The organism is Nitratireductor sp. ATLC21, assembly GCF_057196525.1.
The window spans coordinates 111,513-166,832 of record NZ_JBXUOU010000003.1; the positions used below are offsets into that span (position 1 = coordinate 111,513).

Annotated in this window: 59 protein-coding genes and 1 tRNA gene (2 of these 60 running past the window's edge); 32 read left to right on the forward strand and 28 right to left on the reverse strand. The window is 60.7% G+C overall.

The window, feature by feature from the left end:
• The 5 genes from mbfA to AC2CHD_RS14950 all read right to left on the reverse strand — a co-directional run.
• Positions 1–931 carry the 5' portion of an iron exporter MbfA gene (gene mbfA, locus AC2CHD_RS14930; RefSeq protein ID WP_484554332.1) on the reverse strand. 53 nt of this gene lie to the left of the window's left edge, so 931 of the gene's 984 nt are visible here — the first part of the coding sequence; its start codon is at positions 929–931; its stop codon lies beyond the left edge, outside the window.
• A gap of 94 nt (positions 932–1,025) precedes the next feature.
• On the reverse strand, positions 1,026–2,159 hold the full coding sequence (locus AC2CHD_RS14935; RefSeq protein ID WP_484554333.1) for an ABC transporter permease: 1,134 nt from the start codon (positions 2,157–2,159) through the stop codon (positions 1,026–1,028).
• Entirely contained in the window at positions 2,156–3,073 is a 918-nt protein-coding gene (locus AC2CHD_RS14940; protein WP_484554334.1) for an ABC transporter ATP-binding protein, read from the reverse strand. The genes AC2CHD_RS14935 and AC2CHD_RS14940 overlap by 4 nt, the downstream gene beginning before the upstream one ends.
• Complete coding sequence (locus AC2CHD_RS14945) at positions 3,070–4,023, reverse strand: HlyD family secretion protein (protein ID WP_484554335.1); 954 nt, start codon at positions 4,021–4,023, stop codon at positions 3,070–3,072. The genes AC2CHD_RS14940 and AC2CHD_RS14945 overlap by 4 nt, the downstream gene beginning before the upstream one ends.
• Positions 4,020–4,721: a CerR family C-terminal domain-containing protein gene (locus tag AC2CHD_RS14950; protein ID WP_484554336.1), complete on the reverse strand. Its 702-nt coding sequence runs from the start codon at positions 4,719–4,721 to the stop codon at positions 4,020–4,022. Before AC2CHD_RS14950 ends, AC2CHD_RS14945 begins: the two co-directional genes overlap by 4 nt.
• Before the next feature lie 137 nt (positions 4,722–4,858).
• On the opposite strand from AC2CHD_RS14950, the gene AC2CHD_RS14955 reads away from it, so the two are divergent.
• The 3 genes from AC2CHD_RS14955 (at position 4,859) to AC2CHD_RS14965 (ending at position 7,808) form a co-directional block, all read left to right on the forward strand.
• Positions 4,859–5,674: a YiiX/YebB-like N1pC/P60 family cysteine hydrolase gene (locus AC2CHD_RS14955; protein WP_229449364.1), complete on the forward strand. Its 816-nt coding sequence runs from the start codon at positions 4,859–4,861 to the stop codon at positions 5,672–5,674.
• Positions 5,674–6,882, forward strand: a complete 1,209-nt coding sequence (locus AC2CHD_RS14960) for a cation:proton antiporter domain-containing protein (protein ID WP_484554337.1) — start codon at positions 5,674–5,676, stop codon at positions 6,880–6,882. The genes AC2CHD_RS14955 and AC2CHD_RS14960 overlap by 1 nt, the downstream gene beginning before the upstream one ends.
• Positions 6,883–7,013: 131 nt before the next feature.
• Positions 7,014–7,808 carry a DUF2189 domain-containing protein gene (locus AC2CHD_RS14965; protein WP_484554338.1) on the forward strand — a complete coding sequence of 265 codons (795 nt, stop codon included), beginning with the start codon at positions 7,014–7,016 and terminating at the stop codon, positions 7,806–7,808.
• Here the strand turns inward: AC2CHD_RS14965 and AC2CHD_RS14970 are convergent.
• A complete protein-coding gene (locus AC2CHD_RS14970) occupies positions 7,805–8,302 on the reverse strand; it encodes a MarR family winged helix-turn-helix transcriptional regulator (RefSeq protein WP_484554339.1) in 498 nt (165 codons plus the stop codon). The genes AC2CHD_RS14965 and AC2CHD_RS14970 overlap by 4 nt on opposite strands.
• A gap of 127 nt (positions 8,303–8,429) precedes the next feature.
• Between AC2CHD_RS14970 and lepA the strand changes: the two genes are divergently transcribed.
• Entirely contained in the window at positions 8,430–10,238 is a 1,809-nt protein-coding gene (lepA, locus tag AC2CHD_RS14975) for a translation elongation factor 4 (protein ID WP_229449367.1), read from the forward strand.
• A gap of 201 nt (positions 10,239–10,439) precedes the next feature.
• Here lepA and AC2CHD_RS14980 read toward each other — a convergent pair whose 3' ends face one another.
• The 4 genes from AC2CHD_RS14980 to gyrB form a co-directional block, all read right to left on the reverse strand.
• On the reverse strand, positions 10,440–10,799 hold the full coding sequence (locus AC2CHD_RS14980; protein ID WP_007007993.1) for a hypothetical protein: 360 nt from the start codon (positions 10,797–10,799) through the stop codon (positions 10,440–10,442).
• Between the two features lie 105 nt (positions 10,800–10,904).
• A complete protein-coding gene (locus AC2CHD_RS14985; protein WP_484554340.1) occupies positions 10,905–11,387 on the reverse strand; it encodes a hypothetical protein in 483 nt (160 codons plus the stop codon).
• Positions 11,384–12,013: a CGNR zinc finger domain-containing protein gene (locus tag AC2CHD_RS14990; RefSeq protein ID WP_484554341.1), complete on the reverse strand. Its 630-nt coding sequence runs from the start codon at positions 12,011–12,013 to the stop codon at positions 11,384–11,386. The genes AC2CHD_RS14985 and AC2CHD_RS14990 overlap by 4 nt, the downstream gene beginning before the upstream one ends.
• A gap of 141 nt (positions 12,014–12,154) precedes the next feature.
• Positions 12,155–14,602 (reverse strand): DNA topoisomerase (ATP-hydrolyzing) subunit B, encoded by a 2,448-nt coding sequence (gene gyrB, locus AC2CHD_RS14995; protein ID WP_484554342.1) that lies wholly within the window; start codon positions 14,600–14,602, stop codon positions 12,155–12,157.
• Between the two features lie 220 nt (positions 14,603–14,822).
• Between gyrB and AC2CHD_RS15000 the strand changes: the two genes are divergently transcribed.
• Positions 14,823–15,797, forward strand: a complete 975-nt coding sequence (locus AC2CHD_RS15000) for a complex I NDUFA9 subunit family protein (protein ID WP_484554343.1) — start codon at positions 14,823–14,825, stop codon at positions 15,795–15,797.
• Positions 15,798–15,806: 9 nt separating this feature from the next.
• Complete coding sequence (locus tag AC2CHD_RS15005; protein ID WP_484554344.1) at positions 15,807–16,574, forward strand: sulfite exporter TauE/SafE family protein; 768 nt, start codon at positions 15,807–15,809, stop codon at positions 16,572–16,574.
• Positions 16,575–16,756: 182 nt separating this feature from the next.
• Here the strand turns inward: AC2CHD_RS15005 and AC2CHD_RS15010 are convergent, their stop codons facing one another.
• From AC2CHD_RS15010 to AC2CHD_RS15050, 9 genes are all read right to left on the reverse strand, one after another.
• Positions 16,757–18,100, reverse strand: coding sequence for a bifunctional folylpolyglutamate synthase/dihydrofolate synthase (locus tag AC2CHD_RS15010; protein WP_484554345.1), 1,344 nt, complete (start codon positions 18,098–18,100; stop codon positions 16,757–16,759).
• Between the two features lie 48 nt (positions 18,101–18,148).
• Complete coding sequence (gene accD, locus AC2CHD_RS15015) at positions 18,149–19,105, reverse strand: acetyl-CoA carboxylase, carboxyltransferase subunit beta (protein WP_484554346.1); 957 nt, start codon at positions 19,103–19,105, stop codon at positions 18,149–18,151.
• 43 nt (positions 19,106–19,148) lie between these two features.
• Positions 19,149–19,988, reverse strand: a complete 840-nt coding sequence (trpA, locus tag AC2CHD_RS15020; protein ID WP_484554347.1) for a tryptophan synthase subunit alpha — start codon at positions 19,986–19,988, stop codon at positions 19,149–19,151.
• 114 nt (positions 19,989–20,102) lie between these two features.
• Positions 20,103–20,345, reverse strand: a complete 243-nt coding sequence (locus AC2CHD_RS15025; protein WP_229449376.1) for a hypothetical protein — start codon at positions 20,343–20,345, stop codon at positions 20,103–20,105.
• A 2-nt stretch (positions 20,346–20,347) separates the two neighbouring features.
• The gene (gene trpB / locus AC2CHD_RS15030) at positions 20,348–21,568 is read right to left on the reverse strand and encodes a tryptophan synthase subunit beta (protein ID WP_484554348.1); all 1,221 of its coding nucleotides are present in this window, start codon (positions 21,566–21,568) and stop codon (positions 20,348–20,350) included.
• Between the two features lie 10 nt (positions 21,569–21,578).
• A complete protein-coding gene (locus tag AC2CHD_RS15035; RefSeq protein ID WP_484554349.1) occupies positions 21,579–22,244 on the reverse strand; it encodes a phosphoribosylanthranilate isomerase in 666 nt (221 codons plus the stop codon).
• Positions 22,245–22,492: 248 nt separating this feature from the next.
• A complete protein-coding gene (locus AC2CHD_RS15040; protein WP_484554350.1) occupies positions 22,493–23,257 on the reverse strand; it encodes a M48 family metallopeptidase in 765 nt (254 codons plus the stop codon).
• Positions 23,258–23,351: 94 nt separating this feature from the next.
• A complete protein-coding gene (locus AC2CHD_RS15045) occupies positions 23,352–23,783 on the reverse strand; it encodes a DUF2852 domain-containing protein (protein ID WP_065816704.1) in 432 nt (143 codons plus the stop codon).
• A gap of 163 nt (positions 23,784–23,946) precedes the next feature.
• Positions 23,947–24,720 carry an alpha/beta hydrolase gene (locus tag AC2CHD_RS15050; RefSeq protein ID WP_484554351.1) on the reverse strand — a complete coding sequence of 258 codons (774 nt, stop codon included), beginning with the start codon at positions 24,718–24,720 and terminating at the stop codon, positions 23,947–23,949.
• A 177-nt stretch (positions 24,721–24,897) separates the two neighbouring features.
• Here AC2CHD_RS15050 and infC point away from each other — a divergent pair, with 177 nt between their 5' ends.
• From infC to pheT, 7 genes are all read left to right on the forward strand, one after another.
• Positions 24,898–25,440: a translation initiation factor IF-3 gene (gene infC, locus AC2CHD_RS15055; RefSeq protein WP_229450069.1), complete on the forward strand. Its 543-nt coding sequence runs from the start codon at positions 24,898–24,900 to the stop codon at positions 25,438–25,440.
• Positions 25,441–25,601: 161 nt separating this feature from the next.
• Positions 25,602–26,237 (forward strand): methyltransferase family protein, encoded by a 636-nt coding sequence (locus tag AC2CHD_RS15060; RefSeq protein WP_229449383.1) that lies wholly within the window; start codon positions 25,602–25,604, stop codon positions 26,235–26,237.
• Positions 26,238–26,436: 199 nt separating this feature from the next.
• Positions 26,437–26,637 (forward strand): 50S ribosomal protein L35, encoded by a 201-nt coding sequence (gene rpmI / locus AC2CHD_RS15065; protein ID WP_007009054.1) that lies wholly within the window; start codon positions 26,437–26,439, stop codon positions 26,635–26,637.
• A 37-nt stretch (positions 26,638–26,674) separates the two neighbouring features.
• Entirely contained in the window at positions 26,675–27,076 is a 402-nt protein-coding gene (rplT, locus tag AC2CHD_RS15070; RefSeq protein WP_484554352.1) for a 50S ribosomal protein L20, read from the forward strand.
• 86 nt (positions 27,077–27,162) lie between these two features.
• A complete protein-coding gene (locus AC2CHD_RS15075; RefSeq protein ID WP_484554353.1) occupies positions 27,163–28,050 on the forward strand; it encodes a BUD32 family EKC/KEOPS complex subunit in 888 nt (295 codons plus the stop codon).
• Complete coding sequence (gene pheS / locus AC2CHD_RS15080; RefSeq protein WP_484554354.1) at positions 28,047–29,132, forward strand: phenylalanine--tRNA ligase subunit alpha; 1,086 nt, start codon at positions 28,047–28,049, stop codon at positions 29,130–29,132. Before AC2CHD_RS15075 ends, pheS begins: the two co-directional genes overlap by 4 nt.
• A gap of 12 nt (positions 29,133–29,144) precedes the next feature.
• Positions 29,145–31,550, forward strand: a complete 2,406-nt coding sequence (pheT, locus tag AC2CHD_RS15085; RefSeq protein WP_484554355.1) for a phenylalanine--tRNA ligase subunit beta — start codon at positions 29,145–29,147, stop codon at positions 31,548–31,550.
• 6 nt (positions 31,551–31,556) lie between these two features.
• Here the strand turns inward: pheT and rhuM are convergent, their stop codons facing one another.
• Positions 31,557–32,573, reverse strand: a complete 1,017-nt coding sequence (gene rhuM / locus AC2CHD_RS15090; protein ID WP_484554356.1) for a RhuM family protein — start codon at positions 32,571–32,573, stop codon at positions 31,557–31,559.
• Between the two features lie 217 nt (positions 32,574–32,790).
• On the opposite strand from rhuM, the gene AC2CHD_RS15095 reads away from it, so the two are divergent.
• Entirely contained in the window at positions 32,791–33,780 is a 990-nt protein-coding gene (locus tag AC2CHD_RS15095; RefSeq protein ID WP_484554357.1) for a Gfo/Idh/MocA family protein, read from the forward strand.
• 14 nt (positions 33,781–33,794) lie between these two features.
• Here the strand turns inward: AC2CHD_RS15095 and AC2CHD_RS15100 are convergent, their stop codons facing one another.
• Entirely contained in the window at positions 33,795–34,226 is a 432-nt protein-coding gene (locus tag AC2CHD_RS15100) for a cell wall hydrolase (protein WP_484554358.1), read from the reverse strand.
• Positions 34,227–34,769: 543 nt separating this feature from the next.
• On the opposite strand from AC2CHD_RS15100, the gene dnaK reads away from it, so the two are divergent.
• From dnaK to AC2CHD_RS15180, 16 genes are all read left to right on the forward strand, one after another.
• Complete coding sequence (gene dnaK / locus AC2CHD_RS15105; protein WP_229449390.1) at positions 34,770–36,683, forward strand: molecular chaperone DnaK; 1,914 nt, start codon at positions 34,770–34,772, stop codon at positions 36,681–36,683.
• Between the two features lie 126 nt (positions 36,684–36,809).
• Positions 36,810–37,916: an acyltransferase family protein gene (locus tag AC2CHD_RS15110; RefSeq protein ID WP_484554359.1), complete on the forward strand. Its 1,107-nt coding sequence runs from the start codon at positions 36,810–36,812 to the stop codon at positions 37,914–37,916.
• A 155-nt stretch (positions 37,917–38,071) separates the two neighbouring features.
• Positions 38,072–39,196: a molecular chaperone DnaJ gene (dnaJ, locus tag AC2CHD_RS15115; protein WP_229449392.1), complete on the forward strand. Its 1,125-nt coding sequence runs from the start codon at positions 38,072–38,074 to the stop codon at positions 39,194–39,196.
• Positions 39,197–39,306: 110 nt separating this feature from the next.
• Complete coding sequence (pmtA, locus tag AC2CHD_RS15120) at positions 39,307–39,924, forward strand: phospholipid N-methyltransferase PmtA (protein WP_484554360.1); 618 nt, start codon at positions 39,307–39,309, stop codon at positions 39,922–39,924.
• 65 nt (positions 39,925–39,989) lie between these two features.
• Positions 39,990–40,580: an NADPH-dependent FMN reductase gene (locus AC2CHD_RS15125; protein WP_484554361.1), complete on the forward strand. Its 591-nt coding sequence runs from the start codon at positions 39,990–39,992 to the stop codon at positions 40,578–40,580.
• A gap of 16 nt (positions 40,581–40,596) precedes the next feature.
• Entirely contained in the window at positions 40,597–41,280 is a 684-nt protein-coding gene (gene pyrF, locus AC2CHD_RS15130) for an orotidine-5'-phosphate decarboxylase (RefSeq protein WP_229450070.1), read from the forward strand.
• Between the two features lie 37 nt (positions 41,281–41,317).
• Entirely contained in the window at positions 41,318–41,608 is a 291-nt protein-coding gene (locus AC2CHD_RS15135; RefSeq protein ID WP_229449395.1) for a DUF1330 domain-containing protein, read from the forward strand.
• A complete protein-coding gene (locus AC2CHD_RS15140) occupies positions 41,598–42,167 on the forward strand; it encodes a GNAT family N-acetyltransferase (RefSeq protein ID WP_484554362.1) in 570 nt (189 codons plus the stop codon). Before AC2CHD_RS15135 ends, AC2CHD_RS15140 begins: the two co-directional genes overlap by 11 nt.
• A gap of 201 nt (positions 42,168–42,368) precedes the next feature.
• On the forward strand, positions 42,369–43,682 hold the full coding sequence (locus tag AC2CHD_RS15145) for a polyhydroxyalkanoate depolymerase (RefSeq protein ID WP_484554363.1): 1,314 nt from the start codon (positions 42,369–42,371) through the stop codon (positions 43,680–43,682).
• A gap of 236 nt (positions 43,683–43,918) precedes the next feature.
• Positions 43,919–44,533, forward strand: coding sequence for a transglutaminase-like cysteine peptidase (locus AC2CHD_RS15150; RefSeq protein ID WP_229449397.1), 615 nt, complete (start codon positions 43,919–43,921; stop codon positions 44,531–44,533).
• Between the two features lie 76 nt (positions 44,534–44,609).
• Complete coding sequence (locus AC2CHD_RS15155; protein WP_484554364.1) at positions 44,610–45,290, forward strand: ankyrin repeat domain-containing protein; 681 nt, start codon at positions 44,610–44,612, stop codon at positions 45,288–45,290.
• A gap of 122 nt (positions 45,291–45,412) precedes the next feature.
• Positions 45,413–45,736, forward strand: coding sequence for an ArsR/SmtB family transcription factor (locus AC2CHD_RS15160; protein ID WP_484554365.1), 324 nt, complete (start codon positions 45,413–45,415; stop codon positions 45,734–45,736).
• On the forward strand, positions 45,733–46,143 hold the full coding sequence (locus AC2CHD_RS15165; RefSeq protein WP_229449400.1) for an SRPBCC family protein: 411 nt from the start codon (positions 45,733–45,735) through the stop codon (positions 46,141–46,143). The genes AC2CHD_RS15160 and AC2CHD_RS15165 overlap by 4 nt, the downstream gene beginning before the upstream one ends.
• 57 nt (positions 46,144–46,200) lie before the next feature.
• Positions 46,201–46,584, forward strand: coding sequence for a DUF1801 domain-containing protein (locus AC2CHD_RS15170; protein WP_484554366.1), 384 nt, complete (start codon positions 46,201–46,203; stop codon positions 46,582–46,584).
• 24 nt (positions 46,585–46,608) lie between these two features.
• A complete protein-coding gene (locus tag AC2CHD_RS15175) occupies positions 46,609–46,833 on the forward strand; it encodes a hypothetical protein (protein WP_229450072.1) in 225 nt (74 codons plus the stop codon).
• 57 nt (positions 46,834–46,890) lie between these two features.
• A complete protein-coding gene (locus AC2CHD_RS15180) occupies positions 46,891–47,334 on the forward strand; it encodes a DUF1801 domain-containing protein (RefSeq protein ID WP_484554367.1) in 444 nt (147 codons plus the stop codon).
• A 57-nt stretch (positions 47,335–47,391) separates the two neighbouring features.
• Here the strand turns inward: AC2CHD_RS15180 and AC2CHD_RS15185 are convergent, their stop codons facing one another.
• The 3 genes from AC2CHD_RS15185 to gshB form a co-directional block, all read right to left on the reverse strand.
• The gene (locus AC2CHD_RS15185) at positions 47,392–48,015 is read right to left on the reverse strand and encodes a LysE family translocator (RefSeq protein WP_484554368.1); all 624 of its coding nucleotides are present in this window, start codon (positions 48,013–48,015) and stop codon (positions 47,392–47,394) included.
• 215 nt (positions 48,016–48,230) lie between these two features.
• A complete protein-coding gene (locus AC2CHD_RS15190; protein ID WP_484554369.1) occupies positions 48,231–49,766 on the reverse strand; it encodes a YifB family Mg chelatase-like AAA ATPase in 1,536 nt (511 codons plus the stop codon).
• 251 nt (positions 49,767–50,017) lie between these two features.
• Entirely contained in the window at positions 50,018–50,965 is a 948-nt protein-coding gene (gshB, locus tag AC2CHD_RS15195; protein WP_484554370.1) for a glutathione synthase, read from the reverse strand.
• Positions 50,966–51,350: 385 nt separating this feature from the next.
• On the opposite strand from gshB, the gene AC2CHD_RS15200 reads away from it, so the two are divergent.
• Positions 51,351–52,706 (forward strand): putative bifunctional diguanylate cyclase/phosphodiesterase, encoded by a 1,356-nt coding sequence (locus AC2CHD_RS15200; RefSeq protein WP_229449406.1) that lies wholly within the window; start codon positions 51,351–51,353, stop codon positions 52,704–52,706.
• Between the two features lie 19 nt (positions 52,707–52,725).
• On the opposite strand, the gene AC2CHD_RS15205 is transcribed toward AC2CHD_RS15200, so the two are convergent.
• Entirely contained in the window at positions 52,726–53,082 is a 357-nt protein-coding gene (locus AC2CHD_RS15205; RefSeq protein ID WP_229449407.1) for a septal ring lytic transglycosylase RlpA family protein, read from the reverse strand.
• Between the two features lie 229 nt (positions 53,083–53,311).
• Here AC2CHD_RS15205 and AC2CHD_RS15210 point away from each other — a divergent pair, with 229 nt between their 5' ends.
• Complete coding sequence (locus AC2CHD_RS15210) at positions 53,312–54,091, forward strand: GGDEF domain-containing protein (RefSeq protein WP_484554371.1); 780 nt, start codon at positions 53,312–53,314, stop codon at positions 54,089–54,091.
• Positions 54,092–54,170: 79 nt separating this feature from the next.
• On the opposite strand, the gene AC2CHD_RS15215 is transcribed toward AC2CHD_RS15210, so the two are convergent.
• The 3 genes from AC2CHD_RS15215 to dapB all read right to left on the reverse strand — a co-directional run.
• A tRNA-Leu gene (locus AC2CHD_RS15215) sits at positions 54,171–54,255 on the reverse strand.
• Positions 54,256–54,398: 143 nt separating this feature from the next.
• Positions 54,399–55,019 (reverse strand): 2,3-bisphosphoglycerate-dependent phosphoglycerate mutase, encoded by a 621-nt coding sequence (locus AC2CHD_RS15220; RefSeq protein ID WP_484554372.1) that lies wholly within the window; start codon positions 55,017–55,019, stop codon positions 54,399–54,401.
• 31 nt (positions 55,020–55,050) lie between these two features.
• A protein-coding gene (dapB, locus tag AC2CHD_RS15225; protein WP_484554373.1) for a 4-hydroxy-tetrahydrodipicolinate reductase crosses the window boundary here: on the reverse strand, positions 55,051–55,320 show its 3' end. 543 nt of this gene lie beyond the right edge of the window; the window shows 270 of its 813 coding nt (coding positions 544–813); its start codon lies beyond the right edge, outside the window — the gene reads right to left on this strand; its stop codon occupies positions 55,051–55,053.

Consider the following 55,320-nt stretch of genomic DNA (forward strand, 5'->3'; position numbering starts at 1 on the left):
CCACCTGGAAGGTGGCGCGGCTCCATGGCGTTTCCATGTAGCGGTTCTGGATCCAGGCGATCGCCCACAGCTCGATGAAAACGATGATGAAAGCGATGATGGTCGCCGTCCAGAAATGTGGGATCAGATAGGGGAGCGCGTGGCCGAGGCCGCCGACAGTCGTCATGAGGCCCGTGGCAAGACCGCGCTTGATCGGCGAGCCACGCCCCGAGATGACACCATCGTCGGAGGCCACTTCCGTGAAACCCATGGAGATGCCGGCACCGATGGACGCGGCAAGACCGACGAGGAAGGTCTGCCATGTGTCGCCCGTGGCAAATGCGGCAGCGAAGATGGGCGCAAGCGTCGAGACCGAGCCGTCCATCAGGCCGGCAAGGCCAGGCTGCACATAGGTGAGGATGAATTGCTTGCGCTCGGTCTGCTCTTCCTCGGCGCGCTCGTCTTCGCCCAGATGCTTCTCGGAAAGCCGGTGTGCCAGAGATTCATGTGTCTTTTCGGCGATGGCCAGATCGCCAAGCAGTTTGCGGATGCCGGCGTCCTCCGTCCGCTTGGCCGCTTCCACGTAGAAGCGATGCGCCTGCTCCTCCATCTGCTCGGCCTGCGCACGCACCGTGTCGAGCCCCAGCGGGCGCACCAGCCAGTCGGGCTTGCGGTCGTAATAGCCGCGCACATGCTCGCGGCGGATCAGGGGAATGCGCTCGCCGAAGCGCTCCCTGTGCGCGTCGATCAGCGCCGCACGGTGTCCGTCCTCTTCCTCCGCCATGTCGTCGAACACGGCCGCCGAATGCGGGTATTCGTCGCGCAGGCCATCGGCATAGGCGCGATAGATGCGCGCGTCATCCTCTTCCGATGAAATCGCGAGTGCGAGAATCTCCTGCTCGTTGAGCGAGGAGAATGCGCGGCGGGATGATCCGAAGAAGCGTGAGAACATGTGTGGGGCAATCCATTGTTTAGAATGATTCTAAGATAGGAGGCGGCACACTCTTCGTCAATGGATTAGAACCATTCTAAAAACCACGCCCTTCTCAATCCAGCGTCCGGCGAAACCGCATCAGCGCCAGGCCGGCATAAATCAGGATAAAGAGGACTAGAATACCCGTCTCGAAGGCCACTGCCGGCAGGTCTGCCCCCTTCAGCATGATGGCGCGGATGACGCGCAGGAAATGGGTGAGCGGGAAGGTTTCGCCCAGCCATTGCGCCCAGTCGGGCATGCCGCGAAACGGAAACATGAAGCCGGAGAGCAGGATCGACGGCAGGAAAAAGAAGAAGGTGAGCTGCATGGCCTGCATCTGCGTGCGGGCGACGGTTGAGATCGTGTAGCCGAGCAGAACGAGCGCCAGTACAAAAACCAGAACCGCCGTCAGAAGCAGCCACAGGCTGCCGATAAAGGGCACGCCGAACAGCAGTTTCGCGGCCCCCAGGATCACCGCCACCTGCACCGCACCGACCACCAGATAGGGCAGCACCTTGCCCAGCATGATCTCCAGCGGGCTCGCCGGCATGGCGAGCAGGTTTTCCATGGTGCCGCGCTCGCGTTCGCGGGTGAGCGCGATGGATGTCATCATCACCATGGTCATCTGCAGGATGACGCCAAGCAGCCCCGGCACGATGTTGTATTGCGAGATGCCCTCGGGATTGTAACGGCGGTGGACGATCACTTCGAGCCGGTCAGCTGGTTTTGCCTCCGAAGCCGGCACGCCGCGCTCGCGCAAGAGCGCCTCCGAAGCAACCGTTCCGAGCGTGGAGATCGCTCCTGATGCGACGGAGGGATCGGTCGCATCCGCCTCGATCAGGATCTGGGGTCGCTGCCCCCGGTCGACACGGCGGGCGAAGTCCGACGGGATGGTGACGACAAAGACCACCGCACCGCTCGCCATCAGCTGCTCGGCCTCTTCGGCGCTCTCCACCACATGGTCGAAGCGGTAATAGTCCGTGTTCTCCAACGCAGAGACCATCGCCCGGCTGTAGTGATCCTGGCTCAGCGAAACGAGGGCCGCCGGCAGCGCCTTGGGGTCGGAATTGATCGCGTAGCCGAACAGCACGAGTTGCATGAGCGGAACGCCGAGCATCATGCCGAAGGTGATGCGGTCGCGCCGCATCTGGATGAACTCCTTGATCAGCAGGGCAATGAGCCGACTAAATGAAAAGAAGCCGTTCATTGCATGTTGTCCGTGGAATTGGCCATGAACTGGATGAACACATCCTCGAGGCTCGTTTCGCCGCGTGATACGCGCACGCCCTCCCGCCCGTCGAGATCCTGCAGCGCCGCCTTGAGCGCTTCTTCATCCGATCCCACCACATGAAGGCTTGCGCCGAAGGGTGCCACCTGCTCCACGCCAGGCCGCTCCCGCAATTCGGCTGCCAGCTTCTCCAGCTTCGGTCCGTCAACGAGATAGGTGACGAGCCCGGCGTCGCGTACCACATCGGCCACGGATCCCGTGGCCAGCATGGTGCCGTAGGAGATGTAGGAGATGCGGTGGCAGCGCTCGGCCTCATCCATGTAGTGGGTGGAAACCAGAACCGTCAGCCCGTCGGCAGCAAGACGATGGATCTCGTCCCAGAAATCGCGCCGTGCCTTCGGGTCGACACCCGCCGTCGGCTCATCGAGAAGGAGAAGTTTCGGCTGATGCATGATGCAGGCCGCCAGCGCCAGCCGCTGTTTCCAGCCGCCGGAAAGTGTGCCGGCCAGCTGGTTGCGGCGCGAAGAGAGGCCGAGATCCTCAAGTGTGCGGTCCACATGCGCACCCACCGGCTTCAAATCGTATAGCCTTGCGACGAAGGCCAGATTCTCCGCGATGGTCAGGTCTTCGTAAAAGGAGAAACGCTGCGTCATGTAGCCGACTTCGCGCTTGATCTTCAGCCCCTCGGTTCGCAGGTTGAAGCCCAGAACCGTGCCATCGCCCTCGTCCGGCGTCAAAAGCCCGCACATGATGCGGATCGTTGTCGTCTTGCCAGACCCGTTCGGGCCGAGAAAGCCGACAATCTCCCCCCTGGCCACCTGCATTGTCACATTGTTGACGACCGTCTTGTCGCCGAAACGCTTTACCAGACCGTGGACGTCAATCGCGTTCATGGCGCGTCGGCTTTCAGGCGCACATCCACGATCTGCCCCGGCTGCAGGCTGCGCGCGTCGCCCTCCGGCCGCGCCTCGACCAGATAGACAAGCTTCTGGCGCGTCTCCAGCGAATAGATCACCGGCGGGGTGAATTCCGGATCGGGAGAAATATAGGTGATGCGAGCGGTCAAACCCGCCTCGCAGCCATCGCAGTTCACAGCCAGAAGCGCATCGGGTTCAAGGCTGGAAAACGCCGCCTCCGGCACATAGACCTTGAGCTTCACCCCGCCATCGGGCAGCAGCGAGACCACCGGTGCCGAGGGTCCTGCCACATCGCCCGCATTGCGGATCACATCGTCGATGCGACCGGCGGATGGGGCTGTGATGGCGCGTTCGGAAAGGCGCCAGCGCGCCTGTTCCAGCGCGGCTTCCATCTGGTCGCGGCGCCTGGCTGCGGCCCGGATCGCCTCGGCCCGTGCCGGCAGCCTTGCGACCGCCAGATTGGCCTCGGCCTGGCCGACCCGCGTGTCCGCAAGCTCCTTTGCCGTCCGCGCCTTGTCGAGCTCGGCCTGCGTGGCAATGCCCCGGCGGGAGAGGTCTTCCGTCCGCGCGAGCACGCGGCCCGCTTCCGCCGCCTCCGCCTTCGCGGAAGCCAACGCGGCCTCCAGCACGGCGATCTCTTCTGGCCGCTTCGGCTCCTTGAGGTCGGCAAGCTGGGCTTCCGCTTCCGCCAGTCCCGCTTCGGCCTGCCGCACGGCGATGCGCGCGTCCGTGTCATCCATCACAGCAATCGTTGCGCCAGCCTCCACGATCGCACCGCGCCGCACCGGAACGGCACTCAGTTGCCCCACTTCCGTGGGCGCGAGCAGCACATAGTCGCCTTCCACATAGCCCACTGCGAGGGGCTCAGCTGACCCGCAACTGGCAATCAAACCTGCCACGACCGGAATCGCACAAAGAACGCTCATGATGTTTCCTTTCCGCGCGTCCGCGCGGCGAGTATGGCGTCGAGGTTGCCCCCGGCTATGGCCGTGATGGCCGCTGCTTCGCGTGCGCCGATTTCGCTCCAGCCCATGCGCCGCTGCACCGCTTCGCTGGCGATGCGGAAATAGACGAGCTGGCCGATCAGCGTGAACACGGTCAGCCGCGTCTCGTCGCTCTCCGCCGGTTCGCCGGTCGCCGCCTCCCAGACCGCGCAGAGGCGCTTGTGAACCGGGGCGAATATGCCTTCATAAATGCGGTCGAGCGCCACCGTGGGATGAGAGAGTTCCCGCAGCACGAATTTGACGATGAGCCCGGCTTCGGGCCGTGCTGCGATGAAGCCGGTCATCGTGTCGACAACCTGCATCAAGACAGCGCGGGCCTCGGAAGGCGTCAGGGTTGCGCCGTGATCCGGCTTGAGGTTGAGGGCACTGCCGGCAATCCTGCCGATCAGTTCGACGATGTAATCGGCACAAGCCGCGCGCAGGCCTTCCTTGCCGCCGAAATGATAGGAGATCGAGCCAATATTCGCTCGAGCCGCGCGCGCGATCTCGCGCGTTGTCGTGCCGTCGAATCCCTTTTCGCCGAAAAGCTTCAACCCCGCCCGGATGAGCGAAAGCCGCGTGTGATCCGCCGATGAAAGCCGCGTTTCGACATTCTGTGTATTGCCATTGTCATGCATCATGTCCTCGATTTAATCAAACGTTTGAATTAAGTCAAGCCGATCTCTGTTTGCTCCGATCCGCTTCAGGCCGTTTGCCCGACGCGATAAAACCTCTAAGTTCCACCTGCCATGGATTGAAGAATCGCGGACGAGAGCCAATGAGCGAACAACCAAGCACCCTGCTCGACCGGTTCGGCCGCTTTCTGGCAAGGCGGCTGCAAAGCGAATCCTCTGGGTATCAACCCTACACGCCGTCCGACCCCGAAACCCTGCATCGCACCCTGCAGCCCGGCGATATTCTGCTGATCGAAGGCAATCAGCGCATTTCGGCGGCGATCAAATATCTGACCCAGTCCACCTGGAGCCACGCGGCACTTTATGTCGGCGATGCTCTGCCCGAGCCCGAAGACGGCTCGGAACGCCCGCGTCTCGTGGAAGTCATCCTGGGCGATGGCTGCATTGCCGTGCCGCTTTCCAAGTACAAGACCTACAACACGCGCATCTGCCGGGCGAACGGCCTCACACCCGATGACCGGGATTCGATCGTGGCGTTCATGATCGAGAAGCTCGGCTTGCGTTACGATATGCGCAACATTTTCGATCTGATGCGTTACTTTCTTCCGACGCCCCCCGTGCCAGTACGCTGGCGCCGGCGCATGATCGCCATCGGCTCGGGCGATCCGACGCGCGCGATCTGTTCATCCCTCATTGCCCAGGCGTTTCAAAACGTTGGCTATCCGATCCTGCCCGAGATTACCAAAGCCAAGGGACATGCTTCAGCCGAGTCCTCCTATTCGCGGCAGGAGATACTTCACATCCGTCATCATAGCCTTTTCACGCCGCGTGATTTTGACCTTTCTCCCTATTTCGCGATCGTCAAACCTACACTCGCCTTCGGCTTCGACTACAAAACACTGAAATGGGGCGAGCCGCAGAGCACTGGCGCTGCTACGGAAGACAGAGGGACGCATTGATGGACATGCATGTAGCGCTATTTCTGCTTTTTGTTGCGTTCACCGCTTATTCGCTCATCTCGCGCAAGCTTGAGGCTTCTGTTCTTTCAGGGCCGATGCTCTTTACCGCGCTGGGATACGGCTTCTACATGGCCGATGCCACGCTCGCCTCCCCGCTAGACAATTCAGTTGTAGAGTTTCTCGCAACGGCAACGCTTGCGATCATCCTTTTCCGAGACGCCGCCAACATCCGCATTTCAAGCGTGATGGCAGAACGCGCCACGGCCCTCCTCTCCGCACGCCTTCTCTTCATCGGAATTCCGCTCACCATCCTCGTCGGGACTGCCGCGGGAATGGTTCTGTTTCCGGCGCTCGGCATTTTCGGGGCACTGGTACTCGCCATTGTTCTGACCCCCACCGACGCGGCGCTGGCGCAGCCGGTCTTTGGGAATGACGGTCTGCCCGAGGTCGAGCGTGAAGCATTGGATGTCGAAAGTGGTCTGAACGACGGCCTCTGCCTGCCTCTCCTGTTGATCACCCTGGCACTTGCAGCCGATACCGGCTCCGGCGAAGGCATGGCCGGTCACGCCACGTTCTTCTTAAAACAGGTGATTTTCGGACCACTGGTCGGACTCGTCGTCGGCTACGTTGGAGCCGCGGGTGCCAGATTTGCGTTTGCGCATGCGCTCTCAAACCCCGCCGGGCGTACACCCATCATGGTCGGGCTGGCAGGCCTCTCCTTTCTCGGAGCGGAGCTGGCCAGCGGAAACGGCTTTCTTGCTGCCTTTGCAGCGGGGCTGGCCTTTGGCTGGCGGCTGCCTGCCGAAACGGTGGAGAAGGCGAGCAATTTTGCCATGACCGAGGGGTCGATCCTCACCAATCTCACCTTTCTCCTTTTCGGCGTCGCGATGCTTCCGCAAGCTCTGGAAGCACCCGCTTTGTCCGCGTTGCTCTACGCGGTCCTTAGCCTTACCGTTATCCGTATTGCCCCCGTTTTCATCGCTATGCTGGGTACGCGAACCAGCATGGGAGCCAGGCTATTCGTTGGCTGGTTCGGCCCGCGCGGCCTTGCCTCGGTCCTTTATCTGATCCTTGTGGTGGACCAGTCCGGCTTCGATGCGGCGCAGGAAATCACCAATATTGCCGTTTTCACGATCCTTTTGTCGGTGATCCTTCACGGAGCGACGGCTCCCTTTGCCCAGAAAACATTCTTCCCCATGCGGTCCTGACGCCGCTCACCACCTGCTCCAGAAGATGTGACCGGCGCCTGTCTCGCCGCGATGCCGCTCAGGCCCTATAATCCGGCTACACTTTGCCGTCGGGGTGCGGCCTGCGTCCCGGCAGATCCGGGAGGTCTGAAATGACGGATTTTCATGTCATGGCCGGAACCGAGAAGGCTTTGTCTTTGCCGGCTGTTCGCAAGATCAGCACGTCGGATGTGATCGACGCGCTTGGACGTGGGCTGGATGATTTCTGGCAGAAACCTTCGCACTATGCGTTCCTGTGCCTCATCTACCCGCTTGTCGGCGTGGTGCTGATCTATTCAGCTTCGGGTGCGAATGCGCTGCCGCTTCTTTTCCCGCTTGCTTCCGGCTTTGCGCTGCTCGGGCCATTTGCAGCCATCGGCCTTTACGAAATCAGCCGGAGACGCGAAGCCGGGCTCGATACATCCTGGTGGCACGCTCTGGCAGTGCGCAAGTCACCGGCGATCCCGTCCATCATGGCTGTGGGCGCAATGCTCTTTGCCGTCTTCGTGACCTGGCTTCTGGTGGCGCAGGGGCTTTACGTGCGTCTGCTCGGCCCCGAACCGCCTGCATCTTTCACGCAATTCCTTGAATTGCTGTTCACGACCGACGCCGGCTTGATGCTCCTGACACTCGGCAATGCGATCGGCTTCATTTTCGCGCTCGTTGTTCTGATCACCACAGTCATCGCTTTTCCCATGCTGCTTGACCGCGATTGCGGGGCAGTGGCAGCGATTGTCACCTCCGTGCGAGCGGCCAGCGCCAACCCCCTGCCCATTGCTCTTTGGGGTGTGTTGGTGGCGGGTGCGCTTATTGTCGGGTCGCTTCCGCTCTTTGCCGGCCTTGCTGTGGTGATGCCAGTCCTCGGTCATGCCACATGGCATCTCTACCGAAAGCTGGTGGCCGACTAGGCGGAAGCCCCATTTCCAGGTGCCGGTGAGGCACAGGGAACGATCACTGCCGGTTCTTCTGCCGCAGCGTCATAAAGATTGTGCGCGATCTTGCCCAAGGCATCGATCAGGATGCGCCGTTCATCATCGGCGAGACCGGAAAGCGCCTCATCGTGCACAGTCTCGGTGATCGCCCGAATGCCGGAGCATGCCTCGCGAGCCTTGCGTGTGGCATAGATCATGCGGACGCGCCGATCCGTTCTGGCAAGACGGCGCTCCACCCAACCGCTCTCCGCCAAACGGTCGACCATACGCGAAACGCTGATTGGCTCTACTTCCAAAAGCTCGGCCAACCGGACCTGCGGCATGCCGTCTGCCTTCAGAAGGCCAAACAGCAACCGCCACTGAGCAGACGAAAGGCCGAATTCATTGTCAATTTCCTGGAAACGCTTGCGCATCAAACGCGCGACGTCATGGATCAGGAAACCCAGTTTGATTTGATCGGGATCGTTCATGGGCGGGATATATGGTCGCCCATTCCCATGCGCAATGTCACAAATTTCTGCTCCTGACACGTCACGCCGTCGCTCTGCTGCAGCAATCTGCTTGTCGAAGAACGGACTGCCTGCTAAGGCCAGCGGCATGACGAACACGCCACTTTCCCATATTCGCAACTTTTCCATCGTCGCGCATATCGACCATGGCAAGTCGACGCTCGCCGACCGGCTGATCCAGATGACCGGATCCCTGGAAGACCGCGAGATGAAGGATCAGATTCTCGACTCGATGGACATCGAGCGCGAGCGCGGCATCACCATCAAGGCGCAGACCGTGCGCCTCGAGTATGATGCGCGCAATGGCGAGCACTATGTGCTGAACCTGATCGACACGCCCGGCCACGTAGACTTTGCCTATGAGGTCTCGCGCTCGCTTTCGGCCTGCGAGGGCTCGCTTCTGGTGGTCGATGCCAGTCAGGGTGTGGAAGCCCAGACGCTCGCCAATGTCTACCAGGCCATCGACAACGATCATGAGATCGTGACCGTCTTGAACAAGGTGGACCTGCCGGCTGCCGACACTGACCGCGTCAAGGAGCAGATCGAGGAAGTGATCGGGCTGGATGCTTCCGACGCGATCCCGATTTCCGCAAAGACCGGCGTCGGCATCGACGAGGTTCTGGAAGCCATCGTGACACGCCTGCCCGCACCGCAGGGCGGTGACCGCGAAGCTCCGCTCAAAGCCTTGCTGGTCGACAGCTGGTACGATGCTTATCTCGGTGTGATCGTGCTGGTGCGGGTGATTGATGGCAAACTGAAGAAGGGCCAGACCATTCGCATGATGGGCACGGACGCCAAATATCCGGTAGACCGGGTTGGCGTCATGACCCCGAAGATGGTGATGGTCGATGAGCTCGGCCCCGGCGAGATCGGCTTCATCACCGCCTCGATCAAGGAAGTGGCCGACACCCGTGTCGGCGACACGATCACCGAGGACAAGCGCCAAACGGATAAACCGCTGCCGGGCTTCAAGCCGGCACAGCCGGTTGTCTTCTGCGGCCTCTTCCCGGTCGATGCCGCAGACTTTGAGGATCTGCGCGCCGCCATGGGCAAATTGCGTCTCAACGATGCCTCGTTTTCATTCGAGATGGAGACCTCGGCGGCCCTCGGCTTCGGCTTCCGCTGCGGCTTCCTCGGCCTTCTGCATCTGGAGATCATCCAGGAGCGGCTGGAGCGCGAGTTCAATCTCGACCTCATCGCCACCGCGCCCTCGGTGGTCTACCGCATGAACCTGACCTCGGGCGATCAGGTCGAGCTGCACAATCCGGCCGACATGCCGGACGTGGTGAAGATCGCCTCCATCGAGGAGCCTTGGATCAAGGCCACGATCCTCACGCCCGACGATTATCTCGGCCCGATCCTCAAGCTTTGCCAGGAGCGACGCGGCATCCAGACGGATCTTTCCTATGTCGGCAAACGCGCCATGGTCACCTATGAGCTGCCGCTCAACGAGGTGGTGTTCGATTTCTACGACCGGCTGAAGTCCATCACCAAGGGCTATGCCAGCTTCGACTATCAGCTCACCGGCTATCGTGAAGGCGATCTGGTGAAGATGTCGATCCTCGTCAACGAAGAGCCGGTTGATGCGCTCTCCATGCTGGTCCACCGGCAGGCGGCGGAAAAGCGCGGCCGCGTCATGTGCGAGAAGCTGAAAGAGCTCATCCCCCGCCACATGTTCAAGATCCCGATCCAGGCGGCCATTGGCGGCAAGGTCATCGCCCGCGAGACCATTTCGGCCATGCGCAAGGACGTGACGGCGAAGTGTTACGGCGGCGACGTGACCCGCAAGCGCAAGCTGCTCGAGAAGCAGAAAGAGGGCAAGAAGCGCATGCGCCAGTTCGGCAAGGTGGAAATTCCGCAGGAAGCCTTCATCCAGGCGCTGAAGATGAGCGACTAGCACTCAGGCATAAAAACGGGTGGGCTTGCTGCCACGGCAGACAAACCCACCCTCGATGCCGCTGATACGGGCTGCCCCGCCACCCGGGCCCGGCGACATCGTCTCGTCTGCCAGATCAGCGTCAGGTTTCCGTTATTGCCGGATCTGGCTTCTGGCGCAGCGCGTGCGCTCTGGCGGGTGTTGTGGCCAAGGATCGGCGGTTCAGCGCGCTTTCAGCTTGAAGCCGCCGCCGCTACATTCGACGATCTGCTTGCCGGCCATCTGGTAGGCTGAGTCCCACGAGACCTTCACCGACTTGGGACAGCTGCGATACGTCTTGTTGACGAGGTTCACGCTTCCCTGCGGCGTGTTGGCGGTGATCTTCACCAGCTTCAGACCCTTTGTGCTGCTGATGGTGCAGACCACATGGTTGGGCACCGAGCAGTTCATCGAGGGGCCCGCCATCTGCGGGGCGAGCGCGAACTGGCCGGCGACGCCGGCGGTCGGTATGGCCGTCGCCGAAAGCATCACGAGCGAGGCTGCGGCCATGGCGATCCGGTTTGTCTTGAAAGAGTAGGGCATTGTCATCTCCAGTACGGGTTTCAGGATGGGGCAATCGCGCCCCGGCATCCATCAGTCGCCGCGGTCTGGAGAAAGGTTCATGGAAAAAACTGGGCCGAAAAAATCTCAATTCGGGTTGAGATGGTAGCCCGGACCAACGGTAAGCGGTCGGTCAGGTACGACCTTGTCGCTGATCTGGCTCGCAAAGGTCGTGTCCACCTCCCAGATTGTGCTGGTTTTCTCACGGTCGTAGACACGGATCGATACCTTGTACGGTTTCTTCGCTTCGACCCCGCGGACCGGCGGTGTTCTGAGTGCGTAGCGGTCGGTCATCGTGCTCACACGCTCCGACACGACGAGCGACGCGCCTCCTGCCGGGTCTTCGAATGTCGCCTCGATGATTGAGCCGCTGGCCAACGGCCGCACCACCTGAGCGGTAAATCCATAGAACACCTCGCCCTGGCGGTAATTGAACATGAAGCCGCCCCCGAGAATCTTGACATAGGGCTCGTTCGACGGGTCGTTTCGCGTGAACCAGCCAATGGCAAAGAGCACCCCACAGAGGATCAATGCGGTCATGGCGATGCTGCGTAAAGATATGAATCTCATAATCTTTTTTCCCTCAACCGGGCAGCATGGCGCCGTGCTTTTGCCGCGCCCCCACAATGCTCCATGCTGCACCAGCGGCGGGAGGCATTTTTCGTTTCATCGTAGAATAGCCAACCGCAGCCTTCCGGCCCCGGACAGGCTTTCAGTCGCTGCAGATCACCGTCGATGAGCATCGCTTCAGCACTGAGAGCAACAGCCAGAAGAGGGGCATCCAGATCGAGGCGGTTCTTGTCCCAGCTCCAGACAAAGCGCTCCGCATCCTTCTTCAAGCATTGACGCTGCCGGCCCGCGCTCACGAGTTCACCAAGCGCGCCGAGCGCGTCCTTCGGCGGATCTTCCCCGATGATCGTATTCTGGAAGATCGCAAAGAGCGTTTCGCGAAATCGCGTGGCTCTGACATGTGCGGCCTTCGCCACAGGAGCGTTCTTTTCCGCCATCGTCTGCAGGCGGGTCAGAGTTTCCGCGTCGAACACAGTCAACTGGCTGCACCAGCCGAGCAGTGCCGCCATATCGGGAATGTAGTCCTTCGTTGCCGGCTTCGACCGGCAATTCACCGTGTTGACGAAGTCCAGGCAAAGCCTGCCGCCAAAAAAGAACGGCACTGGCCACGCTGCGTTCTCAGCCAAGGATCCAATCTCCCATCGTCATAACCAGCTAAACGTATTTTGCTGGTTGGTCAAGAATGGATCACGGCGATGGGGGAGCGCCAAACGAAAACGGCGCCGGTTGCCCGGCGCCGCTTGCATGAAACCGACTGCGGGACAGCATCAAATATCGAGATTTGCCACCGACAGCGCGTTGTCTTGGATGAACTCCCGGCGCGGCTCCACTTCGTCACCCATCAAGCGTGAGAAGAGCGAATCCGCGTCCGTCGCATCGGTCACCTTCACCTGAAGCAGCGAGCGCGCATCGGGATCCAGCGTCGTCTCCCAAAGCTGCTCGGCATTCATCTCGCCAAGACCTTTATAGCGCTGCATGGTGAGGCCCTTACGGCCCGTGGCGAAGACCTGATCGAGCAGCGCCATCGGCCCGGAAATCACTTCCGACTTGTCCTTGCGGCGCAGCACAGGTGATTTGGTATAGATTTCCTGCAGGCGCGTTGCATAGCGGTCGATTGCGCGCGCATCGGCCGAGGCCACCAACGCAGAATCGAGAACCACCACCTCACGCACACCGCGCACCGTACGCTCGAAGAGATAACCGCCCGCGCCCTCGTTGGAAGGGTTTACACGCCCTTCCCAGCCACGTTCCGTATCCTCCGCAATCATGTCGAGCCGCTCGGCGACGTGCTTGACAGCTTCGGCTGCCCGGCCCGGGTCAGCCAGCACTGCCGCGCTGAGCGCACCGGCAATCGCCGCCTGCTCCACCACAGAACGATTATAGCGGGTGTGAAGACCATTGATGAGCGCGCGTACTCCGCGCGCATCTTCGATCACCTGTTTCAGATCCTGTCCGCCGCGAACTTCACCGTTGGAAAGCTCCAGCGTCGCTTCTTCAAGGCCGGAATCGATCAGGAATTCCTCGAACGCAGCCTCATCCTTGATGTACTGGACCGATTTGCCGCGCGTCACCTTGTAGAGCGGTGGCTGGGCAATATAGAGGTGCCCGCGCTCGATCAGCTCCGGCATCTGCCGGAAGAAGAAGGTGAGAAGCAGCGTGCGAATGTGGGCGCCGTCGACGTCGGCGTCGGTCATGATGATGATCTTGTGGTAGCGCAGCTTCTCGGCGTTGAATTCATCCTTGCCGATGCCCGTGCCGAGTGCCGTGATCAGCGTGCCGATCATGTCGGAAGACAGCATGCGGTCGAAGCGCGCACGCTCCACATTCAGGATCTTGCCACGCAGCGGCAGGATCGCCTGGTTTTTGCGCGAACGACCGGATTTGGCCGAGCCGCCAGCGGAGTCACCCTCGACGATGAAGAGTTCGGACTTGGCCGGATCACGCTCCTGGCAATCCGCAAGCTTGCCTGGAAGAGACGTGATGTCGAGCACACCCTTGCGCCGCGTCAGCTCACGCGCCTTGCGGGCAGCCTCGCGCGCGGCTGCGGCTTCCACGACCTTGCCGATCAACGCCTTGGCTTCTGCAGGATGTTCCTCGAACCAGGTGCCGAGCGCCTCGTTGACGAGGCTCTCCACCACCGGGCGCACTTCGGAGGACACCAGCTTGTCCTTGGTCTGGGAGGAGAATTTCGGGTCCGGCACCTTCACCGAGAGAACCGCTGTCAGGCCTTCACGGCAATCGTCACCGGTGAGCGAAACCTTTTCCTTCTTGGTCAGGCCCGAGCTCTCGGCATACCCCGTCACCTGACGTGTCAGCGCGCCGCGGAAACCGGCCATATGCGTGCCGCCATCGCGCTGCGGAATGTTATTCGTGAAGGCCAGCACATTCTCGTGGTAGGAATCGTTCCACCACATGGCGACTTCCACCGTGATGCCGTCCTTCTCGCCACCGATGGAAATCGGCGCGTCGATCAGCGGCTTCTTGGCGCGGTCCAGATATTTGACGAACTCGACAATGCCGCCATCGAAGAGGAATTCCTGCTTCCTCTCGTCGGCATGGCGCTTGTCGGTCAAAAGAATGCGCACGCCCGAATTGAGGAAGGCAAGCTCGCGCAGGCGATGCTCCAGCGTGTCGTAATTGAATTCCGTCATGGTGAACGTGTCGGGCGAAGGCAGAAAGCTCACTTCCGTGCCCGTCTCGTCACCGGCATCCCCCGTCACGGCAAGCGGCGCATCCGCCACGCCGTGCGTGAAGCTCATTTCATGCACCTTGCCCTTGCGGCGGATCTTGAGCTTGAGCCAGATGGACAGCGCGTTCACCACGGAAACGCCCACGCCATGCAGACCGCCCGACACCTTGTAGGAATTCTGGTCGAACTTACCGCCAGCATGAAGCTGCGTCATAATGACCTCGGCAGCCGAAACGCCCTCTTCGGCATGCATGTCGGTCGGTATGCCGCGGCCATTGTCGGTCACCGTGCAGGAGCCATCGGGATTGAGCGTTACCGTCACCAGCGTCGCATGACCGGCCAGCGCCTCGTCGATCGCGTTGTCGACCACCTCGTAGACCATGTGGTGCAGGCCGGAGCCATCATCCGTATCACCGATATACATGCCGGGGCGTTTTCGAACGGCGTCCAGACCCTTCAAAACCTTGATGGATTCAGCGCCGTATTCGGCCGGTTCGCCTGGGAGAGTGTCGGGCGTGTCGCTCATCAAATTCTTTCGCTCAGGAGCCCTGAGGGAACCCCCTTTTGGGCATGGGAAATCCGCGCCGCGAATCATGCGGCGCCTGTCCCCCAAGATATAGGCGTTTCAGGGCTTTTTTCCAAGTTTTGCAGCGATTTCGGCCTGGGGACGAAAACTATGACTGGCACCCTTTGCCTTTGGCACGAAACCGATTATGTAGCCCTTGAGAAATCGGAGACAGAGGCAAATGGCCACCATCAGCCAGAAACCTAAGCTCATCACCATTTTCGGCGGCAACGGCTTTGTCGGCCGCCATCTGGTGCAGGCCCTCACAAAGCGCGGCCACCGGGTGCGCGTTGCATGCCGCAACCCCCACACAGCGATACATCTGCAGCCGCTCGGCAATGTGGGTCAGGTGCAGGCCGTGCAGGCAAACCTGCGCAACCGCGCTTCGATTGACCGGGCCGTTGAAGGGGCAGACCACGTGATCAATCTGGTCGGGATCCTCTATGAATCCGGCCGCCAGTCTTTTGACGCAGTTCAGCATTTTGGCGCCCGTGCCGTGGCGGAAGCTGCTCGTGCCGCAGGTGCGAAGCTGACCCATGGCTCAGCCATCGGCGCAGATCCGGAGTCCGAATCCGAATATGCCCGCACCAAGGCGCTGGGTGAGAAGGCCGTGCTGGAAACGGTCAAGGATGCAGTGATCATCCGCCCCTCCATCGTTTTCGGTCCGGAAGACGACTTTTTTAACCGCTTTGCCAACATGGCGCGGTTCTCGCCATTCCTGCCGCTCATTGGTGGTGGCGAAACGAAGTTCCAGCCCGTCTATGTGGGCGATGTGGCCGAGGCCTATGCGCGCTCTGTCGACGGCGATCTCCAAGGCGGCCAGATCTACGAGCTGGGTGGACCGGAAGTGCTCACCTTCCGTGAATGCCTTGAGGAGATGCTCGAAGCGACCTACCGCAAGCGCTGGTTCGTTTCTCTGCCCTGGTTCGTCGCACGCATTCAGGCCCGCATTCTTGGCCTTCTGCCGAAGCCGCTGCTTACCCTCGATCAGGTGAAGCTTCTGAAGACCGACAATGTCGTCTCCGAAAAGGCGAAAGCGGCTGGCCGCACTTTGGACGGCCTTGGCATTCAGAAACACTCGCTGGCAGCCATCCTGCCCACATATCTGTGGCGCTATCGCCCTGCAGGCCAGTTCACCCGCAAACAGTTCCTGTAAGGCGGATCCTTGGGCGGCTACGAGACGCTTCTGCCGGAGACGTTGGGCGCAATCCCGGCGCTTCTTCTCGGCATCGCCAGCTTTTTCACCTCCGCGCTCACCGCCGCCTTTGGCGTGGGCGGCGGGGTGGCCATGCTGGCGCTGCTCGGTCTGTTTGTCCCGGTCGCTGCGCTCATCCCCGTCCATGGGGCTGTACAGCTTGGCTCCAATACCGGTCGTGCCTGGCATCAGCGGGCGCATATCCGCTTTTCCATCGCCACGCCGTTCATTCTAGGCAGCCTGATCGGCGCTGCCGTGGGTGCCTATTTCGTGGTGCAATTGCCGGACGCGCTCCTGAAACTCATTCTGGGCGTCTTCGTCATCGCTGTCACGTGGGCGAAAATTCCAGGTGCCGCGCAGCTCAGCCATGCAGGCCTCGCCGCCGGCAGTGCCGTTCTCGCGCTTGCCACCATGTTTGTCGGCGCCACCGGCCCGCTGCTCTCGGCCTTTTTCGCGCAGATCATTCCCGACGATCGCAAGGCGCTGATCGCCACCCATGCCGCCGGCATGACGGTGCAGCACGCGCTCAAGGTGATCACCTTCGCCCTTGCCGGTTTCGCCTTCTGGCGCTGGCTACCCTTCATCGCGCTGATGATCGCTTCGGGTTATCTGGGCACGATCTATGGAACGCGCCTACTGGAAAAGTTGCCCGAAAAAACCTTCCGCCGCTGGTTCAAGATCGGCCTCACGCTGCTGGCGCTCGATCTCATCCGCCGGGGCGTGATGGGGATGGTGTAGCAGAACTTCCTGCCCCTCCTTCGTCATCCTATGGCTTGACCATAGGATCGATGCCAGTGCGGTGGCGGCGTCACCGGCGTGGAAGTCGATGCGCCTTCTTTGAGAGGCTGCGTTTTATCCCTACCGTTCCGGCGTGGATCCTCGGGTCAGGCCCGAGGACGACGAGACGGGAAGGGCCGGAATCACCGCGGCGGGGTGCCGTTTTCGGCCAGGACCGCGCCGATCAGATAGAGCGAACCGCAGATCAGGATGCGCGGGGGTGGCTCGGTGCCGTCGCGGCCCGCATCGAGCGTATCCCGCAACAGTCTGAGCGCATTGGCGACCGAATGAACCGGCTCGGCGGAAAGCCCCGCCTCCATGGCGCGCGCCGCCAGTTCGGCGTTGGGGACACCGGCATCGCTCGATTCCACCGGAACCGTATAGACATGGCGGGCCATGCCCTCGAAGGCACGGAAATAGCCGGTCTGATCCTTGGTGTTGATCATGCCGGCAATCAGGAAGAGCGGCCGGGGCGAGCGGTCTTCCTCCGAAGCCAGCGCCTCGGCAATCGCCTCGCCGGCACCGGGATTGTGCCCGCCATCGATCCAGATCTCGGCCCCTTCCGGCCCAAGCTCCGACAGCGCGCCCTGTGGCAGACGCTGCAGACGGCCCGGCCAGACGACGCGTTCCATCGCCGCCTCGGCCGCCCGCAGGCCAACGGGAAATCCCGCCGCCTTGACCGCGGCGATGGCCGCCGCCGCATTGGCGATCTGATGCCGGCCCGCAAGCTGTGGGAGCGACATGTCGAACAGGCCGTCATTGTCCTGATAGATCATGCGCCCGTTTTCCTCGAACGCCAGGAAATCCTCGCCATAGACCGTGAGCGGACAGGAAAGCCGCTCCGCCGTGTCGACAAGCACCTCGCGCGCCGCATCAAACGGTTGCTGACCGACAACCACCGGCGCGCCGCGCTTGATGATGCCGGCCTTCTCGGCGGCAATCAGCTCCACCCGGTCGCCCAGATAGGCCTCGTGATCGAGCGAGATCGGCATGATGAGGCTGGCCGCCGGAGCGGGAATGACATTGGTCGCGTCAAACCTTCCACCAAGCCCAACCTCCACAATCGCCACATCCGCCGGATGCTCCGAAAAGAGCACGAACATCACTGCCGTGAGAATCTCGAACACGGTGATCTTTTCGCCGGCATTCGCCTCGGCAACCCGCACCACCGCCTCGGCCAGAACCGCATCCTCCACCAGCTTTCCGCCGCCTTCCGCACCCAGCCGGTAGCGCTCGTGCCAGTTCACCAGATGCGGCGAGGTGTGGACATGAACGATCCGTCCCGACGCCTCCAGCACTGCACGCGCGAAGGCCGTGGCCGAGCCCTTGCCGTTCGTTCCGGCCACATGGATGACCGGCGGCATGTTCAGATGCGGATTGCCCAGCCGGTCGAGCAGGCGCGTGACACGCTCAAGCGACAGGTCGAAGCCCTTGGGATGGAGCGACAGAAGACGCTCGATTTCCCGCTCGGCGGAGAGAGTGGTCATCAGGGTCCTGCCCGAAGGATGATCATTCAGCCGGCAAAGCCTTGCGGCTCATGCCTTCGGCTGTTCGGCTGGCGCTTCGGCAGCCTCGACGGGAACCGGAGCTGTTTCGGCTTCTGTCGGAGACTCTTCTTCCACGACCTCGGGTGCAGCTTCGGCCTTCTCCTTCAGGAGAATCTTCAAAAGCCTGGCAATGGTCCCCTTCATCTCCAGCCGCGAAACAACCATGTCGACCATGCCATGATCGCGCAGATATTCGGCGCGCTGGAAACCTTCCGGCAGCTTCTCGCGGATGGTCTGTTCGATCACGCGCGGGCCGGCAAAGCCGATCAGCGCACCAGGCTCTGCAATATGCACATCGCCCAGCATGGCGTAGGAGGCCGTCACGCCGCCGGTGGTCGGGTTGGTGAGCACGACGATGTAGGGAAGCCCCGCTTCCTTCAGCCGGTCCAGCGCAACCGTGGTGCGCGGCAGCTGCATCAGCGAGAGGATGCCTTCCTGCATTCGTGCGCCACCCGAGGCGGCATAGAGCACCAGCGGTAGCCTGCGCTCGACGGCAGTCTCAAACGCACGGACAATCGCTTCGCCGGCTGCCATGCCAAGGGAACCGCCCATGAAGGCGAAATCCTGAACCGTGGCCAATAGCTCAAGCCCCTGAACCCGGCCAACGCCGCTCAGCACGGCATCTTCCATGTTGGTCTTGGCCTTGGCATCACGCAGGCGCTCGGTATAGCGGCGTTCATCGCGGAATTTCAGCGGGTCGGTGACGACCTTCGGGTTTTCCAGCGTTTCATACTCGCCATCGTCGAAGAAACTTTTCAGCCGCTCACGAGCTGAAATCTTCATGTGATGGCCGGAGGAGGGAATGACCCAGAGATTGTCTTCCAGATCCTTGTGAAAGACCATCTCGCCGGTCTCGGGATCCTTGATCCAGAGGTTCTCCGGCATGTCCCGGCGACCGAGCATCGAGTTGATCTTCGGCCTCACATAGCTGGTGATCCAGTTCATTCCATATGCCTTTTCGTTTTTCCGCAATCCGAAGATGCGCCAATTATCGGGCGGCAACAAGGCGCGCTTCGCGCACCCCGTCTGCCAGCCCCTTCACAAGGGTTGCCACGGCCTCGGCGGGGTCTTCGATCCGCTTGCCGTTGTCGTCGTAGCACCGGGCGATGGCCGCAACGATGGCGCTGCCAACGACAACACCGTCCGCCGCCTCGCCAATCGCCTTGGCCTGACGCGCCGTCTTCACCCCGAAGCCCACGCAGATCGGCAGATCCGTGTGTTCCTTGATGCGCGAAACCGCTTCGGACACATTGTTCGTGTCCGGCAGGGCCGAGCCTGTCACACCCGTCATCGACACGTAATAGACAAAGCCCGACGTGTTCTCCAGAACCTTTGGGAGACGTTCCTCGTCTGTCGTCGGTGTTGCAAGGCGAATGAAGTTCAGCCCCGCCTTGATCGCCGGAACGCAGAGTTCCTCATCCATCTCCGGCGGCAGGTCGACGATGATCAGCCCGTCAATGCCCGCTTCCTTGGCATCGGAGAGGAAGCGGTCCACCCCATAGATGTAGATGGGGTTGTAATAGCCCATCATCACGATGGGCGTGTCGTCGTCACCTTCACGAAAGTCACGCGCCATCTGGAGCGTCTTCGCAAGCGTCTGCCCACTTTTGAGCGCGCGCAGGCCGGCGGCCTGGATGGCCGGGCCATCGGCCATGGGGTCGGAGAAGGGCATGCCCAGTTCGATCACGTCGCTGCCTGCCGCAGGCAGCGCCTTCATGATCGAGAGCGACGTCTCATAGTCCGGGTCGCCACCCATGAAATAGGTCACGAGTGCCGGGCGGTTTTCTTCCTTCAGCCGCGCGAAGCGGCGGTCAATGCGGGTGGTCATGATGGTCCTGGGTCCTCGTACATCCAGCGCGGCGCCCCCACGCCGTCTTGCAGTCCTTGCGGTTGCAGCGGCCTTATCGCTCGATCACGAACGCGGCAATGCAATGCGATCAGCCTATCCCTCGGCGTGCTCGCGGATTTCAATGGTGACAGTGAAGGCGTAGAAGCCATCGCGCTCGATCCGGCTTTTCGCTTCTTCGGGGTCGAAGGCGATACGCGGTTCGCCGTCATCGGCCACACGGGTCAGGAAGGCAAGGTTCTGGCTTGCCCTTATCCCCTTCGGGTTTTCCCTATCGTCGTCCTGGCGAATGGCCACGTAGTGGTGCTGGTTTTGCTTGGAGCGATAGATTTCGAACATGTTCACATCTCCATGCCGAGCATCTTTCCGACGGTGTGGACGTCCTTGTCCCCGCGCCCGGAGAAATTGACGATCATGATCTGGTCCCTGCCCATGGTCGGTGCCAGCTTGATCGCATGGGCAATCGCATGGGCCGATTCCAGCGCCGGGATGATGCCCTCAAGCCGCGTCGTCATCTGAAACGCCTCGATCGCCTCATCGTCCAGAATGGGCGAATAGATCACACGGCCGGAATCCTTCAGCCAGCTGTGCTCCGGCCCGACGCCGGGATAGTCGAGCCCCGCAGACACCGAATGCCCGTCAAGGATCTGCCCGTCATCATTCTGCAGAAGATAGGTGCGGTTACCATGCAGCACGCCGGGGCGGCCCGCCGTCATGGAGGCGCAGTGCTCCTCGCCTTCAAGCCCATGCCCGCCGGCCTCGACGCCGTGGATTTCCACCTGGCGATCATCGAGGAAGGGGTGGAACAGGCCAATGGCGTTCGAGCCGCCGCCCACCGCCGCCACGATGGCGTCGGGCAGCCGGCCTTCGAGCTCCTGTATCTGTTCACGCGCTTCCGTGCCGATCACCGATTGCAGGTCGCGCACCAGTTCGGGATAGGGATGCGGGCCTGCCGCCGTGCCGATCAGGTAATAGGTGTCCTCGACATTGGTCACCCAGTCGCGCAGCGCCTCGTTCATGGCATCCTTCAGCGTGCCATGGCCGGAAGAGACCGGCTTCACCTCGGCGCCCAGAAGATGCATGCGGAAGACGTTCGGCTTCTGCCGCTCCACATCGGTCGCGCCCATATAGACCACGCAGGGCAGGCCGAAGCGGGCGGCCACGGTGGCAGACGCCACGCCATGCTGGCCGGCGCCGGTCTCGGCGATGATGCGGGTCTTGCCCATGCGCTTGGCGAGCAGGATCTGGCCGAGACAATTGTTGATCTTGTGCGAGCCGGTGTGATTCAGATCCTCGCGCTTGAAGTAGATCTTCGCCCCGCCCAGATGCTCGGTCAGGCGTTCTGCGAAATAGAGCGGCGAGGGCCGGCCCGTATAGTGGCGGCCCAGATGCTCGAGCTCGGCGCGAAACGCCGGATCGTCCTTCGCCTCGTTCCAGTGTTTTTCCAGATCGAGGATCAGCGGCATCAGCGTCTCGGCCACAAACCGGCCGCCGAAGATCCCATACATGCCCTCATCGTCAGGGCCGATCCGGAAGGAATTGGGTTCTGCCGGTTTGTTCAAGGCGTTCTCCTCATGCCGGAACCGTGTCGGTTTCAAGCGCCAGCCGGACGGCGGCGAAGAACGCGCGTATCAGTTCCGGATCTTTCTCGCCGGGCGCGCTTTCAACGCCAGACGAAATGTCTATTCCGCGCGGCGACACGGCATTCAGGGCCGCGCCGATATTGGCCGCGTTCAGGCCACCGGAAAGCATGTAATCCACGTTATCGTCAAGGCCCGCCAGAAGCTGCCAATCGAAGGAGACCCCATTGCCGCCGGGAAGCTCGGATCCTTTCGGCGGCTTGGCATCGAAAAGGAATCGGTCGGCTATGCCGCGATAGGGTGCGATGCGCTCCAGATCGCCCGCCTCGCGGATGGCGAAAGCCTTCATCACCGGCAATCCGTAGCGTGCCTTCACCTGCGCGACCCGCTCCGGGCTTTCCCCGCCATGAAGCTGCAGCATGTCTGGTCTGACCGTCTTCACGATGGCATCCAGTCCCGCATCATCGGCATTGACCGTGACGGCAACAGCCTGTGCGCGGCCAAGCGCTGCTTTTCGCAGGTTTGCAGCCGTATCGGCCTCCACATGACGAGGGCTTTTCTCAAAGAAAATAAAGCCGATATGGCTCGCCCCGCCATCGAGTGCAGCTGCCATGGCGTCTTCGGTCTTCAGCCCGCAGATTTTCACGTCGAGTGTCATAACAGGGAAGTGCCACGAAATGGTGGCGGAGTCGAGGCTGGAGGCGGTCGCGCCAGGCGCCCTCGCCCTTCGACAAGCTCAGGATGAGGGCTACTTCAGCGTAGCCGCACAAAACGACTGAAGAAACACGCCAGCATCTCAACAGCCCTCATCCTGAGCCTGTCGAAGGGCGAGGGCGCTTGGCACCGGCATCTCAATAGCAATCAGGCAAACCAGCCCTCAGAGTCAGGCCCGGCACAGCCTGCCCGTCACTCAAACCCGATGGCCTGCAGGGCGGTGCCGTTGCGCTTAAGCCAATCCTTACAACGGTCCGTTTCGGGGCAGAGCTCCCGGCAGAGTTTCCAGAAGCGGGCGCTGTGGTTCATCTCTTTCAGATGCGCGACTTCGTGGGCGACCAGATAGTCGATTACCAGCGGCGGGGCCATCATGATGCGCCAGGAGAAGGAGAGCGTGCCATCCGAGGTGCAGGAACCCCAGCGGCTCTTGGTGTCGCGAAAGCGGATCGCGCAGGCGCGCTTGCCGATGGTGGCGGAGTGTTTTGCCACCAGTGCCTCGATGTCGCGCTTGGCTTCACGCTTCAACAGATCGGCAATCCGTCGAGGCAGCCGCTCCGCGTCGCCCGGCACGACAATCACGGGCGCGCCCTCCCGCATGGCAAGCCTGGCAGCGCCACGGCGCTCGGGATCGTGCACGATCAAATGCGGCACGCCGCGCACCGGGATCTTGATACCCGGCCTGACCTGAGGCCGCTCGGGCAGTTTTTTCAGCTTCTGCTCAAGCCAGCCGGTGTGGCGGTCGAGAAACTCTTCCACCTCGCGTGAGCGGGAAAGGCCCGGCGGCACTGTAACCCGCAGGCCGCGCCCACCCGGCTCGATGCGCAGGGTCAGGCGACGCGCCCTTGCGTTCTCGACGATGCGCAATGGCAGCTCCCGCCCGGCCACGCGATGCATGCGCTCTGCCGGAGGAGCCGCAACCTTGAGGCCGATCATCTTGTTGAGGAAACCAAGCGCCATGGGGGAAGGATAAGCGATTCGTGGAAAAATACGCGCAAAGAAAACGGCATCTCGATGAGATGCCGTTTCAACCGTTTACCTATTGCCCACCGGATCAGGCCTCGTCGGTCACATCCGGGACGGACTTGCCGCGGCCCGATTTGCGACCCTTGTTGCGTTCGTTCATGAAACGATCGAACTCTTCCTGATCCTTGGCCCGGCGCAGCTCGCGCATGTAATCGTCGAACTCGTCACGCATCTCGTCGAGCTTGCGGCGTTCCTCGGCGAGGCGCTCCAGCTCTTTCGTGCGCCAGTCGTCAAAGGCGACGTTGCCTGTAAACGCATGGCGTTTTGATGCACGCCGGCAGCCGGCGAAGACTTCATCGGTTTTTCGGTTCACGTCCTTCTTGAACTCCCCGAGCCGGTCACCCCACAGAATGTAGGCGAGCATGGCGAGGCCGAGCGGCCAGAACACCATGAAACCCACCACCATCAGAGCAATCGTCGCAGGCGTCCAGGCAGGACGGATAAGCGCAGAATTTGTCATGGTCACCCGTTCCTTTCCTTGAGCATGCAACCCCCGGGAAGCTGCATGGTTTCGAGATGGGGGCTCAATTTTCGAGATTCAAGGAAACGATAAACGAGATTCGCGCAAACCCATGATTTTGCAGCATTTATTTGCACGTTTGTGCGCCATTCCGGCATTCCGCCTAAACGGAACGCTCGATCAAACCTTCCAGTGACCGCAAGATCAGGGCAATGTCCTGCGGCCTGGAAAGCCGGTGATCGCCATCGCCGATCAAAGACAGGGTGACGTCATCTGCCGGCAGATGCTCGGTCAGCCTCATGGCATGAGTGAAGGGCACATCGGGATCGGCCTTGCCCTGGAGGATGTGAACCGGGCAGTGGGTATCGAGAATGCCATCCAGCACCCGGTTGCGCTCTCCGTCCTCGAATAGTGCGCGCGTATAGATGTAGGGCTCGTCGGAATAGTCGGAAGGCTCTTCCATATAGCCCATCTCTTCGAGCTGCCGGCGATTGGCTTCCGTCAGTTTCGGCTCCACCAATTCGCTGGTAAAATCGGGAGCGGGCGCCAGAAGCAGCAGGCCAGCCAGTCTTGCGCTCTCGCCGGCCCGGTTCAGTTCCTGCGCCATGCGGAGCGCGATCCACGCCCCCATGGAAGATCCGACAAGGATCTGCGGCCCTTCGGTAAAAGCCCGGAAGACACCGAGGCTCTGCTCCAGCCAAAGCGAAATCGTGCCATCCTTGAATGCGCCGCCGGATTCGCCATGACCGGAATAATCATGCCGCAAGAAGGCGTGGCCCTTTTCGGCGGCCCATCCATCCAGTGCCTCGGCCTTGGTGCCGAGCATGTCGGATTTGTAGCCGCCCAGCCAGACGGCGCCCGGTGCGCGGCCCTCGCGTTGCCGGTATGCGATCTGCGTATCGCCGATCGTCAGAAAGCTCGCCTTCGCCTCACTCATCAACTGTCTCCCATGCCGGAACCAATGGTCGATCACGCGCTTTCCCATTCAGGCAGAACGAGAAACGTGATTCTTTTGCCCTTATATGCTATTGACACTTCGCCTGCCGAGACGACATACGCCTCGTCTCAAAGGCAAAGCCGAAACTAGTGGTTCAACAATCAGGAGATCACGACCATTCGCAGACCATTCAAAGCGCCGCCTCAGAAAGTAGAAGGCCCGCGCGCAAACCGCGACATCCGGGTTCCCCAGATTCAGCTGATCGACGACGAAGGCAACAACCGCGGCGTTCTCGACACGGAAGAAGCCCTGCGTCTTGCCGAGGAAGCGGGTCTGGACCTGGTAGAGGTGGCTTCCAACGCCAAGCCGCCCGTTTGCAAGATCACCGATCTTGGCAAGATGAAATATCAGAGCCAGAAGAAGGCTGCCGAGGCGCGCAAGAAGCAGAAGACCATCGAGATCAAGGAGATCAAGATGCGTCCAAACATCGACACCCATGACTATGAGGTGAAGATGAAGGCCGTGCGCCGCTTCTTCGAGGCTGGCGACAAGGTCAAGCTGACGCTGCGTTTCCGCGGCCGCGAGATGGCGCATATGGAACTCGGCATGCAGCTCCTCAACCGGGTCAAGGAAGAGGTCGAGCCAATTGCCAAGGTGGAAGCCGAGCCGAAGCTCGAAGGCCGCCAGATGATGATGGTTCTGGCGCCGCGCACGACCTGATTGGCACTGCGCCGGTAAAGACGCACACCAACACGACAACAAGCCGGGGCTCGCTCCGGCTTTTTCTTTCGCAAATGCGCCGCATTCTGTCCCTAAGCGTCATTCCCTGTCAGTTTTGAAAAAGCCTGATACTGGGGCGCAACATCATCCGGGATGCGAGAATGTCGATCCACCAAATCGCGCTGGGGCAATTCCAGCGTCTGCGTATCGCGAGCTTCTGGCTCATCGCTGCACTGCTTTGCGGCTTCGTTCTCTTCTTTCACTCGGGCTGGGCGCACTATCAACCACTCGGCATCGATATCGAGGAAATCATCGAAATCACGGGGCTCGGCCTGATCGGGATCGCCATCGCGGGCCGGCTCTGGTGCACACTTTATATTGGCGGGCGCAAGGCTGCGGAACTCGTCGAGGACGGCCCCTATTCCATAACCCGAAACCCGCTCTACCTCTTTTCTACGATAGGCGCGATGGGGGTAGGTGCGCAAACCGGGAGCATGGTGGTTGCAGTGATCTGCGGCGTTCTGGCGGCCTTTATCCTCAGCATCACCACGCGCCGGGAAGAACACCACCTGCGCGAAACATTCGGCGAGGCGTATGACGCCTACCTGGCGCGCGTGCCGGCCTTCATCCCGAACCCGAAGCTTTTCCACGATCCAAAGACACTGACCATTCTGCCCGAGCGGCTTTACGGCACGCTGCGGGACGGGCTGATCTTCTTCCTGGCCATGCCGGCCTTCGAGCTGGTGGAGTATGTCCAGGATCTCGGACTGCTGCCCATTCTGTTCCGTCTCTACTGAGCCGGCGCCGCCACGCGGTCAAAACAGGAGTTGCGCAAACGGCCCGCCGCCGCTATAAGGCCGCGTTCCTGGACCGGCCGGCAGGGCATGCCGTGGCGGTCCTTAATGCTGAAATGCGCATGCGCGACACTGTGGGAAGCCGATGCCAACTGGCGCGCTTTTCCGCAGACCGGCGCAGGCGAAAGAACGGAGAAGCAAAATGCCCAAGATGAAGACGAAGTCTTCTGTCAAGAAGCGGTTCAAGGTAACCGCGACCGGCAAGGTGAAGGTCGCCGCCGCTGGCAAGCGCCACGGCATGATCAAGCGTTCCAACAAGTTCATCCGCGACGCCCGCGGCACGATGGTTCTTTCCGATCCCGATACGAAGATCGTGAAGAAGTTCATGCCCTACGGCCTGTGATCGCAGGAACCCGGAACAGATTTAAGGAGATCATGTCATGGCACGCGTAAAGAGGGGCGTTACCGCCCACGCCAAGCACAAGAAGGTCATGAAAGCCGCCAAGGGTTTCTACGGCCGTCGCAAGAACACCATTCGCATCGCCAAGCAGGCGGTCGAAAAGTCGATGCAATACGCCTACCGCGATCGCAAGGCCCGCAAGCGCAATTTCCGCGCTCTGTGGATCCAGCGCATCAACGCCGGCGCACGCGAACACGGCCTGACCTATGGCCGCTTCATCGACGGCCTCAACAAGGCCGGCATCGAGATCGACCGCAAGGTGCTGGCCGACATGGCCGTGCATGAGCCGCAGGCCTTCGCCGCTCTGGTGATGAAGTCCAAGGAAGCGCTCGTGTACCTCAAGGACACCACCCCGAATGCTTTTGAAAGCGCTGTCGCTTAAGGCTGGCGCTTCCCGAAGCAAACAGGTTTAATTCGGGAAACCCGCGCTGGCAGGGCTGGCGCGGGTTTTTCTTTGCGATGATGACCATGGACAACCAGACGAGACACGAGCAGGACGTCCTTTCGCCGGAAGCGACGGCGGCGCTGCTGCGCCTGCTCATCACCGGTGAGCATCAGCGCGTTTCGTCAACCGTGCTGGATGGACATACCGTCTGGATAAAACGCTATGACGTGGAGCGGCAGCCGATCGCCCAATGGCTGCATGGGGCACTGACACCGCTGATGCCTGCCGCCTTCCTGCGCGCCTCCCCAAGCACGAACACCGCCTCCGCCATCGAGCGTGAAGTACGCAAGCTCGATGCCTTCCGCAAGGCAGGGCTGCCGACGGCGAAACTGCTTTTCCGCAACGACCGGGTTCTGGTGCTGTCGAATGTCGCGCCAATCGCCCAGAGCGAGCTCGACATGCTCGCGCGCCATGGCGAGGACGGCGCCCATGACGGGCTTCTGGTGCAGGCGGCCGAAGCGCTATGCAAAGCACATCACCTCGGCCTGTGCCATGGCAGACCACATCCGCGCGACATGTTCATCACCGGCGATGGCCGCTGGGGCTTTGTCGACTTCGAAGAAGAGCCCGAAGCCGCTATGCCGCTGGCCACGGCGCAGGCGCGCGACGTGTGGCTTCTGTTCCTGCAAATCTGCATGCAGGCAAAACTGATCGATACGCCGCAAAGAGCGTTCGACGCCTATTTCGCCGAGCCTCCCCGAATCGTGGCGGACGAGTTGCGACGTATCATTCGTTTTTTTGCGCCGCTCATCCCCCTTCTTGGTGCAATCGAGCACCGGGGGCTTGGCAGCGACGGCAAGCGCGTGTTGAAAGCAACACGGTTCTTGAAATCGGCTCTCGGCAACACGGTGGAGATTCCCACTGACAAGAGCCAGAAAGACATCAAACCCAAAAGGGGCTACGAGGCATGAGCGAACTCGAGGAACTGGAAAAGACCATTGCCGGGCAGATCGAAGCTGCCGCCGACGAGCAGGAAATCGAGGCCGTGCGCGTCGCCACGCTCGGCAAGAAGGGCTCGGTCTCGCAGATGCTGAAGACGCTTGGCTCCATGTCTCCGGAAGAGCGGCAGGTGATGGGCCCCGCAATCAACGGGCTGAAGGCCCGCGTTACCGAAGCCCTCACGGCACGGCGCGACGCATTGCGCAACGCCGCCATCGACGCAAGGCTCGAGCGCGAAAAAGTGGATGTCACCCTGCCCGTGCGGCGGCCACCCGCCGAGCGCGGCCGCATTCATCCGATCAGCCAGGTGATTGACGAGATCACCGCCATCTTCGCCGATATGGGTTTTTCCATTGCCGAAGGGCCGGACATCGAAACCGACTATTACAATTTCACGGCGCTGAACTTCCCTGAAGGCCACCCGGCCCGCGAGATGCACGACACCTTCTTCTTCCCGCCGGATGAGAAGGGCGCGCGCAAGCTTCTGCGCACGCACACCTCGCCGGTGCAGATCCACACGATGGAGACGCAGGAACCGCCGATCCGCATCGTCATTCCCGGCAAGACCTACCGGCAGGATTCGGACGCGACCCACTCACCCATGTTCCATCAGCTCGAAGGACTGGTGATCGACAAGACTGCCAATGTCGCCAACATGAAATGGGTGTTGCAGGAGTTCTGCAAGACGTTCTTCGAGGTGCCGCAGCTCAACATGCGCTTCCGCCCCTCCTTCTTTCCCTTCACTGAGCCGAGCCTGGAGGTGGACATCCAATGCGACCGCTCGCAGCCGGGCGAAGTGCGCTTCGGCGAGGGCAATGACTGGATGGAGATTCTCGGCTGCGGCATGGTGCACCCCAATGTGCTACGCGCCTGCAATCTCGATCCCGATGAGTATCAGGGCTTTGCCTGGGGCATGGGCATCGACCGCATCGCCACGCTGAAATACGGCATGCCGGACCTGCGCGACTATTTCGACGCCGATGTGCGCTGGATTGAGCATTATGGCTTCCGCCCGCTGGACCTGCCGACACTGTTCGGCGGATTGAGCGCCTAAGGAGATAGATCAATGAAATTCACGCTCTCCTGGCTCAAGGAGCACCTTGAGACTGACGCCACGCTCGACGAGATTGTCGAAAAGCTCACCATGATCGGCCTCGAGGTCGAGGAGGTGGATGACAAGGCATCGCTGAAGCCCTTCGTGATCGCCAAGGTTCTGACCGCCGAGCAGCACCCCGATGCCGACCGGTTGCGCGTGCTTTCCGTCGACACGGGCGACGGCAAGCCGGTTCAGGTGGTGTGCGGTGCGCCCAATGCGCGTGCCGGTCTCGTCGGCGCCTTTGCCGCGCCCGGCACCTATGTGCCCGGCATCGACGTCACGCTCTCGGTCGGCAAGATCCGCGGCGTGGAAAGCCACGGCATGATGTGCTCGGAGCGCGAATTGCAGATGTCGGACGAGCATGACGGCATCATCGACCTGCCCGAGGACGCGCCCGTCGGCACCTCCTTCGCAAGCTGGGCAAAGCTCGACGATCCGGTGATCGAGATCGGCCTGACGCCGAACCGGCCAGATTGTACCGGCGTTCACGGCATCGCGCGCGATCTTGCGGCGGCGGGCCTTGGCACTCTGAAGGAGGCACCCATCGCCGCGGTGGCGGGCAAGGGGGCCTGCCCTGTCGAGCTGACCATCGAAGCGCCGGAGCTTTGCCCCGGTTTTGCGCTGCGGCTCGTTCGCGGCGTGAAGAACGGCGCCTCGCCAAAATGGATGCAGCAGCGCCTGACGGCCATCGGCCTGCGTCCCATCAACGCGCTGGTCGACATCACCAACTATGTGACCTTCGACCGGGGCCGCCCGCTCCACGTCTTCGATGCCGCCAAGGTGAGAGGCAATCTCACCGTACGCCGCGCCAGGGATGGCGAGACGGTGCTGGCGCTCGACGAGCGCGAATACAGGCTGACGCCGGAAATGTGCGTCATTGCCGACGAAAACGGCGTTGAATCCATTGCCGGCATCATGGGCGGCGAGCATTCGGGCTGCGATGAGAACACCACGGATGTGCTGATCGAATCCGCCCTGTGGGATGCGATGAACATTGCCCGCACGGGCCGCGACCTCGGCATCATCACCGATGCGCGCTATCGCTTCGAACGTGGCGTCGACCCGGAGATGATGGAACCCGGCCTTGAACTTGCCACCCAGCTCGTTCTCGACCTGTGCGGCGGCGAGCCGACAGAAAGCCGCGTGGTTGGATACAAAGGCTATGAGCCACGCAGCATCACCTTCCCGGTGAGCGAGGTGAAGCGCCTGACCGGCCTTGAGGTTTCAAGCACTGAGAGCAAAGACATTCTCAACCGCCTCGGCTTTACCTCCATCGGCGATGGCGAGGTGCTGGACGTGTCCGTGCCGTCCTGGCGTCCGGACATCGACGGCAAGGCCGATCTGGTGGAAGAGGTGATGCGCATTCACGGCGTGAACGAAATCGCGCCGCAGCCCCTGCCCTCCCATCGCGCGGTCAACGGCCAGATCCTCACCGTGTTGCAGAACCGCACCCGCCAGGCACGGCGCGCTCTTGCCGTGCGCGGCATGTTGGAGGCGGTCACCTGGACCTTCATCGACGAGACGCAGGCAAAGCTCTTCGGCGGTGGCGATGCGTCGCTCAAGCTCTCCAACCCCATTGCCGCCTCCATGTCGGACATGCGCCCCTCGCTTCTCCCGGGCCTCATCGCAGCCGCCCAGCGCAACGCCGCGCGTGGCTATGCCGATGTGGCGTTGTTCGAAGTGTCGAGCACCTATGAGAACGACAGCTATGAAGGCCAGCGCCGTGTTGCGGGCGGCATTCGTCGCGGCACAGCGGTGATGGACGGCGCGGGACGGCACTGGTCGGGCAACAGCGCCTCCGTCAGCGTGTTCGATGCCAAGGCCGATGCGCTGGCGGCCCTTGAGGCGGCCGGCGCGCCGGTGGACAAGCTGCAAATCGTGGCGGGCGGCCCCGACTGGTATCATCCCGGTCGCTCGGGAACGATCCGTCTTGGGCCGAAAATCGTGCTCGCCGCATTCGGCGAAATCCACCCACGCACGCTGGAGGCACTGGATGCCGAAGGGCCGATCTGCGGTTTCGAGGTGTTTCTCGACGCGATCCCCGAGCCGAAGGCAAAGGCCACACGCACCAAGCCACGTTTGGAGCTTTCGCCCTTCCAGCTCGTGCGCCGCGACTTTGCGTTCGTTGTCGATAAGGCTGTGGAAGCTGCAACCATCGAGCGCGCAGCACTGGCGGCCGACAAGAAGCTTGTCACCGGCGTACGCGTCTTCGACATTTTCGAGGGCGCTTCGCTTGGCGAGGACAAGAAGTCCGTTGCCATCGAAGTCTCGATCCAGCCGCGCGACAAGACGCTGACCGACGAAGAGCTCGAAGCCATCGCCGGCCGCATCGTCGCCAATGTCGGCAAACAGACCGGCGGCACGCTGCGGGGGTAGGTTCGTTCAGCGGCGCCCTTTCGGCAACTGCTTAGCTTCGCGGACGAGTGCAGCAATGTGCTCGTCCGCTTTTTTGTGGCGCTCGATCTTTTGTTGTTTGGAAAACCGCTCGAATTCCGCGCGCGCATGATCCTTTGCGCCTTCCGCGCTCACACTGCCGCCCGATCGCAGGACGGCCCGGCCAAGGTTTTCGAGCTGCTGGTCGAGAAGCCGCGTTGCATCCTCCATGACAACCAATCGGCCCAGCTTGGCCTGATCATCGAAAATATCCAGAAGGATCGTGGTCAGGCGGTTGAGCTCACTGATTTCGGCCTCGGCAAGATAATTCTTGGAGACGGTCACGTCCCGCTTGCGGATCGTGTCGCCGGGCCAGCTTTGCAGCCCCATATTCTCGAGGCGATGATCAGCGCGTGCCATCACCACTTCCGAGGGTGTCTGCGAAACAACTGCATTGATCAGCTTGGCCTGCGTTTTCTGGAAGAAGCTCTGCGCCCTGGCGGTGCTGCCATCATAGTCCTGGCAGAGAGCGCAGATGGCTTGCAGTTCACGATAGACATTGGCCTCATCAGAGCGAATGTCGCGGATGATCTCCCGCAATTCGGCGATGCGGTCGCGCTCCTGCTTGAGGCGTGCTGAATCCACCACAAAGCCGCTGCGCGCAAACTGAACGAGAATCCCGGTTGCCCAGCGCCGGAAAAGGGTCGCCTGCGCGGAGGAGACGCGGTAGCCGACTGAGATGATCATGTCGAGGCTGTAGAGGAGTGGCGGCCGACCTGTAGTTGTGTGCATTTTTTGCACAGAAGTCTCTTCGTCGAGTTCTCCTTCCTCCAAAATGTTTGCAATATGTTTGGTGATGACGCTTCGCTCGCGCCCGAAAAGTCGGGCGATCTGATCCTGCGTCATCCAGAGCGTTTCGCCCTCGTAGCGAATATCGAGCCGGAGCCCCTTTTCACCATCGTAGATCAGAAACCGGTCTCCGGTTTCTGCATCTTCCACGAGATGGACGGGTTCATCCGCTGTCATGCGCCTCTCCAAGGGGTTTCCGGAACATTAGCAGAACAAATTGGCGCGCGAAACCTTGCCGGTTCTCAATCCCCGGCATAGAGCGGATCACCGTTTCATAGAAACGCTGCTCCGCTCAATCCTTCCCTCTCTTCCCGCATTTGTGCGAACGTCAGGTGATTCCACCTGACGGCAAAATGCTTTATGTGTTTGCCTGCGCAAAACAGGAGGAAAGTGCATGTTCCGTTGGGGCGTTCTTTCGACGGCCAGGATTGGCCGCGAGCAGGTTATTCCGCAGATTCAGGATTCGGAAAACGGCGTCGTGACGGCGATCGCCAGCCGTGATTCGTCGAAGGCGCAGGCCGTGGCGAACCGCTTCGGTATCCCCAACGTGTTTTCTTCCTATGACGCGCTGCTTGCCTCGCCCGATGTGGATGGCGTCTATATTCCCTTGCCGACCTCCGATCATGTCGCCTGGGCGATCAAGGCGGCGGATGCCGGCAAGCATGTTCTGGTGGAAAAGCCGCTGGCGCTGGACGCCAAGGATATTGCCCGCGTGATCGAGGCGCGCGACCGCAACAATGTCGTCGTGTCGGAAGCCTTCATGGTCACCTATCACCCGCAATGGCACAAGGTGCGCGACCTGATTGCTGAAGGCGCCATCGGGCGGCTGCGGCATGTGCAGGGCGTGTTCTGCTATCACAATGTCGATCCCGAAAACATGCGCAACAAGCCGGAGCTTGGCGGCGGCGGCCTGCCGGACATCGGCGTTTATCCGACAGTGACCACGCGCTTCGCCACCGGTCTGGAGCCCGAGCGTGTGCAGGCCGTGGTAGAGCGCGATCCCACCTTCGGCACCGACATCTATTCAAGCGTCAAGGCCGATTTCGGCACGTTCGAACTCAGCTTCTACGTGTCGACGCAGATGGCGCTGCGCCAGAGCATGGTGTTCCACGGCGACAAGGGCTTAATCGAGGTCAATGCGCCCTTCAACACCCCGGACTATGGCGACACGCGCCTGACGGTCTTCAGCGCCGACCACAACAGTGCCAACGTCTACCGTTTTCCGCGCGCACGCCAATATCGCTTGCAGGCGGAGGCCATCGTACGGGCGGCACAGGGCGACGCGGAAGCAACGGTCTTCACACTTGAAGATTCGGTCAAGAACCAGAAGCTGATCGATGCGATCTTCCGTGCCGGCGCGCATGACGGCTGGGAAATCGTTTAGGGACCAGCATCCGTTCAAACGGGTCCGCTGCGCTTTCTTGCAAAAAAGATGTGGCGGCCTATGCGCCCAAGCTTTTGAAGACGCCGCGCCCATCCCGGGCGTACATAGCTGGCATGGTAATGCGTAGCCGTGCCCAAGGCGTGCAGATCGGCATCGGCCAGGGCCGCTTCCCGAGCGCAGTCGGCAACGCATCTTTGAATGGCCGCAGCAATCTCCCGGGCGCGTCTCCAGGGCTTCTCCTCCCTCGGAAGAAGCGCCACGCCGGTGCATGTGAAGGAGAACTGGCAGCGATAGGGCCTGTGTGCGTTCTGAAACACCACTCCACATATGGTGTTTGGAAAGGATTTCGAACGAACCCGGTTCACAATGACCATGGCAACCGCCTTCTGACCGTCTACGGGTTCGCCACGCGCCTCGTGATAAACCGCTGCTGAAAGGCAGGTCATCTCAGCCTCCCTGATAAAGGACGGTAGCACCGGATTGAATGTGGAGCGCTGATGCGAATGGGACTCCTCACCGATCAGCTCGGTTATCGTTCTGAAAGTAGAGGGGAAAATAGTGTCAGGCTCCCAAGCCGGGATCGATTGAAGTAGAGATGAAGCGTACAATCCCCCGAACAAAAGACTTTCTGCAAACATTGAGACTCCTGTGAATACCAATTCGGTACCACCGCCCCTCAGGCCCCTGTTGCAGACCACTCTCACAACCTATGCGTGAAGACAAATTGGCTTTGCTTCAAATCCGGATAGGAAGGTTTACCTTTCGTCAGGGAGACGCCCCCGGGAAGCACTTCTGCGGAAAACGGGATGGGTTCGACCAAAATCGAGGCAAATCCCGCCTTGCGTTGCAAAAATAGCGTTCTTATATACGCCCCGAAGCTGTTCGGCGCGTTTCGTCCAGGGATGCTGCCGCAGCAAATTCGTGTGAACAGGGGCTGTCATCTGGAACGCCGGAATGGGTCCTGACAGTCTGCTTAGCGGAGAGAAGACATGGCTAAAGTAATCGGTATCGACCTCGGAACAACCAATTCCTGCGTTGCTGTCATGGACGGCAAGGACGCCAAGGTTATTGAGAACGCGGAAGGTGCACGCACCACGCCGTCCATCGTGGCCTTCACGGATTCGGATGAGCGTCTGGTTGGTCAGCCGGCGAAGCGTCAGGCGGTGACCAACCCGGAAAACACCCTCTTTGCAATCAAGCGCCTGATCGGCCGTCGCTTCTCCGACCCCACGGTCGAGAAGGACAAGAAGCTGGTCCCCTACAAGATCGTCAAGGCCGACAATGGCGATGCCTGGGTCGAGGCGCACGGCAAGACCTACTCGCCCTCGCAGATCTCTGCGATGACGCTGCAGAAGATGAAGGAAACGGCTGAATCCTATCTCGGCGAGAAGGTCGAGAAAGCGGTCATCACCGTTCCTGCATACTTCAACGACGCCCAGCGCCAGGCCACCAAGGACGCCGGCAAGATCGCCGGTCTCGAAGTGCTGCGCATCATCAACGAGCCGACCGCTGCCGCGCTCGCCTACGGCCTCGACAAGAAAGACGGTAAAACCATCGCCGTCTACGATCTTGGCGGCGGCACGTTCGACATCTCGATCCTCGAGATCGGCGACGGTGTGTTCGAGGTGAAGTCCACCAATGGCGACACCTTCCTCGGCGGTGAAGACTTCGACATGCGTCTGGTCGAGTATCTGGCCTCCGAGTTCAAGAAGGAGCAGGGCATCGACCTGCAGCAGGACAAGCTCGCCCTGCAGCGCCTCAAAGAGGCTGCCGAGAAAGCCAAGATCGAGCTGTCCTCCGCCTCGCAGACCGAGATCAACCTGCCGTTCATCACCGCTGACCAGTCGGGTCCCAAGCACCTGACGATGAAGCTGACGCGTGCCAAGTTCGAGAGCCTTGTCGAAGATCTCGTCAAGCGCACCGTCGAGCCCTGCAAGGCCGCCCTCAAGGATGCCGGTCTGAACGCCGGCGAGATCGACGAAGTGGTTCTGGTCGGCGGCATGACGCGCATGCCCAAGGTCCAGGAGACCGTGAAGAGCTTCTTCGGCAAAGAGCCGCACAAGGGCGTGAACCCGGACGAAGTGGTCGCCATGGGTGCTGCCATTCAGGCCGGCGTTCTGCAGGGTGACGTGAAAGACGTTCTGCTGCTCGACGTGACCCCGCTTTCGCTGGGCATCGAGACGCTGGGCGGTGTCTTCACCCGCCTGATCGATCGCAACACGACGATCCCGACCAAGAAGAGCCAGGTTTTCTCGACCGCAGAAGACAATCAAAGCGCCGTGACCATCAACGTATTCCAAGGTGAGCGCGAAATGGCTGCGGACAACAAGAGCCTCGGCCGCTTCGACCTGACCGGTCTTCCGCCAGCACCGCGCGGCGTACCGCAGATCGAAGTCACGTTCGACATCGACGCCAACGGCATCGTGAATGTCTCGGCCAAGGACAAGGGCACCGGCAAGGAGCAGGCGATCCGCATCCAGGCATCCGGCGGTCTTAGCGACGAAGAAATCGAGAAGATGGTGAAGGACGCCGAGTCCAACGCCGAGGCCGACAAGAAGCGTCGCGAGGCTGTGGAAGCGAAGAACCAGGCGGAAGCCCTGATCCACTCGACCGAGAAGTCCCTCAGCGAGTATGGCGACAAGGTCTCCGAAGAGGAGAAGAAGGCCATCGAGGACGCGCTCGCCGCGCTGAAAACCGCTGCCGAAGGCGACGATGCCGAAGACATCAAGGCGAAGACCAACGCGCTCGCCGAGGCATCCATGAAGCTTGGCCAGGCCATGTATGAGGCAAGCCAGGCAGAAGCGGCCGAATCCGATGCGGCTGCCGACGCAAAGGCTGCAGGCGATGATGTTGTCGATGCGGATTTCGAGGAAATCGATGAGGACGACAAGAAGTCGGCCTGAATGCCCTTATAAAACGTCTAAGAAAGCCCGGGGTTTGCGTCCCGGGCTTTTTCATATCTTCTTAAACTTCCCCCCAATAGACTTGCCGGCAAAGTAAAATTCGCGGATTGGCCATTGGGGAGGCTGATGATCCGGTACCGGCTGTTCGAGATCTGGCGCTTCGTCGCTGCGCTGCTTATCATGCTGTACCACTTCGGGCATTTCGCGCCCGGTGACGGGCTTGCAGTGAAAAACGAACTGGCGCCCCTCAGGCCGTTGCTCGACATGTTCTTCATCATATCGGGCTTCCTGATCTTTGCGCGGTATGGAGACCAGGTCAGGGATGCGAAGAGTTACGGCATCTATCTCTACAAGCGGCTGATCCGCCTTTACCCGCTTCATCTGGCCACGCTTGCCTATTTCGTAATGATCGGGCTTCTTGTCTCCGTGGGCGTCTTGCGCACCGGTGGAGAACCGCAGCTCTACGACTGGAGCGCACTACCTTCGAACCTCCTGCTCATCCAGGCCTGGGGTGTTGAAGACAGGCTGACTTTCAATTTTGTGTCCTGGTCGCTTTCTGCCGAGTGGTTTGCCTATCTTCTGCTGCCCGTGATCCTTTTTGCCTATCGCCGCTCAGGGCTTGCCGGCCTCTTCGTCCTGCTTGTTGCCTGCTATGCGGTGCTTGAGCTGATGGTGCACACCGGCGTGATGCCGTTCGAAAGCTGGGTCATGGCCGATACCTGGGGAGCGTACCGCACCTTCGCCGATTTTGTTCTGGGCGCCCTGCTCGCGGTTCTCGTGCGCCGCTCTGCCCTGACGGCTTCAGCGCGATGGCCCGCCTGGGCAGCCATCCTGCTTGCCTGCGCCTCCATGGTGCTGCAGCTGAACATCTATGTGACGCTGCTTCTGCTGGCGGTCGCGGTCTTCCTGGCAGGTCTTGTGGAACGCAACGATCCTGAACGGTACAGCTATCCGGCCTTCCTGCGCCCGGCGGCTGCGGTCTCGTTCGGTGTTTATCTCTGGCACCCGGTTACCGAGAGCCTCTTTTATTCCTATCTTTGGAGCCATCACATTCAGTCGCATTCCATTGCGCTTTTCTTTGGCTATACGGGCTTTGTGATGCTGGTGACGGTGATCGTGGCCATGGCGTCTTTCCGCTTCTTCGAAAACACGCTGTCCGGATACCTCTTGCGCGCCGCCGGCCTTGCACGGACCGGCCCCGCCCCGGCCAGGCCCGCAGCCGAGACAAACTGAAAACGGCTCCATGCAGCCAAATGGAACCTCTGTCTCGTTCCCATGGCTGGCAATCTCATGAAAACTATGGCATTCGCTGTCGCAAATACCTAAATAACGGACACTGATCGGGGGAACAGTGTTCGCTCCAAACAGACTATGCGGGACTCTCATTCATGAAGGCAGATTTTTACGAGACGCTCAGCGTGTCGAGAAACGCCGACGAGAAGGAACTCAAGAGCGCTTTTCGCAAGCTCGCCATGCGGTATCATCCTGACCGCAATCCGGGCGACGAAGAGGCCGAACAGAAGTTCAAGGAAGTCAACGAAGCCTACGAGACGCTGCGCGATCCTCAGAAACGGGCGGCCTACGACCAGTTCGGCCACGCCGCTTTCGAGAATGGTGGCATGGGCGCGCGGGGCGGGTTTGGCGGTGGTGGCGGATTCGCCGATATTTTCGAAGACATCTTCGGCGACATGATGGGTGGTGGTGGCCGCCGCCGCGGTGGCCGCCAACACGGCGCGGATTTGCGCTTCAATATGGAAATCACGCTTGAGGAAGCCTTTACCGGCAAAACCGGGCAAATCCGAGTGCCGACGGCTGTGGCCTGCGATGATTGTGCCGGTAGTGGTGCCAAGCCCGGCACTTCGCCGACGCAGTGTCAGATGTGCCATGGTTCCGGCCGTGTGCGCGCCGCCCAGGGATTCTTTTCCATTGAACGCACTTGTCCGACCTGTCAGGGGCGCGGCGAAACGATTTCAGACCCCTGCCCCAAATGTTCCGGCCAGGGACGCGTGGCCGAAGAACGGTCTCTCTCCGTCAACATTCCCGCGGGCATTGAGGACGGCACGCGCATCCGCCTCGCAGGTGAAGGCGAAGCCGGGCTGCGTGGTGGGCCAGCTGGCGACCTCTACATTTTCCTTTCCGTCAAACCGCACGAGTTCTTCCAGCGCGACGGTGCCGACCTCTACTGCAAGGTACCAATTTCAATGACCACGGCTGCGCTTGGCGGCGCGTTCGAGGTCACCACGCTCGATGGGACACAAACCCGCGTCAAAGTGCCTGAAGGTACGCAGAATGGGCGACAGTTCCGCCTCAGCGGGAAAGGCATGCCTATTCTGCGCCAGCCCAAGGTTGGCGATCTTTACATTCAGGTGGCCGTAGAAACGCCGCAAAACCTGACCAAGAAGCAGCGGGAGCTTCTGGAGGAGTTCGAGAATATATCTTCCAAGGAAAACAGCCCTCAATCGGCCGGTTTCTTTTCGCGGATGAAAGACTTTTTCGAATCCTTCGGTGAGTAGCCAAAGCGTGCTAAGAGGAACCACCGGGTCGGTTGCCCGGTTACTCCTGTGCGGTCACGCATAGCGGAGGCTGCACGGAGATCGGGAACATGAAGGAGGACGCCGGAAAGATGAGCAAGGGCTTGGATATGCGCAAGGCCATCGCGGATCGCTTTGGAGAAGAGCTGCGTTTTTTTCGTGGCTGGATCGACCAGCCCAAGGCCGTCGGCTCCATCATTCCAACCAGCGGCGTGACAGCCCGACGTATGGCATCTGTCATCAACACCGATTCCGGTCTCCCGGTTCTCGAGGTGGGGCCCGGTACGGGCGTCATCACCAAGGCCATCCTGGCCCATGGGGTAAAACCCGACCAACTCTACGCAGTCGAATACTCTCCGGATTTCGTCAAGCATTTGCGCGAAGCCTATCCCGGAGTGCACGTCATTCAGGGCGATGCCTTCAACCTCGATCAGACCTTGACGGAGGCTCTGGGCGACGAGGCGCCGCGCATCTTCGACAGTGTCATTTCCGGCGTGCCGCTGCTCAATTTCCCTGTTGAAGCGCGCATCGCCTATCTCGATAGCCTTTTGGACCGCATTCCTGAAGGGCGTCCCGTGATCCAGCTCACCTATGGTCCGAAATCGCCGATCCCGCCCGGGCAGGGCAACTATACGGTCGAGCATTTCGATTTCGTGCTGCGCAATATTCCACCGACACAGCTGTGGGTGTACCGCCGCGGCAGGCATTAAGGTCAACACCTATCAATCCTCGATGACATTGGTTATACGGCTCTCTCAAAAGGGAGCTGTGACCAATGACCCCAACGATTCTGGTGTTCGCGGGCTCAATCCGAACCGGCGCCTTTAGCGGCAAAACTGCCGACGCTGCCATGAAGGAACTGGCGCAGCAGGGCGCCGAGGTGACACGTATCTCGCTGGCGGATTATCCGCTTCCCATCATGGACCAGGATCTGGAGAAGGAAAAAGGCATTCCTGAGAATGCCTACAGGCTCGGCCGCTTGATCGCCGCCCATGATGGTGTGCTGATCGCCAGCCCGGAATACAACGCCTCTATCCCTCCTCTGCTCAAGAATACAGTCGACTGGATAAGCCGAATCTCGAAGGACGGTGGAAAACCGTTGCGCCCCTGGACTGGAAAGCCGGTCGGGCTCTGCTCTTCTTCGGATGGAAATTTCGCCGGCATTCGCGGGCTCTATCACCTGCGCGCAGTGCTGATGAACTGCAAGGCTGACATCATCACCCAACAATGCTCGGTCGCCCGGGCACAGGATGCCTTCGACGAGAATGGCAACTTCAAGGATGACCGCACGCGCGGAATGATGGAAGCCGTGTGCAGCAACCTGATCGAACGCGCGAGATTGACATCGACGAGAGTGGGAGCCTGACCTTATGAGCGAAGCAATGCGAGACCGTCTGATTGTTGGCCTGGATGTGCCAACCCTGACCGAAGCCGACAAAGTGGTCGCCGCGCTAGGCGATACCGTCTCCTTCTACAAGATTGGCCATCAGCTCGCCTTTGCCGGTGGATTGAGCTTTGCGCGGGAGCTGGCAGGCTCGGGCAAGAAAATCTTCCTCGACATGAAACTGCTCGACATCGACAACACAGTCGCCAAGGGCGTCGAGAACATCGCCCGAATGGGCATGACGATGCTGACGATCCACGCCTATCCGAAAGCAATGCGCGCGGCGGTCCAGGCGGCCGAGGGTTCAGGTCTGACCCTGCTCGGTGTGACGGTCCTCACATCCATGGACGATGCAGACCTCAAAGAGGCCGGCTATGCGCTAACGGCGCGTGAGCTGGTAAAGAAGCGCGTCGCGCAGGCGCGTGACGCGGGCATGGGCGGGATCGTCTGTGCACCCACCGAGGTGAACGAAATGCGCGATGTGGCAGGGCCCGGCATGGCGCTGGTGACGCCCGGCATCCGCCCGGCAGGCAGCGATCATGGCGATCAGAAGCGCGTGATGACGCCCGGCGATGCGATCCGCGCGGGAGGTTCCCATCTGGTGGTGGCCCGCCCGATCGTGGCATCCCCGGATCCGAAGGCTGCCGCTCAGTCCATTCTCGACGAGATGGCCGCAGCCTGACAGAGTGGGCCGGACGCCGACCACGGAGGAGGAAACCATGCCCAAAGGATACTGGATTGCCCATGTCGATGTACGCGACCCGGAGCGCTACAAGGACTATGTGGCCACGGCCAAACCGGCCTTCGAGAAGTTCGGTGCCCGCTTCCTGGCGCGTGGCGGCGCATGGGAAGGGCTGGAAGGCACGGGGCGCGGGCGCAATGTCGTGATCGAATTTCCCTCACTGCAGGCAGCGCGCGATTGCTACAACTCGCCCGAATATCAGGCAGCAAAGGCGATCCGCACGACCGTAGCGGACGCGGACATGATCCTCGTTGAAGGTGCAGAGTAGGCTGCGCAGAGGAGATAGAACCACGCTCGATCTGCCCGGAAAATATGCAATTCGGCCCTATCGCAGGGCCGATGCCGCGCTTCTTCCAAAGGTGGAGGCGCGGGCGGCTGAACTTTTTGTCGCGTATGGTTATGCAAGCCTTGGCGCCATTCCGGCTCTCCCGGAAGATGCCTTCAACGCTATCGCGTCGGAGAACAGGACATTCGTTGCGGCGCATGAGGACGATGGTGCAATAGGGTTCGCCATGTGCGGCCAGATCGGGTCGTTTCTCCATCTGAAAGAGCTTTCCGTGGCGCCAGAGCACGGACGGCGGGGGTTGGGGAGCGCATTGCTTGATGCGGTGATCGCCGAAAGCGTTGCTCTCAAGCTGGACGGCGTGTCGCTCAGCACCTTTCGATCGGTGCCCTTCAATGCACCGTTCTACAAGCGCCACGGGTTTGTTGAAGAGCCTTTCACTACCGCGAACGAAGCATTGAAAGAGCGCTTCATTGCAGAAACTCCCCCAGGAGTTGCGGCAGACGACCGCCTTTTGATGGTGCGCCGCAGCAAGACCTTATGACCAGGAGATCGGATTACCTTTTTTAATTCAACGAATTAGAGCGGCCTCTGATTGACCAGTGGCCGGGAACAAGCCCTTCTATTGCAACGCAGCAAAAGTTGTTTACTCTGATCGGAAAGCAAACAAGCAAGGCCGCTGCGTTCCCTTCTCCTTTTTCACGGCAGTCTGGCCATAGCGAAGGTCCTCTCAGGAAACCTAGCAATGTATTATCAGCTCTATGAATTCAACCACGCCGCGCTCCAGCCAGCACGGGCCTACGCCGATGCGGTTCGGCTCTTTTACAGCAATCCTTTGAACCCGGTTGCCAAGACCTATTTCGGACGAACTGTCGCTGCCGCAGCCGAAGTCTTCGAGCGCAGCACACGCCGCTACACGAAGCCCGAGTTCGGCCTGAAGGAAACAAACGTCAACGGCGTGAAGGTGAGTGTGCGCGAGCAGACCGTGTGGTCGCAGCCTTTCTGCGATGTCATACGGTTCAAGCGCGACCTCCCCAAGGGCGCACATCCGGGCCCGAAAATATTGATGGTCGCGCCGATGTCGGGCCACTATGCCACGCTGCTCCGCGGCACGGTGGAAACGATGCTTCCCTATGCGGATGTCTACATCACGGACTGGGCGGACGCGCGCATGGTGCCGGTTTCCGACGGGCCGTTCGATCTCGATGACTACATCGATTACCTGATCGATATTTTCGACCATCTGGGCCCAGACACGCATGTGATGGCGGTCTGCCAGCCTTCTGTTCCCGTGCTTGCAGCCATCGCTCTGATGGAAGCGCGCGGGGAGAAGAACGTGCCGGCCAGCATGACGCTGATGGGAGGGCCGATTGACACGCGCAAGAACCCTACGGCTGTCAATGAACTGGCCGAGCAGAAAGACATTTCCTGGTTTCGCGACAATGTGATCATGCCGGTGCCGTGGCCCAATCCCGGCTTCATGCGACATGTTTACCCAGGCTTTCTGCAGCTTTCCGGCTTCATGAGCATGAACCTCGATCGCCACATCACGGCGCACAAGGACTTCTTCATGCACCTGGTGAAAAACGACGGTGACTCCGCCGAAAAGCACCGCGACTTCTATGACGAGTATCTTGCCGTCATGGACCTGACGGCCGAGTTTTACCTGCAGACGGTCGAAACCGTTTTCATTCGCCACGACCTGCCACGCGGACAAATGCGGCATCGCGGTGAATTGGTGGATCCCGCCGCAATCCGCCGCGTGGCTCTTCTCACCGTGGAAGGCGAGAACGACGATATATCCGGCGTTGGGCAGACGAAGGCCGCGCATGATCTATGCGTCAACATCCCCGAAGACATGCGCCATCACTATATGCAGCCGGCGGTTGGCCATTATGGCGTTTTCAACGGTTCGCGCTTCCGCTCGGAAATTGCGCCGCGCATTCTTGACTTCATGCGCAGCAATCCTGCCGGCGGGCTGAAAACCACGGCGAAAGCGCCCACCGGCGTTTCCCGGAAAAAGGTTCAGAAACGACAAATTCGAGCGAAACAGCCCTGAAATTCTGGAAAACGGGTGCGTTTTCCGGAATTTCCTGTCGCGTCGAAGCCCTTTGCACAACAGCAGCGTCGACCCGTTCGATCCATCGTGCATTTCAGCAACAGAGCGGAAGAAACTGGCGCTGCTAGCCGGCGCTGGTAACCATAGCTGGGAAGATTGCCCGCCCGCCGATTGACATCAGGCCCTCACGTTTCTTAACGTTTCGTTAACGATAGAAACAAGCGGGGAGCGGCATGATGGCTGCTTTGCGGGGGGTAATCCGCAACGGGTTTTTTGCGGGCCTGATTCTGGCGGGCGCCATGACGGCACCGGCCGGAGCAATGAACACAATGGAAACCGGCGGCTTCACGTCCCAGCCGATCGGCCACTACGAATTCTGCAAAGCCAATCCTGTTGAATGCTCCATTCGCCTGCGTGATCGGGGGCCGGAGCACATGACGAAAACGCTCTGGAAAACCATCAGCGCCGTCAACGAAGCGGTGAACCGGACGGTTCAGCCGATGAACGACATCGACATTTACGGCGCGGAAGAGGTCTGGACCTATCCCTCAACCGGGGTGGGCGACTGCGAGGACTATGTGCTCGAGAAGCGCCGTGAGTTGAAGCGCGCGGGGTTATCGCTCACAAATCTGTTGATCACGGTTGTCCGCAAACCCAATGGCGAGGGCCATGCTGTTCTCACCGTTCGCACGGACCGGGGCGATTTTGTGCTCGACAATTTGAATGACAGCGTGAAGTTGTGGAATGCCACCAATTACCGCTACCTGAAGCGGCAAGCCAGCAATCACACGGGCCGCTGGGTGAGCCTGCGCGAAGGCAACAACCCGGTTGTCGGTGCGGTCAGCGAATAAGCGGATTAACGCTGCTCCCATCTTTGTCACAGTTGATGGCCTATAGTTCCCAGACTTTCGCAGGAGGAAGTTCTGGATGTATGGATTCTTGCCTTTGTCTGGCAGTCGGATGTGGTGCTTCCTGGTGGCGCTTCTGATGGCGGCTGCCCCTCACAACGGCGCTTTCGCGCAAACACCTCTCGTCGCGGCTGCCGAAAGCGGCGATCTGCCGGCGCTGCAACGCGCGCTTCACGCCGGAGCACCCCTGGAGGAGCGCGACGCCCAGCAAAGAACCGCGCTGATGGCGGCCGTCCAGGCCAACCAGACAGATGCGGCCCGCCTGCTCATCGAAGCAGGAGCAGACGTCAATGCCCGCGACAGCATTCAAGACAGTCCTTATCTTCTGGCGGGCGCACGAGGCTATCTGGAAATTCTTCGTCTGACTCTCGAAAACGGAGCCAACCTGGAAAGCACCAACCGGTTCGGTGGCACTGCACTGATCCCCGCTGCCGAGCGTGGCCATGTGGAGACCGTGCGAACGCTGATCGCAGCGGGTGTGGATCTGGATCACGTAAACAAGCTGGGGTGGACGGCGTTGCTCGAAACCGTGATCCTCGGCGACGGGGGACCGGATCATGTCGCTGTGGCCCAACTGCTGGTCGATGCCGGCGCAGACACCGACATCCCCGACCGCACGGGCGTAACCGCACTGCAGCATGCAAAGCGCAGCGGCTATGCGGAGATCGTTGCGATACTCGAAGCCGCTGGCGCGCGCTAGACCCGCGCACACATAATCCGGGCCCAGCAAAACCTGACGGTCGCACCCTTCCCTGTCATTCTTGACAACCCATAACTGGATGGCTATGAATTTGACTTATAGCCACCCAGTTATGAGTTGAAATGCAACAAGCCCCCGACATCCTCTTTCGCACACTGGCCGACCCGACACGCCGTGCCATATTCGAGCGTCTCTGCCGCGATGGCGACCTGACGGTCGGGGTGCTGACGGCCGGGGCCGGCGTCTCGCAGCCAGCGGTTTCCAAGCATCTTGGCGTGCTCAAGCGTGCGGGACTTGTGCATGACCGGCAGGAAGGCCGGCAGACCCGCTACAGCGCCCGCATTGAGGCGCTGGCCCCGCTCGTCGACTGGACGAAGCAGATGAGCGGTTTCTGGCAAAGCCGGTTCGACGATCTGGAAGACCTGCTCAACAGGATGGATCAATGACAACTTCCGCGACCGAAACACGCTGCGTGGTGGTGGAGCGCGAGGTTCCGCATCCGCCCGAGAAAATCTGGCGCGCGCTGACGCAGCCACACCTGATTGCGGAATGGCTGATGAAGAACAATTTTGAGGCGCGGGAGGGGCACCGGTTCAGCCTAACCGCCAGCTGGGGCAAGGTAGACTGCGAGGTGCAAACGATAGAGCCGCATCGCGCTCTCACCTATGCCTGGAACACGAAAGACCTGCGCAGTGTCGTGAGATGGACACTTACCCCAACCGAAACCGGCACCCTGCTGCGCATGGAGCAGGAAGGGTTTCAACCCGGTCAGAAGCCCTACTTCCAGGGCGCCACGGCTGCGTGGCCGCGCTTCATTGCAGCGCTCGAACGAGTGGTCGATCAGCTCGGCTGACGGCCCGATATGAGCTCAAGAAACGCAATCCGGAAAGCGTGAGGAGGACACACGAGCGTGGCCGACACCGGAAAATCACCGCCTGAGCTGATCGATGAGAAGATTCAAGCGCTGGGCGACTGGCGCGGTGAAATGTTGTCACGGCTTCGAGGCCTGATCAAACAAGCGCTTCCCGATGTGGTGGAGGAGTGGAAATGGCGCGGCGTGCCGGTCTGGTATCACGACGGGATGATCTGCACCGGCGAGACCTACAAGAAGGCCGTGAAGATGACTTTTGCCAAGGGCGCTTCGCTTGAAGATCCTTCCGGTCTCTTCAACGCCAGCCTTGAAGGCAACACACGACGTGCCATCGATTTTCATGAAGGAGACACCATCGACGAAAGCGCGCTGACGGCACTCATTCAAAGCGCAGCCCGTCTCAACGCATCAAAGCGCAAATAGGAGGATCTGCGAATGAGATGGCAAATCACATGGAATCTCCGGCTTCGGCAGATACATCGCTGGATCTCGATTGCATTCACGGTTGGCGTGATCATCAACACAGTCGTCGCCATGCGCGGGGCGGAACCAGCGGCTTGGGTTTACTTTCTGGCGGGCGGTCCGCTCCTTCTTCTTTTGATCACCGGGCTTTATCTGTTTGTCTTGCCCTACACAGCCAAGCACCGCGCCAAAGGTCGAGCCAGCGTCTAGCTTCGCCTGTCTGCAGCCATAACTGCGCCATCTGAGTCTCAAGCAGGAACCAAGCAAATGGTAAAAAGCGCTTCAGACAAGACCGCCGGGCGCGAAGAGGTGCCACGCCTTCTCAGCGGCGGAAACCCGCAAATCCCCAAGGGTGACGGGGACGGCCCCGTCCAGGCCTATATTGCGGCGATGCCGGGCTGGAAACGTGAGGCGGGCCGTGTGATCGACAGCTTGATCGTTCGCGAGCTTCCCGAAGTGCGCAAGGCGGTAAAGTGGAATTCACCACTCTACGGGATCGAGGGCCAAGGCTGGTTCCTCGGCCTTCACTGTTTTACGCGATACGTCAAAATCGCCTTCTTTCAAGGCGCTTCACTCAAGCCCCTCCCGCCCGTGGCATCCAAGGACGCCAACTCACGCTATCTTCACCTTCACGAGGATGAAGCGCTCGACGAGGCGCAATTCTCATCATGGATAGGGCAGGCATCCGCCCTGCCCGGCTGGAAGCCCTAGATTGCTATCATCCTGGTCTCTACAAGTTCAGTAGCCGGCTTATTTTATACGAGAAGTTCAACGTTCCTGAAAAGCAAGCCGCGCGCCGAGCGCCAGATAGATTGTGCCTACGACACGCCCCTGCCAACGGGCGATCGCTGGATTGCGTTGCAGCCATGAACCAACCCAACCAGCGGCAATCGCGATGAGTGAAGTGTAAGCCGCACTCATCAGGACGAACACGGATCCGAGTGTTGCAAGCTGGACGACGGCCGATCCCGTTGGCTGAACAAACTGGGGCAGAAAAGCGAGGAAAAACAGGGCCGTCTTCGGGTTTAGCACCTCAGCGTAGAGCGCCTGCCGAAAGGCCAGTGGGGCGGTCAGAGGCCGCACGGCTGGCAGATCGAAGCGGTCTGTTTTTTCGAGAAAGGCGCTGATGCCGAGATAAATCAGGTACGCGACACCAGCATATTTCACAACGGCAAAAGCCAGTGCAGAGGTCATGAGAATAGCCGACAAACCAACCGTTGCCATGAGTGTGTGCACCAGGTCACCTGCTGCAATACCGAGCCCGGTGGCGATGCCGATACGACGGCCACCGACGGCGGCGCGGGCCAGTGTCATCAGGACCGCTGGTCCGGGGATCAGAAACAACCCCAGTACAACCAAAGCGTAAGTCAGCAGGGTTCCGGTTTCGACCATGTTTTCGCTCCCAACAACGTTGTGCGCCTTACAGCAAATGCGAAAGACGCCTCACCTGTTTGCCTTCCGACCACCGAGCGTGACAAAGATGCCATCATCCGGTTGTGCGCGTCCCGACGCCATCCAGCGATGAAATCGACTATGCGAGCGTTTTGGAACTCGCGCAATCCTGCCCCGTGCACGTCCCTTGCGTGGGCGCAATGTCAGGCTCCGGTTCAAGCTGCATGCTCCCTTGCCTGCCCCGTCATGCGATAGGAGATCGCTTCGGCAATGTGCGGTCGCGCAACATCTTCGGCACCATCAAGATCGGCGAGAGTGCGGGCGACCTTGAGCACCCGGTGATAAGCACGGGCAGAGAAGCCGAGCTTTTCACTCGCATCACGGATCAAGCTGGTGCAATCGGCATCCAACGCAACGACATCTTCCATGAGAGCTGCGGAGCAGGATGCATTGGTCGTCCACGCGGGAAGGCCGAGCGCGACATAGCGGGCTTGCTGTTTCTGCCGGGCGAAACCCACCCGCTCTGCGACAACGGCGCTCGTTTCGGCCCGCTCTGCTCCGCCGATCAGATCGCCGGCTGATACGGCGGGCACCTCGATGCGCAGATCAATACGATCGAGCAGCGGGCCCGAAATGCGCGCTTGATAATCCGAGACGCAGCGCGGCCCACGCCGGCAGCGATGACCGGGCTCGCCTGCCATACCGCATCGACACGGATTCATGGCGGCGACAAGCTGGATGCGGGCCGGATAGCTAACACGATGGTTTGCACGAGCAATCACGCATTCCGCTGTCTCCAGGGGTTGGCGCAGAGAATCCAGCACCTGGGGCGAGAATTCCGGCAATTCATCGAGAAACAGAACGCCGTGATGAGACAGCGATGCTTCTCCGGGTCTTGCCTTCAGCCCACCGCCCACGATGGCAGCCATGGAGGCTGAATGATGAGGCGCGCGGAAGGGGCGCCGGTCCGACAACTTCCCATCCGCCAGTTCCCCCGCGATGGAAGCGATCATCGACACCTCCAGGAGCTCGCGCGGCGACAGCGGAGGGAGAATGGACGGCAAGCGCTGCGCCAGCATGGATTTGCCCGCTCCGGGCGGCCCGATCATCAGGAGGTTGTGCCCTCCGGCAGCCGCCACTTCGAGTGTCCGCTTGGCCGCTTCCTGCCCACGGATATCAGCAAGGTCAGGCACCGAAGCCGGCGGAGGATAGAGCGCAGGTTCGGGCCGATTCATCACCTGGGTGCCACGGAAATGATTAGCGAGCGCGATCAGGCTGCGCGGCGCGAGAATATCAATGTCTGCACCGGCCCAGGCCGCCTCGGCCCCACAGGCATGGGGACAGATCAGGCCGCGCTCCATGGCGTTTGCGCCAATGGCCGCCGGCAACACACCATTGACCGCGGCGATGGTGCCGTCGAGCGACAACTCACCGAGAACGACATAGCCTGACAGCGCATCCGACGGGACAGCGCCAAGCGCCGCCATCAGGCCGAGGGCGATGGGGAGATCATAATGGCTCCCTTCCTTCGGCAAATCAGCGGGTGCGAGATTGATCGTCACTTTCTTGGGCGGCATCGACAGACCGGACGCATGCAGTGCTGCCTGCACGCGCTCCCGGCTTTCCGCGACCGCCTTGTCGGCAAGCCCGACGATCTGCGTTCCCATCTTGCCCGGCGCGATCATGACCTGAACGTCGACAGGAACGGCCTCCACCCCTTGAAAGGCGACGGTGCAGACATGCGAAACCATGCGCTTCCCCCACTCCCTGGAGCGCTCTCAGGGCAAATGGCCACGCACCTGCAAGACGCCCAAAATAGAATTGAGCGATCACATGCGCAGTTCCGGAATACAGCCAGAACAAGAAATACGATCGCCCCACAACCACATTGAAGCAGCTTGCGGCGACCAGATCAAGAACATTTCAGGAACGAGAAATCGCTATGGTTGTCTTCCGATTGCAAATGGTTGTGTTTGAGGAACGCACCATTCGTCTTGCGGGATTATCCACGGGCCCGACGGGCCTCGACCGCGTCCCAGAACAAGGCTGCGATATCGGCGCCGCCAAAACGCTTCACTTCCCTTACGCCTGTCGGTGACGTGACATTGATTTCCGTCAACCAGTCGCCGATCACGTCGATGCCGACAAGGGTGAAGCCGCGTTCACGCAGGGACGGGCCGATGCGCGCGCAAATCTCACGTTCGCGATCTGTCAGCTCCGCATGCTCGGCGCGCCCGCCCACATGCATGTTTGAACGGGAATCATGCTCGGCGGGAACCCGGTTGATGGCGCCCACGGGCTCGCCCTCGATAAGGATGATCCGCTTGTCGCCCCCTCTTACCTCTTTCAGATAACGCTGCACGATGAAGGGTTCGCGAAACGCTCCCATGAACATTTCCAACAGCGAGGCGAGATTTCGGTCGCCCTCCTTGAGATGAAAGATGCCGGCACCACCATTGCCATAGAGCGGCTTGACGATGATGTCGCCGTGCTTCTTGCGGAAATCGTCGACCTCGCGCGTATCCCGGGTGATGAGCGTTTCGGGCATCAGATCCGCGAACTCGGTGACAAAGATCTTTTCGGGACTGTTGCGCACCCAGGAAGGATCGTTGACGACCAATGTCTCGGGGTGAATCCGGTCAAGGATGTGGGTGGTGGTGATATAGTTCATGTCGAAGGGCGGGTCCTGACGCAAAAGAACCACGTCCATCTCCGACAGATCGAGCCGCTGCGGCTCGCCCAGTGTGAAATGATCGCCCTTGATATCGCGCACTTCCAGCGCTTCCGCCCAGGCGATGACCTTGCCATCGACCATGGAAAGCTTGTCCGGCGTGTAGTGCCAGAGCACATGGCCCCTAGCCTGCGCTTCCAGCGCGAGCGCGAAGCTCGTGTCGCCGGCAATCGAAACGGTGGAAATATGGTCCATCTGGACCGCGATTTTGAGGGGCATGAAATAAACTCCGGCGGGACTCAGGCAGCACGCATTCAACATTCGCACTTTGGCCGCCCAGGCCGCTAGAGCAAATATTGGAAACACGATGCCACTGGCAGCTTTATGTTTCCTGGGATGGGACCCGAGTGGAATTTATGTATTTGACATCCGATCTCAAGGTGCTGGCAAACAGCCCGCGACGTCAAACTCCATCCACCAATGTCAGCAGATGACGGCGCGGACACCCGCGTGTCAAGACAGTGCGTCGACCCATGTGCGACGCCGCTCTCAGACCGAGCAAAACCAAGTGCGCATTGTGGGTGTATTGGATACGATTCCTAAACAATTTAGGTCCATGGTTCGGCCCATGTGATCAAAAAATCGCCAAAGCAACGGAGTTTCGATGCAGCCGGCGCCCGCACCTGAACGGACGATAACGGCAGACCAGTCCGATTTTGCCTTCACCGATGCGTTGACGGGCCTTGGAAACATGCGCCGGTTCTTCGACAAGATTGATCGACTGATCGAGGAGCGCGCCGACGATCCCGCACCCTTCGCCATCGGCGTTCTCGACCTTGACGGCTTCAAACCAATCAATGACCTCTTCGGCCGCGCGGCCGGCGATGAAATCCTGCAACAGGTCGCGATGCGGCTTCGGGCGGCGATGGATGGCAATTCCACCGTGACGCGGATCGGCGCCGATGAATTCGCGTTTCTGTTTCCCCTCGTCTTCAGCGAAGAAACGGCCCGCGAGAAAACAAGGCTGCTGATTGAAATTCTCTCCGCCCCCTATGACGTGGGTCAGCGCACGGCGCGGCTCTCGGCTTCAGCCGGCTGCTCGCTCTACTATTCCGAAGAGGAAACAAGCGAGGTTCTGCTCAACAAGGCCGAAACCGCGCTCTATCAGGCAAAACGCACCGGGCGCGGGGCTGTGGTGGTCTACACCCGCGAGATGGAAGAAGCCGCCAAGCGGGTGACCCATATCGAACAGGCATTGCGACGCGCCGTTGCTGCGGGAGAGGTGGAGCCGCACTTCCAGCCGATCGTCGATCTTGAAACGCGCCGCACTGTCGGCTTCGAGACGCTGGCGCGATGGACAGACCGGGATCTGGGACCCGTCTCCCCCGGTATTTTCATCCCCATCGCCGAAGAGCGCGGCATTATCGGCCAGCTTTCTCAGCTCGTTCTTCGCAAGGCCACCGAGGCCGCGCGCGACTGGCCGAAAGACCTGTTTCTGTCCTTCAATCTCTCGCCATCACAGCTCGTGGACCACAATACGGGCTTGCAGATCCTCTCCATACTGGAGCGGACGGGCTTCGACCCACGGCGGCTGGAAATCGAAATCACTGAAACCGGCCTGATGAACGACCCTGCTTCAGCCCGCCGCATCGTGGAAGATCTGCGCCGTGTCGGGATCCGCGTTTCGCTCGATGATTTCGGGACCGGCCAGTCGAGCCTGGGGCGGCTTCGCGAGTTTCACTTCGACAAGCTGAAGATCGACCGCGCCTTCGTTTCTTCCATTCTGGAAGATCGGCCGTCCGAACACATCATCCGCGCTATTCTCGCCATGTGCGAAGGGCTGGGTATGGATGTGGTGGCAGAAGGCATTGAGGCGGAGGCCCAGGCCGACCGCCTGGTGCAATTCGGCTGCGCAGGCGGGCAGGGCTTTCTCTTCGGCCGTCCCTGCAACGCCGACGAGACGCTGGGCTATCTTCGCCAGAACAGTTGGTTCCCCGCGCAACGCAAACGCATCATCTGAGCAAGCCGGAGCAACCGGTTCAGCTTCTTTGCAGGCAGACCCTCGTATGGCCGGCCCGGATGAAGCCAAGCTTGGCAGCCGCAGCCTTTGACAGATCAAGGATCCGGCCGCGAACAAACGGCCCGCGATCGTTGATCCGCACGACGACGCTGCGTCCATTTCTCTTATTGGTCACCCGCAGTTTCGTGCCGAAGGGCAGGGTGCGATGCGCCGCGGTCATCGCCGCCGGGTTCATCCGCTCGCCAGAGGCTGTCTTTGAGGTGAGGGCGTACCAAGAGGCGCCACCGCACTGCGCAAAGGCTGGCACGGTCACCACAGCCAAGAGCAGGGCGGCTGCCGGCGTGATCACCACGCTGCGGGAAAGTCGCTTATGCATATAATCGTCCTGGATTGCGTTGCGGGGCAAAAGGCCCCTTCAAGCGTTTCGCGGAATGGTTAAGGCGATCCACAGGATGGATTTCACCCAATTCCGGATGAAAAACCGGAAAACAATGTTTCCGGGAAGCGCCTTACCCGCCAAATGAGGCGATGAAGGGGCGTTGTCCCAGCCGGTGGAACCCTCGCCCTTAACGTTGGGGTAACGGGCGGCTGATATCCGCCGAACCATGAAACCGGTTCTGCTCAAAGCTGCGATCGCGACGCTTCTTTCCATCATCGCCTCACTGGCGATCTCCTGGGTGGCGATCCGCCTGACCGGCGGTTCCATGAATTGGTTTGGCGCCTTCATGAGCACGCTGTGCCCGCTGCTGATCGCATTCCCGGCCAGCGCCTTCACGTTCTACCAGAATCACAGGATTGCGCTGGCGCATCAGGAACTCGAGGCTACCCACCGCGAACTCGCAGGCCTCTATCGCAGGCTTGCCGCGTCCGCACGCATCGATGACATGACCGGACTGCTCAATCGGAACACCTTCATCGAGGAGCTGAACCAGGCAGGACGGCAGGGCGCAGGCGGCGTCTTGCTCATCATCGATGCTGACGACTTCAAGGGCATCAACGACACGCACGGACATCTGACCGGGGACCGTGCGCTCGCGGCAATCGCGACTGTCATTCAGGGCTTGTTTGGCGCGGAAGGCATTGCCGGGCGGATCGGCGGCGAAGAGTTCGGCGTGTTTTTGAAAGGCGCGTCCCTTTCCCGCGGCAGAGCAGTTGCCGAACGTTTGCGGAGAAGTGTCGAGCGGATCGAGGTCCGGACGGTACAAGGCGGGACTGCCCGGCTCAGTGTCAGCATCGGGGTGTCATTCGTGGAGGCGGGTGCGGACTTTTCCACGCTGATGGCAATCGCCGACGAACAGCTTTACGCAGCGAAGGGGCGAGGCCGCAACCAGGTGTGCGCGCCAGACCCGGAGACGGTGACCGTACAGCTGCGCACGGCTTCGTGAAGGCCCAGCCTCACCCAAATGAAAAGCGCTGCGGAAACGATCACGCAGCGCCGGAAAATACACATTCGATATGAAAGAATGGTGCCCAGGAGAGGACTCGAACCTCCACGCCTCGCGGCACACGGACCTGAACCGTGCGCGTCTACCAATTCCGCCACCTGGGCAGGTGTGCGATGCCGATGTAAGGGCCAAGCCCGTCCGTGTCAACGCGGATTCTTGTTGTTTGTCAGGAAAATGACAAAGCCCGACACCGTGGCCTTTCACTAAAGCGGGCAGGGGTGCCGTGGAGCCGCCCTGCCGTCATGGATCAATCTTCCAGAACCTCTTTCGACGCCACGGTCGAATCGGCATTGAGCTTGTAGACAATGGGAACGCCGGTGGCGATTTCCATCTTCACAATCTCCTCACCTGAAAGACCGTCGAGCGCCATGACGAGGGCGCGCAGCGAATTGCCATGGGCGGCCACCAGAACCGTCTCGCCGCGCAGCACATGCGGCAGGATCTCGTGCAGGAAATAGGGCCAAACGCGTGCGCCCGTGTCCTTCAGGCTCTCGCCACCGGGGGGAGGCGTGTCGTAGGAACGGCGCCAGATATGCACCTGCTCCTCACCCCATTTCTCGCGGGCATCGTCCTTGTTGAGGCCCGAAAGATCGCCATAGTCGCGCTCATTGAGCGCCTGATCCCGGATGGTCTCCAGATCCTCCATCCCGAGCTCTTTGAGGATGTGGTCGTTGGTGACCTGCGCGCGGGAGAGAACCGAGGTGTAGGCGATGTCCGGCTTGAAGCCACGGGCCTTCAGCCGGCGTCCGGCATCCTTTGCTTCCTCGTGGCCTTTCTCGGTGAGGCCCGGATCGCGCCAGCCGGTGAACAGGTTCTTCAGGTTCCATTCGCTCTGACCGTGACGAACGAGAATGAGGGTACCGGACATGGTGCGTTCCTTGTTTCTTCGTGGTGGAGGTTCAGTTGAGCCCGAGCACATCGAGCATGGAATAGAGGCCGGGCTTGCGGCCATGGGCCCAAAGGGCAGCCTTTGCCGCCCCATGGGCGAAGATGCCACGATCCTCAGCCTGATGCGAAAGCGTGATGCGCTCACCGGCACCAGCCAGAATGACCGAGTGTTCGCCGACAACGGAACCGCCGCGCAGCGTGGCAAAGCCGATCGTGCCTTCCTCGCGCGGGCCGGTCTGCCCGTCGCGCACGCGCACACTCTTTTCCGCAAGCGCGATCTC

What these genes read in the sequence shown, in the direction of transcription:
- AC2CHD_RS15000 (WP_484554343.1), top strand. Translation starts at nt 14,823, where the DNA reads ATGGCCACCATCAGCCAGAAACCTAAGCTCATCACCATTTTCGGCGGC.
- gshB (WP_484554370.1), bottom strand. Translation starts at nt 50,965, where the DNA reads ATGCCCCTCAAAATCGCGGTCCAGATGGACCATATTTCCACCGTTTCG.
- pheT (WP_484554355.1), top strand. Translation starts at nt 29,145, where the DNA reads ATGAAATTCACGCTCTCCTGGCTCAAGGAGCACCTTGAGACTGACGCC.
- AC2CHD_RS15210 (WP_484554371.1), top strand. Translation starts at nt 53,312, where the DNA reads ATGAAACCGGTTCTGCTCAAAGCTGCGATCGCGACGCTTCTTTCCATC.
- AC2CHD_RS15060 (WP_229449383.1), top strand. Translation starts at nt 25,602, where the DNA reads ATGTCGATCCACCAAATCGCGCTGGGGCAATTCCAGCGTCTGCGTATC.
- AC2CHD_RS15145 (WP_484554363.1), top strand. Translation starts at nt 42,369, where the DNA reads ATGTATTATCAGCTCTATGAATTCAACCACGCCGCGCTCCAGCCAGCA.
- AC2CHD_RS15150 (WP_229449397.1), top strand. Translation starts at nt 43,919, where the DNA reads ATGGCTGCTTTGCGGGGGGTAATCCGCAACGGGTTTTTTGCGGGCCTG.
- rplT (WP_484554352.1), top strand. Translation starts at nt 26,675, where the DNA reads ATGGCACGCGTAAAGAGGGGCGTTACCGCCCACGCCAAGCACAAGAAG.
- AC2CHD_RS14970 (WP_484554339.1), bottom strand. Translation starts at nt 8,302, where the DNA reads ATGAACGATCCCGATCAAATCAAACTGGGTTTCCTGATCCATGACGTC.
- accD (WP_484554346.1), bottom strand. Translation starts at nt 19,105, where the DNA reads ATGAACTGGATCACCAGCTATGTGAGGCCGAAGATCAACTCGATGCTC.
- pheS (WP_484554354.1), top strand. Translation starts at nt 28,047, where the DNA reads ATGAGCGAACTCGAGGAACTGGAAAAGACCATTGCCGGGCAGATCGAA.
- AC2CHD_RS15180 (WP_484554367.1), top strand. Translation starts at nt 46,891, where the DNA reads ATGGTAAAAAGCGCTTCAGACAAGACCGCCGGGCGCGAAGAGGTGCCA.
- AC2CHD_RS15050 (WP_484554351.1), bottom strand. Translation starts at nt 24,720, where the DNA reads ATGAGTGAGGCGAAGGCGAGCTTTCTGACGATCGGCGATACGCAGATC.
- pyrF (WP_229450070.1), top strand. Translation starts at nt 40,597, where the DNA reads ATGCGAGACCGTCTGATTGTTGGCCTGGATGTGCCAACCCTGACCGAA.
- AC2CHD_RS15100 (WP_484554358.1), bottom strand. Translation starts at nt 34,226, where the DNA reads ATGACCTGCCTTTCAGCAGCGGTTTATCACGAGGCGCGTGGCGAACCC.
- AC2CHD_RS15110 (WP_484554359.1), top strand. Translation starts at nt 36,810, where the DNA reads ATGATCCGGTACCGGCTGTTCGAGATCTGGCGCTTCGTCGCTGCGCTG.
- AC2CHD_RS15190 (WP_484554369.1), bottom strand. Translation starts at nt 49,766, where the DNA reads ATGGTTTCGCATGTCTGCACCGTCGCCTTTCAAGGGGTGGAGGCCGTT.
- AC2CHD_RS15135 (WP_229449395.1), top strand. Translation starts at nt 41,318, where the DNA reads ATGCCCAAAGGATACTGGATTGCCCATGTCGATGTACGCGACCCGGAG.
- pmtA (WP_484554360.1), top strand. Translation starts at nt 39,307, where the DNA reads ATGAGCAAGGGCTTGGATATGCGCAAGGCCATCGCGGATCGCTTTGGA.
- AC2CHD_RS14980 (WP_007007993.1), bottom strand. Translation starts at nt 10,799, where the DNA reads ATGCCCTACTCTTTCAAGACAAACCGGATCGCCATGGCCGCAGCCTCG.
- dnaJ (WP_229449392.1), top strand. Translation starts at nt 38,072, where the DNA reads ATGAAGGCAGATTTTTACGAGACGCTCAGCGTGTCGAGAAACGCCGAC.
- rpmI (WP_007009054.1), top strand. Translation starts at nt 26,437, where the DNA reads ATGCCCAAGATGAAGACGAAGTCTTCTGTCAAGAAGCGGTTCAAGGTA.
- AC2CHD_RS14950 (WP_484554336.1), bottom strand. Translation starts at nt 4,721, where the DNA reads ATGATGCATGACAATGGCAATACACAGAATGTCGAAACGCGGCTTTCA.
- AC2CHD_RS14955 (WP_229449364.1), top strand. Translation starts at nt 4,859, where the DNA reads ATGAGCGAACAACCAAGCACCCTGCTCGACCGGTTCGGCCGCTTTCTG.
- AC2CHD_RS15165 (WP_229449400.1), top strand. Translation starts at nt 45,733, where the DNA reads ATGACAACTTCCGCGACCGAAACACGCTGCGTGGTGGTGGAGCGCGAG.
- AC2CHD_RS14940 (WP_484554334.1), bottom strand. Translation starts at nt 3,073, where the DNA reads ATGAACGCGATTGACGTCCACGGTCTGGTAAAGCGTTTCGGCGACAAG.
- AC2CHD_RS15220 (WP_484554372.1), bottom strand. Translation starts at nt 55,019, where the DNA reads ATGTCCGGTACCCTCATTCTCGTTCGTCACGGTCAGAGCGAATGGAAC.
- AC2CHD_RS15185 (WP_484554368.1), bottom strand. Translation starts at nt 48,015, where the DNA reads ATGGTCGAAACCGGAACCCTGCTGACTTACGCTTTGGTTGTACTGGGG.
- dnaK (WP_229449390.1), top strand. Translation starts at nt 34,770, where the DNA reads ATGGCTAAAGTAATCGGTATCGACCTCGGAACAACCAATTCCTGCGTT.
- AC2CHD_RS15035 (WP_484554349.1), bottom strand. Translation starts at nt 22,244, where the DNA reads ATGACACTCGACGTGAAAATCTGCGGGCTGAAGACCGAAGACGCCATG.
- AC2CHD_RS14960 (WP_484554337.1), top strand. Translation starts at nt 5,674, where the DNA reads ATGGACATGCATGTAGCGCTATTTCTGCTTTTTGTTGCGTTCACCGCT.
- AC2CHD_RS15205 (WP_229449407.1), bottom strand. Translation starts at nt 53,082, where the DNA reads ATGCATAAGCGACTTTCCCGCAGCGTGGTGATCACGCCGGCAGCCGCC.
- AC2CHD_RS15160 (WP_484554365.1), top strand. Translation starts at nt 45,413, where the DNA reads ATGCAACAAGCCCCCGACATCCTCTTTCGCACACTGGCCGACCCGACA.
- AC2CHD_RS14965 (WP_484554338.1), top strand. Translation starts at nt 7,014, where the DNA reads ATGACGGATTTTCATGTCATGGCCGGAACCGAGAAGGCTTTGTCTTTG.
- AC2CHD_RS14985 (WP_484554340.1), bottom strand. Translation starts at nt 11,387, where the DNA reads ATGAGATTCATATCTTTACGCAGCATCGCCATGACCGCATTGATCCTC.
- AC2CHD_RS15075 (WP_484554353.1), top strand. Translation starts at nt 27,163, where the DNA reads ATGGACAACCAGACGAGACACGAGCAGGACGTCCTTTCGCCGGAAGCG.
- gyrB (WP_484554342.1), bottom strand. Translation starts at nt 14,602, where the DNA reads ATGAGCGACACGCCCGACACTCTCCCAGGCGAACCGGCCGAATACGGC.
- AC2CHD_RS15025 (WP_229449376.1), bottom strand. Translation starts at nt 20,345, where the DNA reads ATGTTCGAAATCTATCGCTCCAAGCAAAACCAGCACCACTACGTGGCC.
- AC2CHD_RS15155 (WP_484554364.1), top strand. Translation starts at nt 44,610, where the DNA reads ATGTATGGATTCTTGCCTTTGTCTGGCAGTCGGATGTGGTGCTTCCTG.
- AC2CHD_RS15125 (WP_484554361.1), top strand. Translation starts at nt 39,990, where the DNA reads ATGACCCCAACGATTCTGGTGTTCGCGGGCTCAATCCGAACCGGCGCC.
- AC2CHD_RS15040 (WP_484554350.1), bottom strand. Translation starts at nt 23,257, where the DNA reads ATGGCGCTTGGTTTCCTCAACAAGATGATCGGCCTCAAGGTTGCGGCT.
- AC2CHD_RS15095 (WP_484554357.1), top strand. Translation starts at nt 32,791, where the DNA reads ATGTTCCGTTGGGGCGTTCTTTCGACGGCCAGGATTGGCCGCGAGCAG.
- AC2CHD_RS14945 (WP_484554335.1), bottom strand. Translation starts at nt 4,023, where the DNA reads ATGAGCGTTCTTTGTGCGATTCCGGTCGTGGCAGGTTTGATTGCCAGT.
- trpA (WP_484554347.1), bottom strand. Translation starts at nt 19,988, where the DNA reads ATGACCACCCGCATTGACCGCCGCTTCGCGCGGCTGAAGGAAGAAAAC.
- AC2CHD_RS14935 (WP_484554333.1), bottom strand. Translation starts at nt 2,159, where the DNA reads ATGAACGGCTTCTTTTCATTTAGTCGGCTCATTGCCCTGCTGATCAAG.
- rhuM (WP_484554356.1), bottom strand. Translation starts at nt 32,573, where the DNA reads ATGACAGCGGATGAACCCGTCCATCTCGTGGAAGATGCAGAAACCGGA.
- AC2CHD_RS15045 (WP_065816704.1), bottom strand. Translation starts at nt 23,783, where the DNA reads ATGACAAATTCTGCGCTTATCCGTCCTGCCTGGACGCCTGCGACGATT.
- lepA (WP_229449367.1), top strand. Translation starts at nt 8,430, where the DNA reads ATGACGAACACGCCACTTTCCCATATTCGCAACTTTTCCATCGTCGCG.
- AC2CHD_RS15200 (WP_229449406.1), top strand. Translation starts at nt 51,351, where the DNA reads ATGCAGCCGGCGCCCGCACCTGAACGGACGATAACGGCAGACCAGTCC.
- AC2CHD_RS15010 (WP_484554345.1), bottom strand. Translation starts at nt 18,100, where the DNA reads ATGACCACTCTCTCCGCCGAGCGGGAAATCGAGCGTCTTCTGTCGCTC.